This is a genomic window from Salinibacterium sp. G-O1 (genome assembly GCF_030063305.1).
Lineage (GTDB): Bacteria > Actinomycetota > Actinomycetes > Actinomycetales > Microbacteriaceae > Rhodoglobus.
Map to the genome: position 1 here is coordinate 57,672 of NZ_JASISV010000002.1, position 57,671 is coordinate 115,342.

Annotated in this window: 42 protein-coding genes (2 of these 42 cut by a window edge); 29 read left to right on the forward strand and 13 right to left on the reverse strand. The window is 63.1% G+C overall.

The window, feature by feature from the left end; genetic code table 11:
• The 5 genes from mobF to QMG83_RS06680 form a co-directional block, all read left to right on the forward strand.
• Positions 1–413, forward strand: the 3' portion of a protein-coding gene (gene mobF, locus QMG83_RS06665) for a MobF family relaxase (protein WP_502949009.1). The gene continues 3,136 nt to the left of window position 1, outside the view; only the last 413 of its 3,549 coding nucleotides appear in the window; the start codon falls outside the window, past its left edge; its stop codon occupies positions 411–413.
• A gap of 161 nt (positions 414–574) precedes the next feature.
• On the forward strand, positions 575–1,321 hold the full coding sequence (locus QMG83_RS06670; protein WP_283504600.1) for a hypothetical protein: 747 nt from the start codon (positions 575–577) through the stop codon (positions 1,319–1,321).
• Between the two features lie 2 nt (positions 1,322–1,323).
• Complete coding sequence (locus tag QMG83_RS06675) at positions 1,324–2,481, forward strand: XRE family transcriptional regulator (protein WP_283504601.1); 1,158 nt, start codon at positions 1,324–1,326, stop codon at positions 2,479–2,481.
• Positions 2,482–2,517: 36 nt separating this feature from the next.
• On the forward strand, positions 2,518–2,757 hold the full coding sequence (locus QMG83_RS15450) for a DUF2188 domain-containing protein (RefSeq protein WP_502949010.1): 240 nt from the start codon (positions 2,518–2,520) through the stop codon (positions 2,755–2,757).
• 108 nt (positions 2,758–2,865) lie between these two features.
• On the forward strand, positions 2,866–6,054 hold the full coding sequence (locus tag QMG83_RS06680) for a DEAD/DEAH box helicase (protein WP_283504602.1): 3,189 nt from the start codon (positions 2,866–2,868) through the stop codon (positions 6,052–6,054).
• A gap of 112 nt (positions 6,055–6,166) precedes the next feature.
• Here QMG83_RS06680 and QMG83_RS06685 read toward each other — a convergent pair whose 3' ends face one another.
• Positions 6,167–7,174, reverse strand: a complete 1,008-nt coding sequence (locus QMG83_RS06685) for a DNA-processing protein DprA (protein WP_283504603.1) — start codon at positions 7,172–7,174, stop codon at positions 6,167–6,169.
• Between the two features lie 187 nt (positions 7,175–7,361).
• Here QMG83_RS06685 and QMG83_RS06690 point away from each other — a divergent pair, with 187 nt between their 5' ends.
• Positions 7,362–7,748, forward strand: coding sequence for a sulfate permease (locus QMG83_RS06690; protein WP_283504604.1), 387 nt, complete (start codon positions 7,362–7,364; stop codon positions 7,746–7,748).
• 337 nt (positions 7,749–8,085) lie between these two features.
• Here QMG83_RS06690 and QMG83_RS06695 read toward each other — a convergent pair whose 3' ends face one another.
• Complete coding sequence (locus QMG83_RS06695; protein WP_283504605.1) at positions 8,086–9,327, reverse strand: AlbA family DNA-binding domain-containing protein; 1,242 nt, start codon at positions 9,325–9,327, stop codon at positions 8,086–8,088.
• Positions 9,328–9,557: 230 nt separating this feature from the next.
• On the opposite strand from QMG83_RS06695, the gene QMG83_RS06700 reads away from it, so the two are divergent.
• The 6 genes from QMG83_RS06700 to QMG83_RS06725 all read left to right on the forward strand — a co-directional run bounded on the left by QMG83_RS06700 (position 9,558) and on the right by QMG83_RS06725 (position 18,663).
• Positions 9,558–9,905: a sulfate permease gene (locus QMG83_RS06700; RefSeq protein ID WP_283504606.1), complete on the forward strand. Its 348-nt coding sequence runs from the start codon at positions 9,558–9,560 to the stop codon at positions 9,903–9,905.
• A gap of 225 nt (positions 9,906–10,130) precedes the next feature.
• The gene (locus tag QMG83_RS06705) at positions 10,131–10,841 is read left to right on the forward strand and encodes a hypothetical protein (RefSeq protein WP_283504607.1); all 711 of its coding nucleotides are present in this window, start codon (positions 10,131–10,133) and stop codon (positions 10,839–10,841) included.
• A gap of 110 nt (positions 10,842–10,951) precedes the next feature.
• Positions 10,952–11,920 (forward strand): AAA family ATPase, encoded by a 969-nt coding sequence (locus QMG83_RS06710; RefSeq protein WP_283504608.1) that lies wholly within the window; start codon positions 10,952–10,954, stop codon positions 11,918–11,920.
• Complete coding sequence (locus QMG83_RS06715) at positions 11,913–14,450, forward strand: S8 family peptidase (RefSeq protein WP_283504609.1); 2,538 nt, start codon at positions 11,913–11,915, stop codon at positions 14,448–14,450. The genes QMG83_RS06710 and QMG83_RS06715 overlap by 8 nt, the downstream gene beginning before the upstream one ends.
• A gap of 221 nt (positions 14,451–14,671) precedes the next feature.
• Positions 14,672–16,855, forward strand: a complete 2,184-nt coding sequence (locus tag QMG83_RS06720; protein WP_283504610.1) for an ATP-dependent nuclease — start codon at positions 14,672–14,674, stop codon at positions 16,853–16,855.
• Positions 16,852–18,663 carry a UvrD-helicase domain-containing protein gene (locus QMG83_RS06725; RefSeq protein ID WP_283504611.1) on the forward strand — a complete coding sequence of 604 codons (1,812 nt, stop codon included), beginning with the start codon at positions 16,852–16,854 and terminating at the stop codon, positions 18,661–18,663. The genes QMG83_RS06720 and QMG83_RS06725 overlap by 4 nt, the downstream gene beginning before the upstream one ends.
• Before the next feature lie 756 nt (positions 18,664–19,419).
• Here QMG83_RS06725 and QMG83_RS06730 read toward each other — a convergent pair.
• From QMG83_RS06730 to rhuM, 3 genes are all read right to left on the reverse strand, one after another.
• A complete protein-coding gene (locus tag QMG83_RS06730) occupies positions 19,420–19,896 on the reverse strand; it encodes a hypothetical protein (protein ID WP_283504612.1) in 477 nt (158 codons plus the stop codon).
• 15 nt (positions 19,897–19,911) lie between these two features.
• Positions 19,912–20,949, reverse strand: coding sequence for an endonuclease/exonuclease/phosphatase family protein (locus QMG83_RS06735; RefSeq protein WP_283504613.1), 1,038 nt, complete (start codon positions 20,947–20,949; stop codon positions 19,912–19,914).
• Between the two features lie 253 nt (positions 20,950–21,202).
• Positions 21,203–21,394 carry a RhuM family protein gene (gene rhuM, locus QMG83_RS06740; RefSeq protein WP_283504614.1) on the reverse strand — a complete coding sequence of 64 codons (192 nt, stop codon included), beginning with the start codon at positions 21,392–21,394 and terminating at the stop codon, positions 21,203–21,205.
• Between the two features lie 117 nt (positions 21,395–21,511).
• Between rhuM and QMG83_RS06745 the strand changes: the two genes are divergently transcribed.
• From QMG83_RS06745 to QMG83_RS06755, 3 genes are all read left to right on the forward strand, one after another.
• A complete protein-coding gene (locus QMG83_RS06745; protein WP_283504615.1) occupies positions 21,512–28,357 on the forward strand; it encodes a hypothetical protein in 6,846 nt (2,281 codons plus the stop codon).
• Positions 28,357–32,070, forward strand: coding sequence for a hypothetical protein (locus tag QMG83_RS06750; RefSeq protein ID WP_283504616.1), 3,714 nt, complete (start codon positions 28,357–28,359; stop codon positions 32,068–32,070). The genes QMG83_RS06745 and QMG83_RS06750 overlap by 1 nt, the downstream gene beginning before the upstream one ends.
• A 717-nt stretch (positions 32,071–32,787) precedes the next feature.
• Complete coding sequence (locus tag QMG83_RS06755) at positions 32,788–33,429, forward strand: CHRD domain-containing protein (protein ID WP_283504617.1); 642 nt, start codon at positions 32,788–32,790, stop codon at positions 33,427–33,429.
• 168 nt (positions 33,430–33,597) lie between these two features.
• Here QMG83_RS06755 and QMG83_RS06760 read toward each other — a convergent pair whose 3' ends face one another.
• The gene (locus QMG83_RS06760) at positions 33,598–34,608 is read right to left on the reverse strand and encodes a LacI family DNA-binding transcriptional regulator (protein ID WP_283504618.1); all 1,011 of its coding nucleotides are present in this window, start codon (positions 34,606–34,608) and stop codon (positions 33,598–33,600) included.
• Positions 34,609–34,786: 178 nt separating this feature from the next.
• Between QMG83_RS06760 and QMG83_RS06765 the strand changes: the two genes are divergently transcribed.
• From QMG83_RS06765 to QMG83_RS06820, 12 genes are read left to right on the forward strand one after another with little or no spacing between them, the layout of a single operon-like run.
• Positions 34,787–36,073, forward strand: a complete 1,287-nt coding sequence (locus QMG83_RS06765) for an ABC transporter substrate-binding protein (protein WP_283504619.1) — start codon at positions 34,787–34,789, stop codon at positions 36,071–36,073.
• Between the two features lie 4 nt (positions 36,074–36,077).
• On the forward strand, positions 36,078–37,025 hold the full coding sequence (locus tag QMG83_RS06770) for a carbohydrate ABC transporter permease (RefSeq protein ID WP_283504620.1): 948 nt from the start codon (positions 36,078–36,080) through the stop codon (positions 37,023–37,025).
• Entirely contained in the window at positions 37,022–37,891 is an 870-nt protein-coding gene (locus QMG83_RS06775) for a carbohydrate ABC transporter permease (RefSeq protein ID WP_283504621.1), read from the forward strand. The genes QMG83_RS06770 and QMG83_RS06775 overlap by 4 nt, the downstream gene beginning before the upstream one ends.
• Before the next feature lie 26 nt (positions 37,892–37,917).
• On the forward strand, positions 37,918–38,832 hold the full coding sequence (locus tag QMG83_RS06780) for a sugar kinase (RefSeq protein ID WP_283505522.1): 915 nt from the start codon (positions 37,918–37,920) through the stop codon (positions 38,830–38,832).
• Positions 38,829–39,455, forward strand: a complete 627-nt coding sequence (locus tag QMG83_RS06785; RefSeq protein WP_283504622.1) for a bifunctional 4-hydroxy-2-oxoglutarate aldolase/2-dehydro-3-deoxy-phosphogluconate aldolase — start codon at positions 38,829–38,831, stop codon at positions 39,453–39,455. Before QMG83_RS06780 ends, QMG83_RS06785 begins: the two co-directional genes overlap by 4 nt.
• Positions 39,452–41,245, forward strand: coding sequence for a dihydroxy-acid dehydratase (locus QMG83_RS06790; protein ID WP_283504623.1), 1,794 nt, complete (start codon positions 39,452–39,454; stop codon positions 41,243–41,245). The genes QMG83_RS06785 and QMG83_RS06790 overlap by 4 nt, the downstream gene beginning before the upstream one ends.
• Entirely contained in the window at positions 41,242–42,147 is a 906-nt protein-coding gene (locus QMG83_RS06795; protein ID WP_283504624.1) for a dihydrodipicolinate synthase family protein, read from the forward strand. Before QMG83_RS06790 ends, QMG83_RS06795 begins: the two co-directional genes overlap by 4 nt.
• Positions 42,144–43,028: an NAD-dependent epimerase/dehydratase family protein gene (locus QMG83_RS06800; protein ID WP_283504625.1), complete on the forward strand. Its 885-nt coding sequence runs from the start codon at positions 42,144–42,146 to the stop codon at positions 43,026–43,028. Before QMG83_RS06795 ends, QMG83_RS06800 begins: the two co-directional genes overlap by 4 nt.
• Positions 43,028–43,990 (forward strand): mannonate dehydratase, encoded by a 963-nt coding sequence (locus tag QMG83_RS06805; RefSeq protein ID WP_283504626.1) that lies wholly within the window; start codon positions 43,028–43,030, stop codon positions 43,988–43,990. The genes QMG83_RS06800 and QMG83_RS06805 overlap by 1 nt, the downstream gene beginning before the upstream one ends.
• Positions 43,987–44,949 carry a lactonase family protein gene (locus tag QMG83_RS06810; RefSeq protein ID WP_283504627.1) on the forward strand — a complete coding sequence of 321 codons (963 nt, stop codon included), beginning with the start codon at positions 43,987–43,989 and terminating at the stop codon, positions 44,947–44,949. Before QMG83_RS06805 ends, QMG83_RS06810 begins: the two co-directional genes overlap by 4 nt.
• Complete coding sequence (locus QMG83_RS06815; RefSeq protein WP_283504628.1) at positions 44,942–46,975, forward strand: beta-galactosidase; 2,034 nt, start codon at positions 44,942–44,944, stop codon at positions 46,973–46,975. Before QMG83_RS06810 ends, QMG83_RS06815 begins: the two co-directional genes overlap by 8 nt.
• Positions 46,960–47,772: a sialate O-acetylesterase gene (locus QMG83_RS06820; protein WP_283504629.1), complete on the forward strand. Its 813-nt coding sequence runs from the start codon at positions 46,960–46,962 to the stop codon at positions 47,770–47,772. The genes QMG83_RS06815 and QMG83_RS06820 overlap by 16 nt, the downstream gene beginning before the upstream one ends.
• Positions 47,773–47,907: 135 nt before the next feature.
• Here QMG83_RS06820 and QMG83_RS06825 read toward each other — a convergent pair whose 3' ends face one another.
• The 7 genes from QMG83_RS06825 to QMG83_RS06855 all read right to left on the reverse strand — a co-directional run bounded on the left by QMG83_RS06825 (position 47,908) and on the right by QMG83_RS06855 (position 56,724).
• Positions 47,908–48,936 carry a zinc-dependent alcohol dehydrogenase gene (locus QMG83_RS06825; RefSeq protein WP_283504630.1) on the reverse strand — a complete coding sequence of 343 codons (1,029 nt, stop codon included), beginning with the start codon at positions 48,934–48,936 and terminating at the stop codon, positions 47,908–47,910.
• A 49-nt stretch (positions 48,937–48,985) separates the two neighbouring features.
• The gene (locus QMG83_RS06830; RefSeq protein WP_283504631.1) at positions 48,986–49,906 is read right to left on the reverse strand and encodes an SMP-30/gluconolactonase/LRE family protein; all 921 of its coding nucleotides are present in this window, start codon (positions 49,904–49,906) and stop codon (positions 48,986–48,988) included.
• A gap of 13 nt (positions 49,907–49,919) precedes the next feature.
• Positions 49,920–50,099 carry a hypothetical protein gene (locus QMG83_RS06835; protein ID WP_283504632.1) on the reverse strand — a complete coding sequence of 60 codons (180 nt, stop codon included), beginning with the start codon at positions 50,097–50,099 and terminating at the stop codon, positions 49,920–49,922.
• Positions 50,096–52,951: an FAD-binding and (Fe-S)-binding domain-containing protein gene (locus QMG83_RS06840; RefSeq protein ID WP_283504633.1), complete on the reverse strand. Its 2,856-nt coding sequence runs from the start codon at positions 52,949–52,951 to the stop codon at positions 50,096–50,098. The genes QMG83_RS06835 and QMG83_RS06840 overlap by 4 nt, the downstream gene beginning before the upstream one ends.
• Positions 52,938–54,656, reverse strand: coding sequence for an IlvD/Edd family dehydratase (locus tag QMG83_RS06845; protein WP_283504634.1), 1,719 nt, complete (start codon positions 54,654–54,656; stop codon positions 52,938–52,940). Before QMG83_RS06845 ends, QMG83_RS06840 begins: the two co-directional genes overlap by 14 nt.
• A 160-nt stretch (positions 54,657–54,816) precedes the next feature.
• Positions 54,817–56,031 carry a cysteine desulfurase-like protein gene (locus QMG83_RS06850; protein WP_283504635.1) on the reverse strand — a complete coding sequence of 405 codons (1,215 nt, stop codon included), beginning with the start codon at positions 56,029–56,031 and terminating at the stop codon, positions 54,817–54,819.
• A 96-nt stretch (positions 56,032–56,127) separates the two neighbouring features.
• Positions 56,128–56,724: a TetR/AcrR family transcriptional regulator gene (locus QMG83_RS06855; RefSeq protein WP_283504636.1), complete on the reverse strand. Its 597-nt coding sequence runs from the start codon at positions 56,722–56,724 to the stop codon at positions 56,128–56,130.
• Positions 56,725–56,811: 87 nt separating this feature from the next.
• Here QMG83_RS06855 and QMG83_RS06860 point away from each other — a divergent pair, with 87 nt between their 5' ends.
• A complete protein-coding gene (locus QMG83_RS06860; protein WP_283504637.1) occupies positions 56,812–57,612 on the forward strand; it encodes a sugar phosphate isomerase/epimerase family protein in 801 nt (266 codons plus the stop codon).
• Positions 57,609–57,671 carry the 5' portion of a Gfo/Idh/MocA family protein gene (locus QMG83_RS06865; RefSeq protein WP_283504638.1) on the forward strand. It continues 1,074 nt past the right edge of the window, so 63 of the gene's 1,137 nt are visible here — the first part of the coding sequence; its start codon is at positions 57,609–57,611; the stop codon falls past the right edge of the window. The genes QMG83_RS06860 and QMG83_RS06865 overlap by 4 nt, the downstream gene beginning before the upstream one ends.

The window sequence follows — 57,671 nt, forward strand, 5'->3', positions numbered from 1 at the left end:
CACGGAAAGCGGCCAGGCTCGTTGCAGGGCTCGTGCCCGAAGCGATGGGGTCGGTCGCTGATGACATGCGTCAGGCGCTCGATGAACGTCGTGACCTCATCACGCAGCGAGCCGACGCAGTGCTCGGCAAAGCCATCGCTGATGGTGAACCCTGGGTGGTCTCTCTTGGCACACTTCCGGGGGAGCCAGCTCGGCTGGCAGGGTGGCGACGATCTGCACGAGTCGTTGCTGCGTATCGAGATCGCTACCGGATTGCCGGGCCAGACCCTGTCGGAGCGCAGCCCAACTTGACGGCCCAGAAGATCGACCGTGCGAGAGCCGAGGCTGCAATGCGCGCATGCGTTTCCGTGGATCGGGCCGACGAGCGGCGCCAGCAGTCGGTGCCGCGGGCGGGTCAACTGCGTCCGTTCTAGCCTGAGCAACGGGATCTAAGCAACTGAACATGACAGACTTAGAGCGATGAGCGTGGTGAATATTGACCGGAGGGACCAGGATCGAGAGCTTTCTGTGACGAAATGATGACTAGAAGTAAAGTTATGTGTTACAGTCTTCGTGATGACGAAGGAGGGGCCCGATGGCTCAGGAGGACAACAGCGACGATTGGCGTAACGAGTTCCAGTTCACGGAGCTCGCGGCGCTCCGTGAGCGAATTCCGGCAGCGATCCAGCTGAGTCAAGACCGTTCGGCACGTGCCCACGCGGCGTACGAGGATCCCGATGGGGACCAAGACGTTTATGGTGCGGGCATGGCACGCGGAGTGCAGAAGGAGCTTCGTGCCCTTCTGTCGGATTTGCCCTCCTATCGCGAGGCGAAGGTGTCAAGCACCCGCCGGATGCTGACGTTTATGGGCGACACGCTCATCTTCACGCAGCGCGTCGGCAAGCAGATGCCGCGTAACTTTCGTCGCTTTCGACTCAGCTACCTCACCGAATCGCGACGTGAGCTACTCGCGACTACGAGCAACGTCAAGTACTCAGACCCTGGACTCTTCGACATCAACGACGTACTTGACGGGGATCAGCCTGCGTCGCTTGAGGAGGCTCTCAATCACGTAGAACTGGCAGTGCCCCGCACGACACTCTTTGTCCCGTACTACAGCAGCACTCCTGACGGTGTGGGCACGATCTACTTCGCACCCGCGAGATTGAACGGTCGGTACCTGGAGTTCACTGACCCCGAACGGCTCACCTATGAACGCACGCCTTCTACGGTCGATTCGTCGCGAAGTGCGGAAAGGCCAGTTGCTGGCTTCAACAACGGTGAGCGCCCGCGCACCTCGGTAAAACTGCGTAAGCAGCAGTCCGAGCAGGAAGGTACCTGATCGTGCAAGCCGTACCACGCGGAAATGTTGATCTCGCAGGGGTCGCTAGGCTATTTGATCCGGCCCGGCTGTCACAAGCTCGTCGGATCAGCAAGATGTCGAAGACCGACCTTCATCGTAAAGTCGGCGTCTCAGCTGCCGCCATCGGGCAGTATGAGCGCGGAGAGGTGCGTCCTCGTGCGGAGACGGTTGCTGCGCTTGCGGCAGCTCTGGGAGTCCCACCGGGTTTCTTTGCGCTCGGACGTCCGCGGGTCCAGGTTGACATCGCTGAGGCGTCGTTTCGTCGGCTCCGTTCGACGTCGGTCACGCAACAGCAGCAAGCCACCGCGTACGTTGAGCAAGCCTGGGAACTCAGTTGTTACCTCGAAGAGAGGGTCGAGTTTCCTGAGCTTGATCTCCCTACGTGGGCTCACGCTGACTCGCTGGACGTGCCTGACCCTGTGACCGCGGCACGGGCCATGCGCCAACACTGGAGGCTCGGCACGGAGCCCGTGCAGCACCTCGTGTACCAGCTCGAACAGCATGGCATCCTGACCGTCTTCTTCTCCATGAAGGAGGACAGCGGACTGGACGAGAAGAGCCGCATTGATGCCTTCTCAACCATCGCTCTGCCACGTCCAATGATCGTGCTGACGCCAGACAAGGCCAATGATGTGATGCGGCACCGCTTTTCCGCAGCGCACGAGCTTGGGCACATCGCTCTCCACCGTGGACGGCAGGGGACGGACAGCCAGTTGGAACGGCAGGCGGATATGTTCGCGGCCGAGTTTCTCACCCCGCGCGATGTGATCCGCGATCAGCTGCCGCCGCGCATCAACTTCAACCGGTACGAAGAACTGAGCCAATGGTGGGGAGTTTCCATCAACTCGCTGATCTTCCGGTCGCGTGAGCTAGACCTCATCTCCGAGTCCACCGCTCGTCGTGCATACATCACATTGAACGGGATCACTCGGCGCCCGATGCCGGTTCACGACTATCCCGGGGAACGGCCGGAGATCTTGAAGTCTGCGCTCGACCTGCTCGACAAAGCAGGCGTTCCTTTGACTCAAGTCGCAGATGATCTCCAGATGACTCCACGCCATATACGACGTCTAGCGGACATCGATGACCCTCAGCCCAAGCTGACGCTGGTCCAAGACCATCCAGACAACAGGAAATAGCGGGACATTGTCCCAAGCGAGCGAAAGGCTCAAATCATGGCACAACCGAACAAGCGGGTGGTCCAGCGCCGAAACGACGGCGACTGGGAGGTGCGGAAGCCTGGAGCGGATCGTGCCAGTGCGATCACTTCTACACAGTCCGACGGGATTCAGCGCGCTCGTGCGATTCTCGGGAACGACGGCGGAGGCGAGCTTCAGGTCCGCTCGCTGAAGGGGACAATTCGCGCTCAGGACACAATCGCGCCTGGGAACGACCCGAGGTCGTCCAAAGGGTGATCATCGTGGCTGTCGGCGAGCTACATGCGAATGAGCGACTCGTCCGAGTGATGCGGTCTGTGTGGTTCAGGCAGCCATTGTCTGAACCATGTCCGGAAGGAGCCTGACGTGGGATATCGGACAGAGGATGTATGGGCTACGTCACACGTAGCTGGCAAAAATGTAATCCGGCAGCTACTTGTTCCTGCACACGACGACATCGAGGTGCTGGAGACAATCGAGAGCACCGAAGTCGTGCGCACTCCTTTCGGACAGTGGCCCCTTACTCGCGACACGGATCTCCCTGCTGAGGGGCCGCTTACGGCGAGGCTGCCCGTCCGTCGCACCAAGGGCGCCAGAGTCAGCTGGACAGGTGGCCAAGAATTGATTCGGGCGAGCGAGGTGATCCAGTCCTTCGAGGGTGCCATTGGATTCACAGCGCACGATCGACCACACAGTCTGCGCCGCCCGCAAATCGCTGCCCTGCACTCGATCGTCGGCTATCAGTCGTCCGGCCTGTCTGAGCCGGGCATAGTCGTGATGCCGACGGGGACTGGCAAGACAGAGACGATGTTGGCGTGGTTTGTAGCGCAACGGCCCGAGCGCGTGCTCGTGGTTGTTCCATCGTCTGCTCTCCGTGATCAGATTGCCACCAAGTTCGAGACTCTTGGCATCCTGCAAAGCGAAGGCATCGTCGACTTCCGCGCGTTGCGTCCCAGAGTTGGACGGTTAGAAGGGCGCTTCGCCGATGAAGGGGAAGCGAGGGCCTTTGTCGAAGCGTCAAACGTGGTCATCGCGACCCCAAACGCAATCCACGCCAATGAACCTGGGGTACGGGCGGCATTCTTCGAGGGGTTCACTCATCTGCTTGTTGACGAGGCACATCATGCTCCTGCGCGTACGTGGACTGAGATTATTCGCGTGTTCGCGGACCGGCCGACGCTCCTATTTACGGCGACGCCATTCCGTCGTGATGGGATCACCTTGCCAGGCCGTGTCATTTTCCGGTTCCCTCTACGTGAAGCACAGAAGGAGGGATATTTCAGCACCATCGACTTTACTGCGGTGCTCGATCTTGACAATGACGATGAGGCTCTGGCGGTGGCAGCGGTCGGTCGACTTAGGGAGGACCTGGATGCCGGTCACGAACACCTGCTACTCGCACGCGTAAGAACCAAAGCGAGGGCTGATGAAATCCACGCGCTCTACTCACGCCTCGCTCCAGACTTCGCGCCGAAGGCTATTTACGACTCTATGTCGTCACGGCGCAGAGCAGAGGCTCTCAAAGCTATGCGAGACCGAACCAGCCGTGTGATCGTTTGCGTCGACATGCTTGGCGAAGGATTCGACCTACCAACCCTGAAGGTAGGGGCCTTCCATGATGCCCACCGATCATTGAGCCCTATGGTGCAGCTCATCGGTCGCCTCGCCAGAACATCCTCTCCGCTGCCGATCGGTCGAGCGAGTGTCTTCGTGCGCCAGGACCCTCGCCACGCGCTCTCACCGATGCGGTTTCTTCTCCGCGAGGACCCAGATTGGGACAAGGTACTCAGCGACATCACCGAGCGCGCGACGGAGCGCGCCAACGAAGTGAGCGAGTTCGAAGCCTCATTTGTGGACAACCCTCCGGACGTTCCCGTTGGCCTCCTGGAACCGAAGATGAGCGCCAAGGCGTTCGCGACATCAAAGGTTGACTGGAACCCGCTCGCGGTGCGGGACATCTACGGGGACTCCGTACTGGACGACCTCATCAGCGTCAACGCTGACGACACCATTGCGTGGTTTGTAATCGAGACCATTGCCGACCTGCGCTGGGGCGACATACCGTCGCTTCGCGCGACTGACTACACCCTCGTAGCTTTGTACCTTGATCGTGCCCAAGGCCTCCTCTACGTCCACTGTTCTGACACGAAGCACGGCCTCGATGACGTCGTGGAGGCTGTGCTTGGGCACGAACCGAGACCGCTCAGCGGGTACGAGACTTTCAAGGTCTTCTCGAATCTCAACCGACTTATTCCCACTAACATTGGGCTTCTCGACGCCCGTGATCGTGACAAGCGGTTCTCTATGCATGTCGGAAGTGACGTGGAGACGGCGCTGACGGAGGCTGAGCGCACGCACAAGACCAACACGCACGTCGCAGCCAAAGCCTTCGAAGACGGTGAACGCGTGTCCATCGCTGCGTCACTCTCGGGTAGATTCTGGTCGATGCGCACCGCGCCTAACCTCGCCGAGTGGCGAACCTGGTGCCAGCAGCAAGGAACCAAGCTGCGTGACGGCAGCGTCGACGTTCACTCGCTTTTCCGATCCATGATCATCCCTGTTGACGTGAAGGAGCGACCAGCCCTCCCGATCCTCGGGATGGAGTGGCCTTGGGACCTCTACCTGGGAAATGGCACATCCTCCAGACTCAGCTACAAGGATTCAAGCGTTCTAATCACCGATGCTGAGTTCAGGATTGATGACTATCGCACCAGTGGCCCGCTCCACTTCTCCATCCAGACCCCAGCCTGGGAACTGAGCTATGAGGGACAGTTCGGCCCTAATGGTCTGCACTATCGGGCGCTAGGCGATGAGGCAGAGGTCGTCGGATGGCGGGACGCGAAGACGCCCTTCTCCTCCTGGCTCAACAACCACAAGCCAACGCTTTTCTTGTCTGGAGATCGCATGATAACCGGTGATGATCGGCTTCTGGCACCGCGGACCGAACTGCCTCCATACCCTCGCGAACAGTTTCGAGCGCTTGACTGGGTGGGCAATGGCGTCGATATCACGGTGGAATCGCAAGGAGTCGAGCGCAAGACGAACTCAATCCAGGCCTACATGGCCCGATACCTTTCGGAGAACCAGACCTTCGACGCCCTCATCGATGACGACCGTTCAGGTGAAGCAGCTGATCTCGTGGGCATCCGTGTCTACAAGGGCGATCTTCACGTCACACTGGTGCATTGCAAGTACTCTTCCGCGACTACTGCGGGCGCACGCCTCGCTGACTTGTATGAGGTCTGCGGCCAGGCGATGCGAGGAGCGCGGTGGCGTGATAACGGCGCTCTGCCGTTGCTTGAGCATCTCGATCGCCGGGCACAGGCCTATTCGCGAAGGACTGGAGGCAGCCCGTTCGAGATCGGCGACCGAGAAGCCCTGTTCCGAATCCGGCAGCAAGCGCCGCAGCTATTCCCGCGCGTCTCAACCGTCATCGTGCAGCCAGGCCTCAGCATCAGTGCATCTTCGGACGAGCAGCTTCGGCTGATCGCTGGTGCCGCCTCATACGTGCAGAGTGTTACCAAAGGTAGCTTCGATGTTTACGCCTCCGACTGATGGGTAATTCGTGAAGGTTGTGCATGGACAACGAGACCGACACGCGGTTGTGCTCCGTCCGTTCTCGGGTGCGCAATCGTTTTCAGTTAGCCGCGTTGAAACGGATGAGTGATTACCGACCTCGTGAATTGATTGTCTGACCCGTCCGCACCGTTTCTGTTTGAACTGCTTGCGTCAGTTCTACTTGGCGGTGGTTGTTTTTGTCGCTGCCGGTGAGCCTTATGACGTCTCCGGAACTTGCGACCAGACGGGCACGTCCGTCCTGAAGAAGGGTATTGGAGCCATAGCTGGCGGCACTCGTCACGGGGCCAGGAACCGCACCGACTGAGCGACCAAGCTCCGCTGCTTCGTCGGCGACACGCAGCGATCCTGATCGCGCGCCCGCCTCAACGATCACCGTTGTCGAGGAGAGCGCGGCCATAATCCGGCCACGATCGAGAAAACGCTGCCGTGTTGGTGCAACACCCGGTGCAACCTCAGAGACGAGGAGACCTTGTTGCTCAATACGCGCAAACAGATCCGCGTGTCCGGCAGGGTATGCGCGATCGACCCCACCCGCGAGGACTGCAATCGTTCTTCCACCGGTCGCCAGCGCCGACTGGTGTGCGACTGCTTCGATACCGTAGGCACCGCCAGCGACAACGACACGGCCACTGAGCGCGAGGTCACTGGCGAGTTCAATCGCCATGTGGTCCCCATACGCGGTGGAGGCGCGCGCACCGGTCAGCGTGATGCGGTCGGCGAGAGGCTTGGCCAGCAGCGCAGTCTCGCCACGCGTCCAAAGTGCATATGGTGTGCGTGCTCCGAGATCGTTGAGGGCGACTGGCCAATCCTTCTCACCCGGAATAAGGACCCGGAGGCCTTGTCGCTCGAAGGCCGCCATCTGTGTGGCCAAGGTGTCGGCGCTGCTCACAGCGTGCAAGCGTTCGCGCCATACTGCCGCTGCGATTTGGTCGAGGCCGGGCACCGTGCCGTCAGCATCAGCGAGGCGGAGCAGTTCTACAGCGCCGACTCGGCCAAGGAGACCACCGGTCGTTTGATCATTCGGTGCAGCCACGATTGAGAGAACGGTTCGCGCGCTCCGCTCGTCGTGCGCGAGCGAGGAGAGGGAAGTCATCATCGGGCTCCTTCACAGCCAGTCATCACTGTGGAGGTGAACAGAGCCGCCCTTTCCTATGTCGTTGGTTCGGCGTACCCTTGGATCCAGGCGACACACTCAATGTTCGCCATCGCCCGCGCGATGGCATGACGGCCCCAGGGCAGTCCTCCAAGGTTCAACGTTGCCGAGCCATGAGAGGACCGTTGTCATGTTTCGAATCATCTGGGTTATCAGCATTCACCTCCGCAACTTCATGCGCAGGTACATGCCGACCAACATCCTGCTCGACGCGATTCGCACCCGCCGCGGGCTCAAGTGGGGCGTGCCCGCGATGCTCCTCGCCATCCCGTATCTCGTCGCCGCGAGTACCTGTACGGCGCTGATCGACGGGGGAGCGTCCCGCTGGCTCTACGTCGTTGCCCTTGTCTGCATCTGGAACGCGCTGAAGTTCATCGTGATCGGGCCTGTATCGGTTGTGGTTCTGCTTAAAGGGCGGAATGCGGAGGGGAGAGCCTGGCCGCGACAGCAGCCGCGTTCACCCCGATCGAGTAAAAAACTCTACGAACAGAACAAGCAGCTACTCCCGGAAACCTAAGGAGCCGACTCCACCGGATCCAGGACACATCAATATCTCGCAAGAGCTGTCCGGTCGAGGGGGCGTTCGGCGCCGCAACAACCTAGAGGGCCATGCGGGCGATGCGTTCATCGCGGCCAAGTTCGGAGAGTGCAGACATCGGGAGGCTCCTTCGTGGTCAGAGATCACCGTGAAGGTGCGCGGTATCGACCTTCCGCTTGTCGTGATCCTGAACGACCTCGATCCATGCCCGCCCGGCCCCACCTGGCGGCCATCGTCGTCACAGAACGTCCGATGGGCAGCACTCCCTCGCGAACAAATCCTCGATACGAGCCATCTTGATGTCTATGTTTGTGGGCTAGTCATCTGCCTCGGGCGGCGCGGAAATCATATGCAAGTAAGTGATCCCGCCTTGATTCACGCAGTCTTCAGCCAGGTCATGAACTTGCCGATGGAAGTAGTCGTTGGATCCTGTCGCAGTGATCGTCGAGGTGACGGGGGTGAATCTCCGCAACGGCGTGGAGGCTCCGTCGTAGGTGAGGTTCGAGCCATCGACCGTGAGTATGGATAGCGGTTCGTTTCCAACCCATTCGACACCGACTCTCACTTCGTACTCGTCAGTGTGGAACACATCCGCTGTCGCGCGGATCAAAGCCATGAAGTCGGCTACTGCTCCTTCGATGCCGCGGCCCTCGACCTGCCATCCGTCAAAGTAGCCGTCAGCGCTCTTTCGGTGTCCGCCGAGCGCGAATGCCAAACTCACGGACCCATCATGGTGCACACTCGCGCAGGCTTCCTGCCATCGTTGACTGCCAGTCGCGGCGTTGACAGCAGTCCAGCGGCGTAGCCCCGGGCGTGGGTTGAGATAGTCGATGTTCTCGACCGGGTGGATGCCGCTGCGGTTCGAGTAGGTAAGCGTGATTTCCCGTGCGCGTTCGAAGACCTTCCGCACCACGCCGCGGTCCGGGCGGGCGAGCACTGGGATGCGCGGATGCGCGGCGGCGATTAACCATGCCCTTCCAGAGGTGTCGTGTTCCTCAACGGACTCTCTGTAGAGGCCGTCGAGAGCGTCCGTGGCACGTAGCCGCTCGTTGAACCGCGCACGATACATGGCCTCGATCTGCCGCTCTTTCATCCATGCGGTGTCCGCGTCGTTGCGGATGGGTGCGCCGAAGTAGTCATTCTTGTAGATCAGATGCGGGCCATCCACGCTTGCCGGAACGCTCACGGCAACGGCTCGGGTATTGATTCCGAGCCGATGGATTTCTATGCCGAACACTGGCGGGACGATCGCTGTGACGGCCACACTTCGATAGGCACGTTCATGCCCTTCGCTGAACTCGCCAGTGTCTGCGCGGCCAGTTGCTACCTTCTGATTCTCCTTGACTCCATAGACGATCATTCCGCCGCCGCTGTTTGCCATTGCGGCGATGTCCTTGGGGACATCAGTTTGCGAGAGGTTCTTGATCGGGGGAAGCTCCGACTTCCAGTCCAGATCGTCAGTTTCGACCGCACCGGCCGCAACCGCGGCGTTAAGGATCTCGTCGGTAAGTATGCTCGGCGGCAGCCCGAGCGCGCGGTGCAGCGGAGTGAAGCTCATGCCCCAAGGATAGGGATGACCACCGACGTGGGGTCACGCAGACCTGAAAGTGAGCGGTGGGCAAGGCGGTGAAGGCGCGCGGTATCGATCTTCCGCTTGTCGTGGGTCAGGCGCACCCTTGTGGGAAAGGCGACTACATTCAAAGTTCGCCATCGCCCGCGCGATGGCACGACAGCGCCCGGGCAGTCCATCAAGTTTCTTCGTCGCCGGACCACGAGAGGACTGTTGCGGTGCTTCGAATCATATGGATCGCCAGCTTCCACATCCGGCAATTCATGCGCCGGTACATGCCGACGAACATCCTGCTCAACGCCATACGCACCCGCCGCGGCCTCAAGTGGGGCGTCCCTGCGATGCTGCTCGCTCTGCCGTACCTCTACGTTGCGAGCGTCTGTGCCGCACTCATCGACAACGGGGGTCCCGGGTGGCTCTACCTCATCGCCCTCGTCTGCGTCTGGAACGCGCTCAAGTTTGTGTGGATCGGGCCGGTGAGCGTTGGCTTGCTCGTACGAACGCGGGCCGCGGAAAGCCGGGATGCGCATGCTTCTCGTCCCCAGCGCTCGTCTGCTTCGGCATAGCGCAAGGGCCACATTTGCACGCGACGGCTTCGATCGCTTGGGCGACGATCGACGCGTACGGTCGGGCTGAAATCTCGTGCGTGTCGGTCTGGTCATTTAGCGCTCCCAACAGCCGACGAATCTATATCGTTCTGAGAACACCTTGGCCGCTCAGACGCAAATCCCGGGTCGGGTTGTCGGAGGTCACCGGTAGTGTCCGAGCACACGAGCGAACAGGAAGAACCTATGTCATCCGATCAGTACCGCTTCCCCGTTGCGGTCTCGCAGCTGAGCGAACAAGACTCACGCGAATCACAGAACGCGCGCGCTATCGCCTGGCTTCTGGCGCAGAACGGCGGGCAGATTGTTGTTGTAACGCCGCAGAAGCAGTTCGAGGGGGCGAGCCTCAAACGCCTCGTCGCGCGCGCAGACACCATCCACCTCACATGGCGAGCATTTTCCCCGGGGTCGCTCGCTCACCGTCGCGTCATCTACGCCTGGCCAGATCGCCAGCACCTAAACGACCTCTGGGGTGTCGATGCCGACGCACTTGTCGTCATCGAATGGGGAGAGGCCGAAACCGCGACGTGGATCGAAGACGTGCGACCAGTAGGGCTCCTCAACGGCCGCACGGAGCAGCCATCAACCCAATCCGATTCTGAGGCGGCGGTCGCGACACTGCCGAACGGCGTCGAGGAGATCCTCGAACACATTGCCGATTGGGCCGCCGGGTACGACTCCGGTCTGAAGTGGAACGAGGAAGACAAACTCAAGGCCGACATGATGAACTGCCCAGAGCGCTGGGTGTCGGTCACAGTTGACCAGGTCCGCGCCAAATGCCGGGCGTTGAAGATGCGACCCAACGACGTCGACACGGTCGCTGGCTTCCTGCAACGACGCAAGGACGGCCACAGGTTCAACGTGAGGAGCTCCTACCGGGACTTCCGTTTCGCGTAGCGCGCCCGCATGGGCTCGGAGCGTTGCTCGTGCGCCTCCAGTCACAGGAATCGGGAACCGATACCATGAGAGCAATCGACGATACGCAATAGTGGGGGAGGAGGTGCACCATGGCAGGACTCGGACAGCACATCACCGCGATGGTGCGCAGCCATGCGTCTGGTGACGAAGCAAGTTTCTACTCTGTGGCTCTTCAGATCGCTGCGCGAGAAGCCAAGGCGGGCCACCACGTGCTGGCCAACGACATCAAAAAGGCCGTTGATGCTTCTCGCGAGCGTGCGCCGCTTGGTAATGTCACGACTCTTGCGCAGCCGCGCGGCGAAATTGCCGAGCTAGTCGAAGCGACGCATCCCGACGTCCACTTGCGTGAACTGGTTGCTACCCCTGATCTCGTTGCTCAGATCAAGCAGGTCCTGGCTGAGCAACGGCAGAGGAAGAACCTTCTTGATCATGGGTTCACTCCTGCGCACCGGTTGCTACTCGAAGGTCCGCCCGGAACGGGAAAGACCATGACGGCGGCCGTGCTCGCGACTGAACTGTCATTGCCGATGTTCACGATCCGGCTCGATAGCCTGTTGAGCAAATTCATGGGTGAGACCGCCAGTAAACTCCGGCTGGTCTTCGATGCCGTAGCACAGCGCCGCGCGGTTTACCTCTTTGACGAGTTCGACGCACTCGGCGGCGATCGGTCCGGAAACGACGTCGGCGAAGCTCGCCGTATCCTGAACTCGTTTCTCGTCTTCCTCGAAGAAGCAAGCCCCGAATCTCTCGTCCTCGCCGCGACCAACCACCGTGCGATCCTTGACAAAGCACTCTTCCGCCGGTTCGACGCAGTTCTTACCTATGCGCTGCCCGACGCACGTCAAGCCGCAGCGGTCATCAAGGCTCGACTCGGCACGCTTGCTAGCGGAACCAGCCTGGCGAAGCTGGGAGATTACACGTCCGGTCTCAGCCATGCTGAACTGGTCAAAGCAGCTGAGACAGCAGCGAAGACTGTGCTGATGCGTGGCGAGCGCGCTGTGGGGCGTGAAGATCTGATCGTGGCCTTGACCGCGCGTCGAACGGCGAGCCTTGGCTGAGGTCGGACGAGATCTCGACCACCTCTACGTTCACGGATACGCCGAGGCAGCAGACTTCCACCGCAAGATATCTCCGCGTGCTAAGCGACGCGTCGTCTCTCGTGGCGAACACGGGGCGGGGCTAAAGAACTCCGCCGAGGATGCATTCACCAGTTTCGACGCGGATTTAGATGAGCGGATACCTACTGACGATGAGCTTCGCGCAACTGGGACGGTGATCGTGCTTGAAGGGGAAGGCGCGACCTTCCCCCTCAAGATCGATTCTCTCAACGCATACACGAGCGGTCGTGCTCGGAAACTGAAATGGCTCCTGCTCTCGGTGCGGGGAGGTAGAGATAGCGAGCCGGAGTTGGCAACGGTGTGGGTCTCCGATGCCTATCGGCAGGAGTTTCTCAAGCTGTTCCAGGACTTCCTTGATGTAGAGACGATCAAAGGAAACCCGAAGAACCAGGATCTCATCGCCAACATTTCTCGGATTCGTCGCGCGGTGTTGTCGGACCTTTGGACCTCTGAAGGAGAACCGGCTCGTAGCGGCACTCATTGGTGGGAGCTGTGGCTTGATAGTGACAGTGAGCACCTCGCCACGCTCGATGGATTCGTTCAGACCTACCGGATGCGTTCCCTCTCTCGTTCATTGAGGTTGCGGGATCGCGTCATTGTGTGGGTTGAGGCCAGCTGGAAACAGCTGGAGATCTTGCCGTTCACGTCGGTTCCGATCATGGAAATTCGTAAACCCGAGTTCATCGACACGGTCGAGGATCTTTCTGCCGATGAACAGCTCGATTACGTCACGGACCTCGCTGGGCGCATCGTGCCTGCGAGTGAAGACGCGCCCGCCGTGTGCCACCTCGACACCGGTGTGATGCGTACGCATGCCCTTCTCCGAGACTCGCTCTCGATTGCTGACCATCACACGATTTTTGGCTCGGAAGCGACAGCCAGCGATGTGCACGAGCGTGGTCACGGCACTTCGATGGCTGGATTGGCATTGTTCGGCGATCTCGAACCGCTGCTCGTCGCGAGTAACGAGGTTCGTCTTCGTCACCGACTTGAGTCGGTCCGCATGTGGCCGACCAAGAGCGAGCATCAGCAACAGCCGCTTGATCTCGCTAGCGCAACCGTGCAAGCTGCAGCGTTACCGGAGGTTGTTAGTCAGCGACGACGAGTGTACTGCTTGACGCTGAGCACCGCTCCAGATCGCCCTGGTGAGCCCACTCTCTGGTCCGCTAGCGTCGATGCCCTCGCCGTTGGCACTGATAGCACTCGCGATGGTGATCAGATCCAACTGCTCTCAGAGCCCGACTTCGACCAGGCGCGTCTAATCCTCGTCGCGGCAGGCAACGTTGCTCCGCCATATATCGATGACCACCGGACCTACTCTGCGACATCTCCGATTGAGGATCCCGCGCAGGCGTGGAACGCTCTCACCGTCGGCGCATACACCGACCTTGTCGAATTGCCGACACACCCGCAATATGCAGGTTGGGCTGCGATTGCGGGAGTAGGAGATCTCTCGCCGCACAGCCGCACTTCTACGTTCTTTGACAGGAAGCGGTGGCCAATAAAGCCGGACATTTGCATGGAGGGCGGAAACGTTCTCCCAGACGGTGCAGGTGGTTACCACGAGCGACACTCTTCGCTTTCGCTCCGTTCGACGGGGCACACGAGTGACGTGGCACTAACCTCGGCAAACGCCACCAGTGCCGCAACCGCCCAGGCCGCTCGGCTAGCGGCACTTGCGATGGATCGGTATCCCGCATATTGGCCCGAGACGATCCGAGGCATGCTTACGCACTCAGCAGAGTGGACTGAGTCGATGAAGCGAGATCTTGATGTTGATCACCGGAAGGGTTCACGTCATCATCTCCTACGCCAGTTCGGCTGGGGCGTACCTACCGAAGAGACAGTGCTCAACTCGTCTCGGCGTGCTGTCACGCTGGTTACTCAGGATGAGTTCGTTCCGTTTGAAGGCTCAAGCTATGCGATGCGTCAGTTCCGGCTGCATTCGCTCCCTTGGCCTACGGACATCCTGCAGGACCTTGGCGAAGCAGAAGTTCGTCTCCGCGTCACGCTGTCGTATTTTGTCGAGCCTTCGGCCTCTCGCCGCGGGTGGCGAAACAAATACACGTATCCGTCGCACAGGCTGCAATTTGACCTACAAGGTCGGACTGAGAACCAAACTGAGTTTGTGGCACGGGTTAACCGGGAAGCTCAGAACTCCGAAGAAGGATCTGCTCCCGGACAGAACGAATCCGAACGCTGGTTTTTGGGCGCTCAAGCTCGCCACCTTGGTTCTCTGCACCAGGACGAGTGGCACGGTACCGGTGCCGAACTTGCTCACTGCAACAACGTTGCTGTTTACCCGGTCGGTGGCTGGTGGAAGAACAACCACCGAGTTGATCGACGGGACACTCCTGTCCGATATTCCCTCCTGCTCTCGCTACAAACGAAGGAGCAGGGTGTCGACCTCTACGCTCCGATCGCCACACAGCTCCACGTCCCGATCGCAACTGCGATCGCGGCAACCTGAGCCTGACCGCTCAAGCTCTTTCGCAGCGCCGCGGCTTGACGCGATAGCTGGCATCCTTGAATGTATCAGTTCGAGCTGAAGCGATCTGTCTCCTTGGGGCACCGCTCGGCGCACAAAGTCGCGCTACCAGGCATCCGGATCGATGAAGGAAAATGAAATCAACGAGGATCACAAGCGCGCATGCTGTGAAAGCCAAATGACAAGAGGACACCGATAACTCAATGCATATCTCAAAAGTGTCTCTCGTCAACTACCGCAATTTCGAACGCACTAACGTTTACCTCCAACCCGGCGTCAACACCATCATCGGAGAGAACGGATCAGGAAAGTCGAACCTTTTCCGTGCCATGCGCCTCCTACTTGACGACACGTTCGCCACACGAAGGCACGACCTCGAAGAGAGCGACTTTCACCGTGGTCTTACCGACTGGCGCGGGCACTGGATCGTCATCATGATGGAGTTCGATAACGTCAGCGATGACGAGGCTGTCCAGTCGCTGCTACTACAGCACGCTGCCGAAGAGTCCTCGGGGGACACCGAACGGGCGACCTACTCACTGGTATTCAGGCCCAAGGCTGAAGTCCGCGACGGCCTCGCCGCACTGCAAGATGGGGATCGTGCTGGACTGGCAGAGCTTCGCGCCACGATTACCCTCGACGACTACGAACGTGTTTTCCTCGGCAAGATGAGTGTCGACCTCACAGACCGTGAAGAGTACACGCGCATCGTTGGTGACTTTGATGCGGTGATCTTCCCATCCGACAACAACGGCACTGCGCCTACATTTGCGGATGAGGTCGGGATCAAGATCCAGCGAGATATGTCGTTGTGGCGGGAGTTCTCGCTCTCCTTTGTTCCGGCACTTCGGAACGTTGTCGCCGACTTCAACGACCCCAGGAAGAACCCGCTTCGGACGCTCCTCGCATCCAAGAGTGAAGAGATCCCCGAAGGTGATTTCGATGACATCCTCAGAAAGGTTCGCGAGCTAAACAAAGATATCGAGAGCCGGGATGATGTTCAGGAGATCACTCGTGGCATCCAGAAAACTTTCAAGGAGACTGTCGGAGAGACTTACTCACCAACATCAATGCGGATCCAATCGGAGCTTCCGCTCGAGGCCTCTGACCTTTTCCAGTCACTCAAGCTCTATGTCGGCGAGCACGGCGACTCGGAACCGAGACGCCTGCACGAGATGAGCCTCGGCGGTGCCAATCTTGTCTTCTTAACGCTGAAACTTCTCGAGTTCGAGTATCGAACCGCGAGACAGGCAATCGCCAACTTTCTGCTTATCGAAGAGCCCGAAGCACACATCCACACTCACGTTCAGAAGACTCTGTTCCACAACGTCGCGTACGAGAACACGCAAATCATCTACTCGACTCACTCGACGCACATCTCAGAAGTGAGCGAGATTGAACGCGTGAACGTGCTCTCGCGCGAGGGCGAATCATGGGTCGCCCTCCAACCAGCGACCGGCCTCGACCCCGCAGACGTCCATTCCGCCGAACGCTTCTTGGATGCCGTGCGTTCCAACCTGCTCTTCGCAAGAAGCGTGTTGCTGGTCGAGGGTGATGCCGAGGAGATCCTGATCCCAAATCTCGTCAAGAAGATCTACGGCATCAGCTTGGACGAAATCGGTGTCAGCCTCATCAACGTGCGCAGCACTGGCTTTGAGAACCTCGGGAACCTCTTCCATGAGGATCGTCTGCGCAAGCGGTGCGCAATCTTGACCGACCATGATCAAGTCTTCTTCGACGCCGATCCGGATGATGGTGATACAGAAGTAGTCGCAAAACGGAAGCGCAGAGCTTTGGCTTCAGCCAAGGCTGGGGCCGCACGAAAGATCCGTCTCGATGATTTTGCGGCTGACAACGATTACCTCGATGTCGCGTATGCGCCGCACACTTTCGAAGTGGACTTCGCCGAAACGTCGGGGATCAACCGGGAAATTCTCAGCGCTACTGTGGACGAGGTTTATAAGAAGAGCGGGGAACGTAAGGTACTCAAAACAGCACTGGCAGACTCGGATATCGCGTCGTACGGCAAAGCGGCGCTTCAACTCGCTACTAAGGCGAAGAAGGGCTGGTTCGCACTCCTCCTCGGCAGATGGCTTGACACTGCCGACCTGGATGGCGGCCCTGTGCTACCCGGCTACGTACTTGACGCGCTCGGTTTCGCGGCTGCAGAGCTCCCGCCAGAGACCTGGGTGCGCATCATCGAGCACCGAATCGATCAATGGAAGGGCTCAAGGAGCACCACCTCGAATGAGGTCGCCGCAGCGCAGATGATTCTCGATGAGCTCAAGTCTGGGGATATTGATATCGAATCTGCTCTAGTGAATATCGAACGAGATACTTATGCTGACTTCCGTCTTATCGGCTTGGCACGAGCCTTCGGAAAATGACGTCAGGTTTGCAAGACCTCAACCCTGAGCAGCGCGCAGCGCTAGAAGCAGACGGCGATGTTCTGATCATCGCGTGCCCAGGCAGCGGAAAGACCCGGACCCTGACTCACAAGATCGCATCAGAGCTATCGCAGGTTTCATCGCATCGCGAATTCGTCGTGGCACTCACATACACGCACGTCGCTGCCGAAGAGATCCGAGACCGCATTGAGGCTATGGGGATCGACACCACCCAACTCTGGGTTGGCACAATCCATAGCTTCTGCCTCACCTGGATACTCCGACCATATTCGCTCTACCACGAAGCTCTTAAAGACGGGTTCAGTGTGATTGACACCTTTGAGAGCGAAGAACTGCTCGGTGAGATTGCCAAGCGAAATCCGCCGCTCAAGGGCCAGTTTGACTGCAAATACTATGCAACCGAACTTGGCTTTTCTCTCGACAAGAGCACTCCAGAGGAAAACATCGATCCTCTGCGGTCGACGATCGCGGAGTACCACGAGCGGTTACTCGAACAGAAGCAGATCGACTTCGAGATGATGCTCAAGTTCGCCCACGACCTCATCACTAATCACCTGCCGATTGCGAAGCGGTTGGGCCAGCTCTTCCGGATTGTGGCGATCGATGAGTATCAAGATACGAGAGACATCCAGTACTCGATTGTCTCGAAGATCATCCGAGAACCAAGCTCGAAATCGCGGCTCTTCGTCGTGGGGGACCCCAACCAAGCGATTTTCGGTTCGCTCGGCGGTGTTGCCAAGACCGCCGGAGAACTCGCCGCACTGACGGGTCGCCCGGTGAATGAACTCGCGCTTCGGAGCAACTATCGTTCGTCGCAACAAATCGTCGAATACTTCAGCAACTTCGCAGTCGCTCCGATGGAGATAGAAGCTGCGGGGGAATGGCGAGACTGGAGCGGGCATCTCGTCCACGACATAAGCCTTGATAAGACGGAACTCGTTCAAGGTGTCGCCGAGCTAATTAGACACAATGTTGAAGTTCTTGGTGTCCCGTCTGAGCAAATCTGTATTGTTGCTCCCTGGTGGCTTCATTTGGCCTCGATCACCAGATCACTCGTACAAGCGCTTCCCGAGTATGAGTTCAATGGGCCTGGACTGTCACCATTCGGCCAGAACCTTGATAACTTCTGGTACAAGGTCGCTCGGATCGCACTCACTCATTCGGCCCCCGACATGTTTCGCCGCCGCATCCGATGGGCGCGAGAGGTCATCGAGGAACTCGCTACGGCTGGTTATGTTAGGGACGACCTGAGCGCGAGGGACTTCCTAAAAGCGACCAATGGAATCGAAGTGCCAGGGACGAGTGGAACACGGTTCCTTACCGAGTACTTTGATGCCTTCTGTGCCGCATTCGGCTTCGTGCCAAGAGTCGATTCCGAGCTCGCATTCCAGCGCGAGAGTTTCTTCGACCGAATGCAGAGTCGACTGGCGCGCATTCAGAAAGACGAAGGCGTCGACGTTGACGATCTCGAAACCTTCAGAAAGGTGTTCCGCCCACGAAATGGCATCGTGGTCTCGACCATCCACGGAATCAAGGGTGCCGAGTTTGACTCCGTCATCGCGTTCGGGCTACTCGAAGGTATCGTGCCGCACTTCGGCGAACCCGCGTATGAGAAGACTGATGTCGCGAACAAACTGATGTTCGTTATCGGCTCCAGAGCGCGCAAGCACCTCTACCTCATCTCGGAAACTGGACGAGGTAATCAGTGGTATCCGAAATACCAGACCAGCGTACTCAAAGGGCTCGCCACGTATCCCTACACTTCTCGTCTTATTACGCGGCTCTGAGTTATCACCTGACGTGCAGGCTATTTCGACTGAAACGGAATATGTGGGTGCGCTGCACCGCCTCGCCGTTGAAGGAGCATTAGAACCGTTTTGCGAGAGATGCCGGACTGATGGCGAGTAGCGCCTAGCCTCGCCGTCCTCATTCGATTTGGTTGGCACCTGGTATGAGGTGGTTGCGCCTTCCGAACGTACAAGACGGAATGCCACGATCCTCCTCGCTTAGCAGAGGGGACCAAAAGGGGACCAAAATCATGCAAACCAAGCATCTCTTGACGTTCCTCGCATGATCTGACCCGCAGAATCATGCGGAATCCAGCTCGAACCAAGCCGTTTGGACGCCTGGGGGTCAAGGGGTCGCAGGTTCAAATCCTGTCAGCCCGACAATGTGCCCCGGATTTCTCACGAAGTCCGGGGCTTTTTCGTTGCGCTTTTCACGATCTGACAGAAGGCCCAACACTTACCCAGCACTTTGAATTCCCGATGCACCGGCGATGGTGAAAATTGGTTTCGCTGCTGGAGCTTCCGGCGCACTAAGCAGTAGCGCTAAGAGGTGGGAGGCCAGACGTGCTCGACCGGCACGGTACGGCAGATCGTTCACGCAGAGTGAGCTAATCGCGCTCGACAATGAATTCGCGCCGTCCTGCTGAGAGCGTGGGCTGCTCCCGAAGGAAGAGAAGAAATTTGAGTTGCGACACCGATCACCGAATCCGTCAAACGCAGGTGTCGGTAGCGAAGGCCGCTGACACCTGCAGAGCTCTACGCAGGGGCTAAGTCTCGGTCTAGAAAGTCGCGGATGAGGTCAGCACGCTGTTCTCGTGTAAAACCATCCCTGATGCCGAGCTCGAGTGTCCGGCCCCGACTGTCGGTGAGTTTGACGCCAGCTACCGTCTCAGGAGAGTCGCCCTTTCGGCGTTTGTCGAAACCGAGGCGCGCGATCCACGAAGCAATAATCGTCGCCGCCGCCGCCACGACTGCCGGGGCCAATCCCAAGACAATCTCAGCGACCTCACGCGGAATCTCGCCGTCCACCTCTCCCCACGCGCGGACCTCAACACCGTCCTCCTCCGCGAGGCGGTGAAGCAATCGGGAGCGTTCCGCCGCGAAGTCCAGAACCTCCTGAGACGGCCAAGTTGCCGCTTCTTGACGTGCAACCGCCAGCGAATATTCGCCCTTGGCGACCTTGCTCGAGTCGAAGCTGTGTAGCCTCTCAAGCGTTATATGTGTCACATTCATCACCAGAATCGACCATCAGGGCTCCTTCGGAGCCGCACCAATTTCCTGCAGGTAGGCATCGGAGAAGTCCGTTTGGATCTCCACCCAGAGTGGCTTGTGGTCTGACATCTGCCAGGTCCGCCACTCTTCGTACCGCGCGATAGGGGTCTTTGGTCTCCTCGCGTTCGGCTTGTTCTCGGGTACCAAATGCAAATACAGCGGCATGTCTGCCACGGTGAACACATTCTCGTAGATGTCGACTATGCCGCCGTCGAGGGTCTTGAAGCGATTGTCTTTTACGCGCACTGCAATCTGGTCGTAGAAGTGGTCACGGTTGGGGAGATTATCGCCGTCGATTTGCTTGGGCACCGTGAACCCGCGACTAGTGAGTGCCGACATCGTTTCGTGTTCCGGGCTGACCACGTTGAAGTCGCCCAGCAGGATGTAGTTTTCCGCTTTCTGGAGGTTGGTTACCTCCTTGCTCTCCTTGTCCTGGCGCTTCGCAAAGAAGTTCACTAGGGCTTCGATCTCATCGATGCGGCGCTGGAGCTCTATACCGGAGTCCGAGCCGTAGTAGATGTGGACGGTGCAGAGATTGAAGCGGAACCATCCCGACTGAAAGGAGACTAGGAATGGGGTCCGGGCGAATTGCTGGCCCTCCATATCGGTGGCCTTACCAGCCGGGAGCGCGGGCACGATAGCTTGCTTCGCCGCTGTCTGATTCTTTGGAACCTCTACGGCTGAGGCCGGCACGATGAGCTGGCCCTTGGGGAGGACTATCTCGCCGGCAGTCCTCCGGAACCATACCTTGTCACGGTTGTAGACGAACGCCATCCGCTCGCCGTTGCCGCCGGTGCCTTCAGTAGCGTCGGTAAGGATGTAGTCCCATCCGGAACCTAGGATATCCATCAGGCGTTCGAAGTCCCTGAGCTTCGAACTCACTTCCTGAAGCGCCACCAAATCGAAGTTTGCAATGGTCTCCGCTAGATAGTAGAACGACTCACTTAGACGCCCTTGCGAACCGAACTTGCCGTCCGCCCCGAAGTCCCGGATGTTCCACGTCGCCAGCAGCATGGAACTGTCCTTGCGTTTAGCTCGCAGCGGTTGCAGTGAAGCGCGCATATTGATCAGGCGGTCCGCGCACCGCACCCTCATGGCTTCGTCCGCGATTCGACGAACTCCTGCGTAGTTGTTCGACATTGCACCACGCTCCTCGGCCCGAGCCGGAAGTTGACACGGACGTTGCTCCACCAATACAACCCCTGACTAGAGCGGTCTGTCTAGCCTCCCTGACGACTCCCTAAATAACCTGTTTGGCGGATCGGCGTCAAACGCCACCCCGGGTGGGATTCGGGTGCCTACGCTGAATGAAGTCTGCACACTGATGTGTTCCGTGACGTTTCAGCACGTCATTCGCCCACCGCCTGAATCGCATACCTTTCGGCGACCTCACCCGGTATCCGATCGACAGCACCATGTCGAGGTAGTGGTGCTCGACGGCGCGATCGCCCTCAGGCAACCGGGGCGCTTCGGGTACTTGGGTCTACGAGCCGCTGGCTCTTGTCCAGCCCCGCGCCAGGGTCTACAGTGTGAGACGCCAGAAGTACCTCGTTCACCGCTGCCCCGGAGGCGCGTCGTGACCCAGTGGGATGATCTGCCGGATTCCGCCAAGAACGGCGGGGCCCTTTCGGTGCTGGAGGACGCTCTCAAGGCGGGCGGCGCGAACGGTCCAATAACCGACGGCGACTGGAAGGTCTGGATCAAGACCTACCGCGCCGACAGCCTGCTGACGCTCGGCGGATTCGGCGGTATCCCCGGCGGCGGAACGCCCCTCGAGTTTCGCGACCCAAACCTCACGATCGAGATCGGGCTGCACCAATCCTCGGGCACCGATGACGGCGGCTGGCGCGTCGTCCTCACGAGCCCCGTCGTGGCGGTGCACCTGCCTTTCCTCAGCCCCGCTAAATACGACGAGCCCAACGCCCGGCTGCTGCCCGACCCCAGCATCGACCATGTGTCGATGGTCGTCGGTGGGCTGAAACTGAGGCTCATGCAGCTGTCGGGACAGTCCGTGCAGTTCGACTTCCTCTCCGCGTCCACCACCGGCAACCCCGTCGACAAGATCTACGACCTCGTCCGGATGGAGCCGCCTTACGCGACCGTCGGCCCCGAAGCGACCGTGGGCATCGGGTTCCGTGCGGCCGTCCTCGACCTGAGTTCGGAAGCCGGCCCATCGGGGCTCCCCGCCGGCGCACGGGCGATGCCCAACGCGTGGCAGGGTTTCCACCTGCCCGAGGTGCGGGTGTTCGTGCAGCCGCCCGGGCTTGAGGATCTCTACATCACCACGGCCGCGCGTGACCTTTACATCGGCGTCGGCGCTAGTGCCGGGCTCACCGCGATCTTCGAGGCCGAAGTGGTGAACATCGCCGAGCTCACCGTCTCGGCACACGTTCTGACGAACGCGGGGAAGTACATCCCGGTCACTATCGCTGACCCGACTGCCGACCCCGCCCACGGCACCGCCACCGTGCCCGCCGACGCGACGCTCTTCGTCGACACCCACGGCGGGTCAGGCTCAAACACGGTCACGATCGCCCCCGACAACGCGTCGATCGTGATGGGGACCCGCGGGAACATCACCACCGACGCCGACGGCACCACCATCCAGGTCACGGTCGCGGATGCCGTGGCTGGCATCACCAAGCACCTCACCATCTCGACCACCTTCGACACTTCCGCGGCCGGCGGCGGAGGCGGCGGGGTCACCGCGCTCTCGATCACACCGACGAGCGCTCTCGTGCCGTATCGGATTGTCGCCGACTCGCTCGATCCGGCCGTCGTGCGACTCGAACCGGCACCACCCGTGACCGCGACGATGGCGTGGACGAGCTCGACGGTGCCGATCACCGGCGACAGCGACAAGTTGTCGGTGACGCTCGATGTCTCGGCGCTCACCCCGACGCATCCGCTCTCCAGCCAGCTCGTGGTCACAGTCAGCGGAGGCACCGCTGTGGTGAGCGACTGCTACTTCGTCTTCGACCACCCCAAGCCCGCCGAGCTCGCCACGCCCACCTGGGCGCGCAACCCCGACAACACCCGCGATCAGAAATCGCCCGCGCGCGACCTGCACGCGCCATCCCGGAGCTACATCGATGCGGCGACCGACCTCGCCAGCTACCTCGACCCCGACACCGAACTGACCGTCGACGGGTACGCGTCGTACGAGAACGAGCAGGCCCAGTACAACCACGACCTCAGCGAGCGCCGCTTGCAGGTGGCGCTCGCCATCCTGCATGACGCCGGGTTCAGCAAGGCGAAGGTAGGCACGGCGTTCGGGGCGGCCAACGCGCACGCGGGCACGAACCCCCGCACCGACACCACGCCCCCGCCTACGACACCCGCACCACCGGCCGAGACCGACGGCTTCTGGTGGCTCGCCCGGGCGTGGGCCCCGGGCGCACCGGCTGCCAACGTCTCCGCGAACCTCGATGTCATGCGGCAGGAGTGGGGCGGTGACAACACCCAGAAGGACGTGACCCCGCTCAAGCGGCCGCAGCCCAGTTGCTTCCGCCGCATCGGCGTACGCGTCGAGATCCTGCGTGACACCTTCATCCGCGCCGAGGTGTGGGGCGAGTTCGACTTCTCCAAGGCCGCCGATCAGAGCAAGTCCGGACTCGGGCTCACCGATGCCCAGCACGACGACAACCCCGCAAACGGCATCGTCGACTTCCTCGTGCGGCTGCGGATCAGCGAAGACCGCCAGTCGTGGGAGGTGGATGCCGAGTTCCGTGCGCACGACAAGGACAAGGACGGCCTCTATCAGCGCAAACGCGGCGACGGCATCCCCGATCTCGTCCTCGACGCCGTCGGTGCGCTCGCGGTGCTCGCCCCGCTCACCGCCACCGCGAGCAGCCTCTCGCCCGCCGGCGGGGGCGTCGTGGCGCTCGGGGCCGTCGCGATCGGGGCGGCGGGCGTGCTCGAGACGCAGAAGCTGACGCTCTACGGCGGCGAACTGGTCGTCGCCGACGGGATCGTCAGCGCGGACGGATCGACGGGGGATGCCTCGGCGGGCAGCAAGGTTGCCGTCTTCTTCGACGTCGAGACCACCTTCTCGTTCGACCTCAAAATCATCCGCACCGCCGACGGCAAGCCGATGAGCGCGCGGTACAAGGCGATCGGGGTGGCCGGGGAATGGGGGAGCGCGGCGAGCCCTGACTTCCGCCCGCTGGCCGTCTTCGACCCGGCCAGGGGCTACACGATCGACGCACCCGACGGCTCGCTCGTCGCGACGCCGCCGCTCGACGAGATCCTGCGCATCTTCGGCTTCAAGGTCAGCCGTGACAACCCGATGTTCGTCGAAGTGCAGTTCGGTATCGGGCTCGAGCTCGGCATCGTCACCATCGACACCGCCACCGTGCGCGCCGACTTCCACGGCAGTGGCGCCCCCGACATCAGCATCTCGCGCCTGTCGGCCACCCTCGACGTGCCGGGCGTCCTGCACGGCACCGGGTACGTCGCCATCTCGGATTCGCAGATCAGCGGCGGCTTCGACGTCTCGGTGACGTCGGTCAACATCCGCATCTCGGCCACCCTCACCATCCACCCCGACCCCGACGGCGGACCGGCGATCGGCATCCTGTTCGGCGCCGCGGTGGAATTCCCCGCGCCGATCCTGCTCGGCGCGTCCGGCCTCGGCATCTACGGCTTCCTCGGCGGGATGGGCATTAACTTCGCCCGCAGCTACGACCAGACTGCCGAGCTGCCAGCGCTCGACTGGGCCGTCACGCACCTGAAGAACGATGACCTGTTCACCGACCAGGCATGGCACTACGAGAAGGACGCGTACTCGTTCGGCGCGGGCCTCGTGCTCGGCACCGCCGACGGCGGATTCACGCTCAACCTCAAGGGCGTGCTGCTGATCTCGACGCCCGGCCCCGACATCACCCTGCTCGCCCTCGCCAACGTCTTCGCCCCGACCCTGCCCGAGCTCGGCGGCGACACCAGCGCCACGATCATCGCCGTCATCGACCTTGACTTCGGCCGCGGGAGCGTGCTCGTCGCGCTCCGCATCGAGTACGCGATCGGGTTGCTCCTGTCGATCAAGATCCCCGTCACCGCCTTCTTCGACACGAACAATACATCGCACTGGTACGTCGAGCTCGGCAACTACGACCACCCGGCGACCGTCAGGGTGTTCGATTCGTTCACCGGTTCGGGATACCTCGAGGTGCACGGCGACGGGCTGAGCCTGCCGACCGACCCGCCGCTCAGCTCGGACGGTCTGGTGTTCGCCGCCGGCTTCCACATCGAGGCCGTCCTGATGGGCAGCGAGGCGATCGGCCTCTACTTCAAGGCAGCCGCCGGCTTCGACGCCCTGTTCTCGCCAGACCCGCTGTACGTCGGCGGAATTATCGAGGTTAGCGGCGAGCTGCGCCTGTGGATCATCAGCATCTCGGCCAGCGCCAAGCTCGTCATCATCTACAAGGATGCGACCGGCGAGCTGTACGTGCACGGCGAGGTGCACGGCAAGGTCGACTTCTTCTTCTTCAGCGTCGAGGGCTCCGTCGAACTGACCATCGGGACCGAGCCGGGGACGGAGCCGCCGCCTGTCCAGGACCTCGTCACCGGCGTCGGACTCGTAACGCGCACAATCCACGTGCTGCTCGAGGGCGCGGCCGTCGGCGAGCCCGTCGACGGCGTGCTCGCGAAGGCCGCCGAGAGCGGGGACGCGCCGGTCGACGTGCCGATCGATGCGATCCCGGTGCTGTCGTTCCTCACCCTCGCCAAGACCGACCAGGCGAATATCCTCGGCGGGGTGCTCGGCTCGTACGCGGGCGCCCCCGCCAACCCATGGATGCAGCTCGGCGCCCACTGGTGGCGGTACGAGGTCACCGCCGTGCGGCTCACCGGGGGAGTGCTCATCCCGCCCACGCCGGCCGGCGGGTCGGCGGCAAGCGTGTGGTGGGTGCAGAAGAGCGACGCGCAGGCGACGTCGCTGCAGCTGGCACTGCTGAACTGGACGCCCGATCCCCATCCGGCCGCCGTGCCGTACGGCGAGGCGCTGACCACGACCGTTGACCACCGGTGGGGCACGATCTGCAGCACGGCGGCCGAGCCGGCGAGCGTCCTGTGGACGTTCGACGGGCAGCCGCTCGGGCCGAGCCTCACGGGGTGGGTACTCACAGGCATCGCCTGGCCAGACGCCTCGGGAACCATCCGGACAACTCCGGTGCGCACCCGGATGACCGTGACCGAGCCGTGGCGGATCTCACCCGCCGTCGACGCACTGCAGGGCACCGACCCCGCGATCGTCCTCGGCGATGCCGTGGCCTGCTACAACCCGTCGATCCGCGACCCGAAGACCTCGCTCTCGCAGTGGTCGAAGGGACAGGCGACGGGGTTCAGCGCGCGCGGCTGGCTCACCGGCGCCGCGGCGTTCACCGCCCTCGACGCGCACATGGCCGCCGGCGGGTCGCTCTACGACTTCCCCGCCGTGCGGCAGGCAACGGCGTGGGACCCCACTACGGTGTCGGCGTTCGCACGCGCTGCGGCGGCGACGGGTTCGCGCCAGATCGTGCAGGATGCGGGATGCTTCGGCGAGCTGCTGCGCTCGCCGGTCCGCGATCTTGGCGAACCCTCCCCGGGCGGGGACGAGTTGGCGCGCAAGCTCGTCGAGGAGACCTGGGCGGCATCCGGGTTCACCCCCGATCCGCTCGCCGACGCCGTCGCTTTCACGGCGGGCGCTGCGGCGGATGCCGACGGGTTCGAGGACTTCGGTGTGCTGATGCTGATGCCGCGGATCGGACTCGAGTACGGCCTGACGGTGTCGGCGCGCACGGCCGATGGATCCGAGATCGAGGCGCACCGCGTGAGCGGCTCGGATCTGGTGCCCTCGCCTGTCCCGATCCCGGGCCGCTGGCTCGACGCCGGAGGATCGTGGGCCGATTCGGTGAGCCGGGCCGGGCACCTCGCCGGGCGACTGATCTCGACCGAGAAGCTCGTGGCGGTGTACGTGCGACTCGACGGGCTCGGCGGCAAGGCGGCGCACGTCGTGACCGGCTGGGACCGCCACCGCAGCAAGGCACCGTTCCCGGCCTACTACGTCGTCGCGGTCGAGGCGTTGCTCGCCTCCGAGACTCGCCGGTATGACTGGGACACGACGACGCTGAACAACGATCAGCAGACGCTGAACACCGCCCTCACGCAGGCGGCCGGCAGCGAGCCGCTGCTGACGCCCGACACGACGTACGCTGTCGAGATCGACTGGCAGGCGACGTGGGTGCCGGTCTCGGGCGACGACCACAGCCCGCCGCAGGGTCAGCCTCCCGCTCCGACGCTGATGCCCGCCGACCTTCCGAACGACCACACGTCGACGAAGACGCAGAGCTTCCGCTTCCACACGAAGGTGAAAGCGAACGTGCCCTCCGACATTGTGTCCGACCTCTCGCCGTGGGTGCTCGGCACCATTCCCGCGAAGGACGAGACCGGGGTGTTTACACATGCTGGGGTGAGCCTCACCTTCTCGTCGCAGCGTGTGGCTGCGCTGTTCGACGCGTACGACCTCGAGCTCTACGCCGTGGTGCACTCCTCCTCGGGCATCCACCCCCGACTCGCCGATCAGCCCGATGAACCTGTGCCGCAGGTGCCGCTGGTCGGTGGGTCGGCCTACGCCACCACGATCGATCGGTACGGGGTCACGTCGCCCTGGCGCGAGGCCGCCGAGGACCTCGCGGCGAACCTCGGGTGCCTCGACGAGTCGCGATTCGACCACAGCACGTTCACGGTGACGCTGCCGTACGAGTTCGAGCCGCTCACCGAGTACCTGCTCGACGTGCACGCGCGCAAAAAGGGCGCCGGCGGCACGGGCGACATCGTGTACCGGGTCCCGTTCCGCACCGGCCGGTTCGCCGATGCCGCCGAACTCGCGTCGTTCGTCGGCAGCTCGCGCGCCGAAGGCCGCGGCATCCTCACCCCCTCGGCGCTCGCCCCGCTCGTCGGTAGCGTGCCGGGCACGGTGCTCGACGACGCGTTCGAGCAAGCCGGGCTCGGGGCCCCACAGGTTCCGGGCTTCCCGGCGCTGCAGGTGCTGTGGAGCACCGACGCGGTGCCCCAACCGATCGCGGTGGTCGGCGATTCGAGTGAAGAGATCGTGCGCTCGCGGGCGACGCCGCAGAAGGTGGATGCCGCGCCCACCGACGCCGACCCGACGCACCACTACTGGGCGAGCGTGCCCTGGCCGTGGCTGGCGGTCGGAGCCGCGGTCTCGCCCGCCGCACCAGGACTGCCGGACGCCCCGGTGACCCGCATCGCAACGGGCCCGGGCGGCACGCGCGCAATCATCTTCCTCGGTCCGAACGCCCGCGGCACGAGACTCCGAGTCGACCTCGTCACCGACCTCGACGGACCCGCGGGATCCACCGAGGCGCGCACGCCGCTGCTGTCGGTCGCGCTCGTTACCGCACCGTGGGAGGAGGAGGACTGATGGCGCGCATCGCGAACCCCGGGTATTTCCGCGCCGAAGCTGTCGGCATCGACTGGGCCTCGGTAGCCAAGTCGCACGGGCAGCAGCTGCCGGACGCCGGCGACTCCCGCGGGCTCACCCTGCGACTGGCGTGGGCGTGCCACAGCGACCTCGGCGTGCCGCACGGGGTGTTCACCGTGTGGCGGCGGCAGCCGAAGCAGGCGGATGCGCGTGCGGTCAACGTCACCGCACAGCCCAACGGCGACGGATCGCTACGGGTGGACTGGGGCACGCCTGCGGGGCGCGTCATCATCGACTGCGGTGTAGTCGACCCGTCGCAACCGGTCGTCGTGCACCTGTGCTGGCGCACCGGCTCGAAGGAGTCCGTCACGGCCGTCGGCCTGTCGGGCACCGGCAGCGCGACCGCGCACATTGAACTGCGGACGCCCGGCGCGACGTGCGCCCTCGTCACGAACGCGTTCGATCCGGTCGCCCGCATCGTCTCCCTCGACGACATCGTCAACGCACCCGACTGGGAGCCGCTCGAGTACGTCGGGCTGCCGGTTCCCAGTACCGGCATCGCCGGCACCGACTACGACGGCTACAAGCAAGGCCTTGTGACCGCGACGCTGCCAGCACAGGACGCCGCCCTCGACCGCTGGACCCGCGGCGCCCCGCCGGTCGGATGGTCGACGACGCTGCCGTCCGGCGTCGTCGCGCCGATCTGGCAGGCACCGGATGCGAAGGCGTTCGTGGCTCGGATCGCCACCGAGCTGCTCGACAGGATCGCAGGTCTGTACGCGCCCGGGCTCGCCGAGAACGCACAGGCGCGAGTGACGAGCCCTACCCCGGTGGCGGGTCCGCCGGGTGCGGGGCAGCCGGCATCCATTGACGCCGCCCCATGGCCGCTGCTATCTATTCCGGCCGTGAGCGATCCGTTCGCCAACCTGGCTCTCGGCTTCGGTACGGCCTACCCGTTCCGCACCGACAGTCGCGCCATCGCGCAGCTGCCGGCGCCGGAGTTCCTCGTTACCGCGAAGTATGCCGCGGGCCCGGTGTTCCGGGCGAGCGGGCCCGGGTGGAACGTCGAGATCCCGCTGCCGGCGGGGGAGTACGCCGCGTATGCCCCACCCGTCATGCACGCGCAGACCCCTGAACCGCTGCCCTTCGTATCGGCGCGCTACTCACTGCAGCCGCCCACGATCATCGACGCCCCGTGGCGCGAGAACGTCCGGTCGACGTGGCCCCCGCTGCCCGCCGACGCGGGCACCGTCCACGTCACACAGTTCGCCACGGTGCGCACCCCCCTCGCGACGGGAATCGCCGAGCCGCTGTTCGCCTTCGACGCGGACGTCGACGGTTGGCGCGTGCCGAACATCCCGCCCCTCACGCCCGGCGCGACTCTCCTGAGCAGCGTCGACCCGGTCGCCGAGATCCCGCTCGGCAGCGGCGGGCGCCACGAGCTGTACGGCGCCGCGCTGTCGGACGTCCACGGCATCTGGTCGCCGTGGAGCGAGACCGTCTATTCCGGTGTCGAACCGGCCGCGACGCCGCCGATGCTTGCGAACCTCAAGCTGCGGACCACCTTCACGGGCTCGGTGCTGTGCCCGGCGACGCTCGACGTGGACGTGATCCTCGAGTTCACCGAGCGGTCGACGACCTCCGTCGAGTTCTCCGCGGTGTTCTACCCGATGACCTCGCCGTCGATGCCCCCACCGACGGGGCTCGGCGCCGAGTCGGTGCCGGTCGGCGCGGTGCGTCGCAGCTTCTCGATCTCGTTCGCCGGTGATGTGCCGGCGGGCATCGGATGCGCTGTCGTGCCGCTCGACGAGAACGGCCTGTCGGCCCCGGTCGCGGGGCCCGGGCAGGGCGAGCCGCGCCGCTTCGGTGCGCATGTCGGTCTGCCGCCTCTCGACTTCTCGACGACCGACCGCTGGGGGGTGGACGTCTGGGCGCGCCGCGCTCTTGCGGTCGGCCCGACTCCCACGGTGTGGTCGCCCGGCGATCCCACGCGGGCGATGCTCGCGTCGGTCGGCAGCCCCGTGCCGGTCGTCCCGGCAACGATGCCGCTCCCGGGTGTGCCACTCGCGAGCCTCCCCGACTCAGACGGCCGTTCGCACGTACGGGTGGTGTGGGGAGCGCCCGGGTCGAGCAGCGTCAAGGCGTTCGTGGTGTGGCAGGCGAGCGAGGACTACCTCCGCGAGCGTTGCGGGATCGCCGACCCGGCACCGGATGTGGTGCCCGGCGCGCGACTCGTCGCTGTGCGCCAGTTGCTGATCGACCATCCCGAGGAGTGCCGTCTCGCCTTCCGGCGCGTGCTGGATGTGCCCGGCGACCGGCGGGAGGCGGATGTCGCGCTCGTCCGCGGCTCCACCGCTATCCAGTTCTTCGTCGTCACCTCCACGACCCCGAGCGGCGTCGACTCGGCGTGGCCATACAACTCAGCCAGCCACGACTCCACGCAGGTGTTCATCGCACCGCGCGTGCTGCGGCCCGCCCAGCCGCTCGCGCGCCCCGAGATTACGCTCGCGGGAGCGGACGTCGGTCTCGAGGTGCCGAGCGAAGTGCCGGTATCCCGCTTTCGCGTTTACAGCACGCACAACTTCGACGCGGCCCGCCGGGCCGACTCGATGGGCGCGCCCGAGTTTGTCACGGCGACCGCGCCCGCTGATCCGCAGGCCCCGGCCGACGTCGACCTCGTCACCGGGCAGCCCGTCTTCCGTGGGTACTGGGCCGGTGCGCTCACCCCGAGCTGGAAGACCTGGTACGTGCGGACCGTGGCCGAGCCCGACACTAGCGGCGTCCCCGAGCGGGGCTGGCGGGGCATCCTGTCGCCAGAGTCCGACATCGTGACGGTGCGCGTTCCGCCCTCAACCCTGCCCGACCTTGATCCGCTCGTCGTCGAGTCGGTGACGCCCGATCACAGCGTGCTTGTCGCGCGCACCTCGACCTCGGCACCGATCGCCGACACCGACTTCGGGCCGCACCTGGCCGGGGCGCTGGCGTCTGCCGCGCTCACGGCGGACGGGATGGCCGCGGCATCCCTCACGCCGCTCTCGGCGCTGGCCGCCGCCGATCCGCCGGCACCGGCGGTCGGCAACGCGCTGGTTGTGCGCGAGGAACGCAGCGGGGGTCGCACGCCGCTGGCGGTGTGGTTCACGCGGGCCGACCCGGCGCAGCCGGTCGACGTCGGGCTGCGGCTCGTCGATCCGCTCGGACGCGCGGTCGTGCAGCTCGCGACGGTCGCTGGATGGACCACACCCACGCCGCCGAACCTCGAGCTCGTCGCGGTGACGCGGGCGTCGGCGACCGCTGCCGTCGTCACGGTCTCGAGCACCGAGGAACGGACCATGCGGCCGCCGTTCGTGCTCTCCGTCTCGGCGGCGCGCCGGATCATCGTGCGTCCGCCGCTCGGCGGAGTCGGCGAACTCGGAGGGATCCGCTCGGTCGCGGAGTCCGGCGAAGTGCGCGAGCTGCTCCTCATCCCCGGCTTACCGCTCAGACCGACGCTCACCGCGTCGATCGAGCTGCCTGCCATTCGGCGCGACGGCAGGTTGCCATTCCCGATCCCCTTCCCGCCGCGACCGCCGACGAGCGGCATCCGCTTCACTTTCCGTGAAGAGGTCGGACCCACTCTCTACGACATCTACATCCCGCTCGCGGCGACGATGTCGGCGACGGTGACACTCACATCGCCGGAGGGTTCGCACACGTCGGTGCGCGCGAGGGGATAGTCGGTGACGGCGGTCGACGGGTGACGTCGCAACCTTGACTCGAATTCTCGTGGAGATATCGGCTTAGGGAATCGCCCCCGGATTTTTGTCGTTCATCGGGTGGGCCAGGTCCGATTGGGATCGCGAGATGAGGTCAGCGTCATGGGTGGCTTTAAGCTCGCGCGAGATCCCTCCGACGTGGTCTGCAAACAGCTCGATTTCCACCAATCGACCAGACGATCATGATGCATTTGGCTTCGCCCAAAGCTCGGGATCATGCGCGCATTATCGAGTTGCCGCGTAGCTAGGGGGTGAAGGGCGGACTAGCCAGCCGTCGCTGATCGTGCATTTTGAAGGCATGACTCAGCGCGAGCGTCGCGGACGCCGCGGCAGGACCGATGTCATTCGGGAGATCGCCCCACGGGAGCCGTGAGCGGCCGCACTGCCGCTACGCCACACCATGTTGACGCCTCCGATCGCCAACTCTTCGTCGTGCGTGGATTGTGCCACCTGCTCAATAATCTGGGTGGCAAACCAGGCTTCAGGTGCGCAGAACCGTCGAGTACGCGGTCGGGTAGAGCATCGACGTCTGCGCATCATCTCTCATGCACTTTCGGTGAAGCGCGTCTACCCGTTGTGATTCGCCAGGAGTCAGACTTACGATGCGTGCAGGCTCGCTCCTCTGACACCCGTTCGGGGGTGACATCGACGCCGTTGCAAATTTTCAAAGGTGAAATAATGCGCAAATCTCTACTCATTGCTGGCGCTTCCGCCGCCGGACTATTGCTGGCTATAACTGGGGCCGCCGCGGTGCCGGTTTCGTCACACAACAAATCAGGGCACGACTACGTGGCAGATCTACAACCACTGAACGCTGGTGAACACACGGTCGGCTCGGATACCTATACGATCCCGACAGCGAGCGGTAGCGCGGTCGTCAACCTTAAGGGCAACGACCTTACCGTCACGATTAGCGTGGCGGGCGTCACTCCGCTCACGCTTCACCCCCAGCACATTCACGCAGGGACGATGTGTCCAGTCGCGAGCGATGACGTCAACAATGACGGCTTCGTCGACGTCATTGAGGGCCTCCCCAAGTACGGCGCAGTTCTAATTTCGTTGGACAGCGACGTCGGCAGCTTCGCGCCGTCACTCGACTTTCCAGTCTCAGACGCCTCCGGAAGCTATGCGTACAGCCAGGCAGCATCCAAATCGCATCTGCAAAAGGAACTGAAAGGGGCACTGAAGCTGGGCGACCGGCACGTTGTGATTCACGGTATCGATCCTGCAAATCCGCTGCCGGCCTCCGTGCAATCGCTGCCGGGACTCCCGGCGTGGGCCACACTTCCGGTCGCCTGCGGCGAACTCGTTCGGCAGTAACGCTCCTCGCACAGTAAAACGAACCCTGCACCCCGGCGTGCAGGGTTCGTTTTCGTGGCCTGATGCCGCCCCGGGGATCGACGTCATCTTGATGTCGGGCGCAGCGCCCAACTTGCAGCGGAATGTGACACCCGGCGGGGGTGATCGCCTCCTCGGTGGGGGGCCCGACTAACCCGTCGTGCGCCGGGTCGAATCGCGCTGCATCAACGTGACCGCCAATTCGATCCGTCGTGGCCCGCCAGTAACGGAGCCGTCGATGCGACCCAAAAGTGTTTCTGCCATGGCGGCTCCGATCTTGGGGGCTGGGTTTGAGACAGTGGTGAGGCTCGGCGTAACCACGGCCGCCGCCTCAATGTCGTCGAATCCAACAACCGAGATGTCTTGCGGCACCCTGATGCCAGCACGGGTGAGCTCGCTCATCGCGCTTATGGCCATCTGATCGTTCGCGCACACAATGGCGTCCGGGAGGTTCCCGCTTCCCAGAATTTGTCGAACACCCTCCCGGCCGCCCTCCTGGCTGATGGAGGTGCGGATGATGCGGGTTGAGAGTTCTTCAATGCTTCCGTGCACTGCTGTTTCGTAGCCGCGGAGACGGTCTGCGGTCGCGTCGGTGTCTGACGTTCCGGTGAGAAAGACGATAGAGCGATGCCCCAGGGCGAGGAGATGTTCCGTCGCAGCCTGACTGCCACCGACGCTGTCGAGAACGACGGAGTCGCCGTCTGCTGCCCCAGCGTTGCCGAGAAACACCGTGGGGATTCCCGCCCGGCGGGCTGCCTCAAGAGTGGAAGGGTCGTGCCGATAAGAACACACCGCGATGCCATCAACGCGACGAAGGACCATCTTTTCGATTATCCGTGCCTCTTTCTCGGGATCACCGTCCGAGCAGCAGATGATTCCGTCGAATCCTGCCTCGTCGAGATCGTCGAGAATGCTGCGCGCGATTGCCGGGTAGAAAGGGTTGGTGATGTCGGGGACGACGATCGCGATCATCGCGGTGTGCTGCGTGCGCAGGCTCTTGGCGATTTGGTTGGGACTGTAGCCGAGCGCGCTCACACTTGCTCGCACTCGATCTTTTTTCTCGTCCGAGACGGGCCGGAGTCCGCTCAACACGTACGACACGGTCGCGACGCTGACGCTGGCATGGTCAGCGACCATCTTGATGGTTACCTGTTCACCCACTGGCTGACCTCCCTTGTCCGCACCAAGCTACCGTGGCATGCAAGCCTGGGCGAGTTTGCTCGTGCACGTTTGAATTTTCGTCGATACCGGCACGTCGGTTGACACCACCGAATTCGATGTGCTTTACTCCTCGTAATCGATTACGACCCTTGAACCCTACCTCTCCAAAGGAGCAGAGATGAAAAAGAAACTTGCTAGGAAACTCCTCACAATGACGGGAGTGCTCACCGCGGCCACTATCGCGATTACGGGCTGCGCTTCGGCCACGCCCGCCGTCGCAGAAGACACCACCGTGACGATTTGGTCGTGGCGGACCAACGACGTAGCTGCTTTCGAAGAGCTCGCAGCCCTGTACAACGAAGAGAACCCAAACGTCACCCTCGACTTCCGCACTTTCAAGGCGGAGGAATATCAGCAGATTCTGGCCACAGGGCTCTCGGCGTCAAAGGGGCCTGACCTTCTGCATGTGAAGTCGTACGGCGTCATCGAGCAGTTCGCAGAAGCTGGATCGTTAGAGCCACTCGACGAGATCGTCCCTGGCATTGCCGACTACAGCGACAACGTGCTCGCCGGCACGAAGAACCGCCAAGACGGTCTCGTCTACGGAATTCCGTTCAGCATTCAGACCATGCAGGTGTTCTACAACAAGACGATCTTTGACGAGCTCGGACTTTCGGTGCCGACTACCTACGACGAATTCATCGAGGTGTGTGACGCGCTGAAGGCAGCCGGCATCACTCCACTGGTTACCGGCGGAGACAACGTTCCACAGCTGTCACTGGTGGCCGACACTCTCGGGTCCGCTCGCCGCGGTGGCGCCGACTTCGAGAAGGCATTCCTCGCCGGCAAGACCGACCTCAGTGACCCCGACTACGTCGCGTCGCTCGAGATCATGAAGGAGCTGCAGCCGTACTTCCCCGAATCCATCGTCGGGACATCCAACGAAGAGGCTCGCACGTTGATCTTCACCGGTGCGGCTGCGATGTTGCCCTCCGGTGCCTGGGAGGTCCAGGGACTTCGTGACAATGCGCCTGATTATGAATTCGGCATCTTCGACATGCCGGTTGACTCAAGCTGGCCGTCCGCGAAACCCGTGACGCCCGGATACGTCGACGGTGGCTGGGCGATGTCGACAAGGGCCGAGAACAAAGAGGTGGCGACCGAGGTGTTGAACTGGTTCGCGGGATTGGAATTCTCACAGCGCTACTCCGATCTCACCGCCCTCATGCCAGCACTTGACACGGTCGTCGTATCCGACCCTCTGGTGCAGGAAGCGTTTGACGCCTACACCGACCACGGCGTCAACTACTTCGGTTCTGCGAACCTGCGTTACGGCACACCCTCGGGAACCGACCTGATGGGCGAAGCCGTGCAGAAGATGTGGCTCGGTCAGGAGGACGCGAAGGCGGCGGCGGCGAACATTCAGCGCGGCATCGACCAGTGGTACGTCCCGGTGAAGAACTAACACGATGACCGTTGCGCCAATGCGGCTCGCCTCGAAGGGGGGCTCGGCTCGCCGGGTCCCCCTTCGGGTGGTCGTCCTCTTCATCCTTCCCGCCTTTGCTCTGTTCGCGGTGTTCCTCCTCTTTCCCCTGCTGCAGGCGGTGAGCTACAGCTTCTTCGACTGGAAGGGAACACGTCAGCAGGGATTCATCGGAATTGACAACTACATAAGGCTTTTCACCGATCTGCCCTTCTCTGAGCAGATTCCGAGAGCGCTCGGGCACAACCTCCTGTTTTTCGCCGGAACCGTTGTGCTTCAGAACAGCATCGGTCTCTTCCTGGCCGTCCAGCTCCAGCGTTTCAAGCGGATGCGGCGCCTGTTCCAGACGCTCTACACCACCCCGTACCTGGTCAGCCCGCTTGTCGTCGGCTACCTCTGGAGCCTGCTGCTCTCGCCGCAATTCGGGCTTGTCAACGAAGCTCTCCGGGTAGTGGGCCTGGACGCGCTCGCCCTGCCTTGGCTCGGCGACCCAACGCTCGCCCTGCCGGTGCTCATCCTTATTAGCGTCTGGCAATGGATGGGCTTCCCCGTTCTTCTCTATGGTGCGGCCCTGGGAGGGCTTCCCGTGGAATTGAATGACGCTGCGGCTATCGACGGAGCAAACGGATGGAAGCGGTTCAGGTACGTGACCGGTCCGATGTTGACGCCCGTCATCGGCACCGTGTCGATCCTGACTTTCATCTCCAGCATGGAGGTGTTCACCCTCGCTTACGCGGTGGGAGGCTCCACGGGCTCGCCCGCTGGCGCAACAGACGTCCTGAGCCTGCTGTTCTATCGTGTCTCGTTCCAATCTGGCCTCATCGATGCGCTCGGACTCTCATCTGCGCTGGCGACCCTGATGCTCATCTTCATCTTCGGCGGCGCCGTGCTCGCCACCCGACTGCTTGCTCGGCAAGAGCGGAAATTGTCATGACGAACCTCACCCTTGGCCGAACCGACAGGTATCGGCCGCGTAAGAAGCGCCACTTCAAGGTGCATCCACTCATCTGGATTGCCATGTGGGGCTACGCCGCGATCTCAGCGGTGCCGCTGCTGATCATGTTCCTGAACTCGTTCCGGTCGAGCGCCGAACTGATTGCCAATCCCTGGCCATTCACCACCTCACCAACTATCGAGAACTACGTGAATGCCTGGACTCAGGCATCATTTGCTACCTACGTGGGCAACTCCGTCATCGTCACCGTGGGCGCGGTCGTGCTGTCGACGGCGGTCTCATTGCCCGCGGCATACGCCCTGTCTCGCTGGCAGTTCGTGGGCAATAGGCTTCTGCAGGCGCTGTTCATCTCCGGGCTGATGGTGCCGATGATGCTCGCGATCCTGCCCATCTTCTACCTGATGGACTCGCTCAATCTCATCGATTCGCCCCTCAGCCTCATCCTGATCTACGGGGCGAATGGCGTCCCCTTCTCGATCTTCGTGCTCTCCGCGTTTTTCCGTCAGCTTCCCGTGGAGCTCGAAGAAGCGGCATCCATCGACGGTTCTGGGTACTTCCGTACGTTCCTTCAGGTCATGCTGCCGCTCGTGTGGCCGGCGGTCGCGACAGTGGCGGTCTTCCGCTTCGTGCCCATCTGGAATGAGTTTCTGATGCCGCTGGTGCTGTTGCGGTCGAGGGAGAACTACACGATCTCGGTCGGACTCACGACCTTCTTTAGCGAGTACGAAACCGACCGAGCCAGCCTGTTTGCCGGCCTGGTCATCGCAACCATCCCGCTGCTGATCCTCTTCATCCTCGCGACCAAGCAGATTGTGCAGGGACTCACGGCTGGGCTTGGAAAGTGAGTGCAGCCCGACCGGACCGCCACGTGGTGTGCATCGGGGAGACCATGGCACAGATAGTGCCCGCCACTTCGGAATCCCTGTTGACGGCGCCGTTCTTTCTGCTTCGGCACGGTGGCGCCGAGACCAATGTCGCCGTCACGCTCGCGGCCCTTGGCACACCAGCGGCCTGGTTCGGGCGTCTGGGTGACGATGCTCTCGGGCATCGCATCCTCGATGAGGTGAAAGCGCAGGGCGTCGACGTCGCGCTCGTCGTGCTCGATCCGAGCGCGCGCACCGGGGTCTTCTTCAAAGACCCGGATCCAGAGGCTCGACGAGTGCTCTATTACCGGGATGACTCCGCAGCATCCCGAATGAACGCAAGCGACATCGAGGGCATCGAATGGGCCGATCCGTTGTGGATCCATGTGAGCGGGATAACCGCCGCGCTGTCGCCCAGTTGCCTTGCCGCCGTGGAGGATGTGCTCGACCGTGCTCGTCGAGCATCCATCCCTGTCAGCTTCGACGTCAACTACCGCCCCGTGCTGTGGCCGGATCGCGATACCGCCGCGCAGACGCTTCGAGCACTGTCTCGTCGCGCAACCGTCGTCTTCGTCGGCCTGGATGAAGCGGATGACCTCTGGGGGGCGACGACTTCAGCGGACGTTCGTGAACTGCTCCCGGAGGTGCCCATCCTTGTCGTCAAAGACGGCCCCATCGCAGCGACAGAATTCGGGCCGGATCACACTGTGGCAGTGCCTGCTCTCCAGGTTGATGTTGTTGAGTCTGTCGGCGCCGGAGACGCTTTCGCCGCAGGCTGGATCCACGCCTTTCTCAACGGCAGCGACGCTGCGGACCGGCTGCGCTTTGGCCACCTCACGGCCCGCGAAGCGCTGCTCAGCTCGACGGACCAGGGCGACCTCACGGCACTCGCGAGCCTGCGACTCGTCGGGATAACGCCGTGACCGGTGTGGGGGCGCTCAGCGCCTCCTACTTCTCTCACGCTCTGCCGCCCGGTTCGATCCTCGCGATCCTGCGAGGACACGGAGTCGATCGCACCCTTGCGCTCGCGGAATCAGTCTGGGCCGCCGGGGTGAACCTCGTCGAAATCCCGCTTCAGGATTCTCGCTCGCTCGTCGCACTGCGCGAGACAGTCGAACTCGGCAAGACGCTCGGTAAAGAGGTCGGAGCGGGAACCATCGTCTCGACCGAGCTCGTCGCGAGGGCGAGGGAGGCGGGAGCAGCGTTCACGGTCGCGCCCGGGCTTGACCCGCTCGTCGTCGCCGCCAGCGGGGAACACGGCCTTCCTCACCTCCCCGGTGTGTTTACTCCGAGTGACATTCAGGCGGCAATGAGTTCCGGATTTTCGTGGATGAAGCTGTTTCCTGCGTCAGTGCTCACCCCCGCCGGGCTGCGGCAGCTTCGTGGCCCGTTTCCCGACGTCTCTTTTGTGGCGACCGGTGGGGTCGAGGTGGCCAGTGCGGAGGAGTACTTCCGGGCAGGCGCTCGCGCCGTCGGCATCGGCGGTGCGGTCGAGTCCATCACGGCGGCAGACGTTGTCGAGCTAGGCATGGGGGTGCCGCGATGATGCAGATCAAGGCGAAGCGGTTGCGGAGCAACCAGTTTTACAGTTCCAACACGATGATCTCCGTCATCCGTAACGGGCATATGCACTCTCTTGGGCTGCCCGAGGGCGCGCTGAGGTCCGGGAAGCCCGTGATCGGCATCGCGAACAGCGCGTCAGATTTAGCTCCGTGCAACGCGCATCTGAGCGATATCGCGGAGTCCGTGAAGCGCGGAGTCCTGGACGCCGGCGGCATTCCGCTGGTATTCCCGACGATCAGTCTCGGCGAGACGAATATGGCGCCAACGACCATGCTCTTCCGGAACCTCATGAGCATGGACGTCGAGGAAATGATCCGGGCCAGTCCGATCGACGGAGTCGTGTTGTTGGGCGGTTGCGACAAGACCGCGCCAGCGCAGCTCATGGGGGCAGCGAGTGTGGACATCCCCACCCTCGTCGTTACCGGCGGACCGATGCTCACGAGCCGATTCAGAGGTAAACCGCTGGGCACCGGCACCACAGCGTCGAAAATGGCTGACCAGGTGCGAACCGGCGAAATCACGCCCAATGAGTTCTTTGCTACTGAAGTTTGCTACGCCCGGAGCGCTGGCCACTGCGCCGTGATGGGAACGGCGTCGACCATGGGCAGCACGATCGAGGCTCTCGGCATGCAGCTTCCGGGGACTTCTTCGATACCCGCCCCGGAAACAGGCAGGCGGCTCGCGGGGCATGAGGCGGGCCGACGCATCGTTGAGATGGTCGCTGAGGATCTGCGACCGTCCGCGATCATGACCCGGGCGGCCTTTGAGAACGCGATCAAAGTGAGTGCGGCACTCAACGGATCGACCAACGCGGTGTTGCATCTTCTGGCGATCGCAGGGAGGGTCGGCGTCGAGCTGTCTCTCGACGACTTCGACCGGTGGAGCAGGGACATTCCTCTCCTGGCAAATCTGCAACCCACCGGAACGTACTTCATGGAGGACTTTCATCACGCCGGCGGCTTGCCAGCGCTGATGGCCCGTCTCACCGATCACCTTCATCTCGACGCGATCACCGTCAGCGGCGGCACGGTCGGTGAGAACCTTGCCTCTGCCGAGTGCTACGACGACGATGTGATCAGAACTGTCGAGACCGCGCTGGGAACCGGCTTCGGTACAGCCGTTCTGCGGGGAAACCTTGCTCCGCAGGGCGCTGTTATCAAGCAGGCGACCGCGAGCGAGTCGCTCATGGTTCACCGCGGTAGGGCGGTCGTCTTCGATTCCATCCGCGAGTGCCAGCTCCACATCGATGACATCGACCTCGACATTGATGCGACGTCAGTTCTCGTCGTAAGAAACGCGGGCCCGGCTGGATACCCCGGGATGCCGGAGGTGGGAAAGCTCCCCATCCCGCGCAAGCTGCTGGCGGCGGGAGTGACCGACATGGTGCGCATATCGGATGCCCGGATCAGCGGCACATCATTCGGCACCGTCATCGTTCATGTCGCACCGGAGGCGGCCAAGGGTGGGCCGATCGCGTTGGTTCGCACGGGTGACATCATTAGGCTCGACGTCCCGAACCGCAGCCTTTCGCTGGAGGTGGATGAATCCGAGCTCGAGGTCCGCCGAGCGCTGCTTGCGCGCGATGAGGTGCGGTTCCAGCGCGGCTATGCCCGCCTGTACGTGGATCACGTGCTTCAGGCCGACCGCGGTGCCGATTTCGACTTTTTGGTCGGCAGCAGCGGATCCGATTTCACCGGGGGAGACCCTCACCTGCCACCGGACGAGAACGAATTGCTGCGACCAGCATTCTCAGCGGCGGAGACGACAGCATGACCAGGTTTCGCGGCATCTTCAGCATCCCGGTCACCCCATTCAACGAATCCGGGGACGTCGATCTGGGTGCGCTGGCATCGGTTGTCGATTGGTGCATCTCGGAAGGCGCCCATGGTCTCGTAACGCCCGTGTTTGTGAGCGAGTTCTTCACCCTCACCGAGGAAGAAGCGCACCTCGTGCTGGCCACGACTATCAACGCGGCCGACGGACGAGTCCCGGTGATCGCCGGCGTTTCGGCCGCATCAACCCGAGCCGTGCGGGAGGCGGGGGCCCGGGCGCGTGATGCTGGCGCGAGCGCGGCAATCGCGCTTCCTCCTTATGTCAGGAAAGCGACTTTGGCGGGGGTGATCGAATATTTCGAGGTGCTCTCGGCTGCATTCGACGGGCCCGTATTCGTTCAGAATGCGGAGGGCCCGATCGGCACACCTATGAGCGCCTCGCAGATGCTCGAGCTCACCAAGCGGATCCGGCACGTTTCCTGGGTGAAGGAGGAGACTCTTCGGTCCAGCCACGTTATTACGGCTCTGCTCGCAAGCTCAGGCGACGGTCTCACAGGCGTCATGGGCGGAAAAGGCAGCCGGTTTCTTATGGATGAGTACCGTCGCGGCCTCGCCGGAACGATGCCCGGCTGTGAGTTCACTCGACTCAACGTGGAGCTGTGGGGGGCTCTCGAACGCTCAGATCTGGAGCGCGCTCACGACCTGCACTCGGTGCTGCTGCCGCTTGCATCGATGGAAGACCAGTACGGAGGGCCCGCGTTCTGCAAAGAAGTTCTTCGTAAACGGGGGGTTATCTCCTCCACAGTCGTCCGCGAGCCTGGTTCACCTCGCATCGACGCTCCGGCGGCACAACTGTTAGACGAACTTCTCGATAGGGCTGACGCAATGATGGGACAGAAGTGAAGAAAGTGCTGGTAACCGGGGCCGCGGGCCGGGTCGGCCGCGATGTCGTCCTCGGGCTTCTCCAGGCGGGCCACGGCGTTGTCGCGGTGGATATCGCCTGGCCCGAGCGCCCTGAGGGCAACCATTCAGAGCTAGTGACGGCGACATTGGATGTCACGGATCGCTCGGGATTGGCCGAGGTGGCGCAGGGGTGCGATGCAATCGTCCATCTCGCTGGAGTTCCCCGGCCGTTGCCCGACACGCCGGAGGTGAGCTTTGGCACCAACGTGATGGCTGCCTTTGCCGCCTACCAGGTGGCAGCCGACCTCGGCATCGCGCGTGTTGTGGCCGCCTCCAGCGCCTCGGCGCTCGGACGCGCATGGGCGGAACGTCCCGAGGAGCCGCTGTACTTTCCGATCGATGAAGCGCATCCCCTCCGGGCCGCCGATCACTATGCTCTCGCCAAAGGCACTGTCGAGAGGATAGGGCAGTCATTCTCGCGCGAGACGGGACTCACCGCGATCGCGCTTCGCTTCCCGTGGGTGTCCATCGACGAGATGCTCCTGGATCGAGTTGCCCTCGCCAATGCCGATCCCACTGGGGGAGTCTGGTTTCGGGACATCTGGAGTTACGTCCGACCCGACGACCTCGCGAGCGCGTTCGTCGCAGCAATCGCGGCCGACGCCGCGACCACTACCGTGAACATCGTTGCCCCAGACACCCTGATGGAAGCTCCCACCGAAACCCTGCTGAGACAGTACTTTCCCTCGGTCGAGATTCGCGAGCCGATCATCGGAAATGAACCAGCGTGGAGTTCCGCGCACGCGAGAAACGTGCTCGGTTTCTCACCGCTGACGTCGTGGCGCGACCTGCAGACCCTCAGCGTGGAACGAGTCAACTGATGAAGCTCTCCTATCAACTGACCCAGGATTTCGGGACTCGCGAACTGGACTTCGTCAAACAACTTGGGCTCGATGTGGTCTCAGTCAACCTGAGCGAGCCCGGCCCCGGGGACCTGCAACAGGCGGTCGCACGGATCACCGCGAGCGGACTGCAGGTGGGAAACATCGCCGACAAGCGCCTGCGCAACATGCCCGAGGTGACGCTGAACCTGCCGGGCCGGGACGAAAGAATCACCGCATTCACCGAACATCTCCACGAGATCGCCGATCTTGGGATGCAGTACATGACCTACGCCCATATGGGCAACGGGATCTGGACGTCTCCGCCGAGCGCAACGCGCGGCGGTGCGGTCACTCGCAGCTATAGCGAACGTGACGCGTACGGTTTCTGGATTGACGACCGTTTTCACACGCCGCTGAGTCACGGCCGCACATTCTCGGAACAGGAAATTTGGGACAACCTCTTCTACTTCCTCGATCGAGTGCTCCCGGTGGCCGAGAATCTGGGCGTCCGAATTGGGGTTCATCCGGACGACCCCCCTCAGGCGGTGGTGGCCGGAGTTCCGAGGCCAGCCTTCTCCAGCCTCGACGGGTATGTTCGAGTTTTCGACACCGTAGATTCCCCTGCGCTGGGGGCCTGCCTCTGTGTCGGTACGTGGCTCGAGGGCGGCAGCCACAGCGGCGGTGTGCTCACTGCCATTGACGAGTTCGCTCGCCGGGGGAAGCTGTGGAAGGTCCATCTCCGGAATGTCAGCGCACCCCTGCCCGAGTTCACAGAGACCTTCATCGATGATGGCTACGGAGACATCAAAGCCGTTGTCTCGGCGCTCGACCGCGTCGGGTTCGATGGCCTGATCATCGCGGACCACGTCCCGACGATGGTGGGCGGCGACCTCACCTCGTGGGCATATGCGATTGGCTACATCAAGGGCCTCATCGCCTCAGCTGGGTCTGGGCTGTGAACTACACGATCGCTACCGGCTCCTATCAACCTGACGGGGCTGTGACGCTGTACCGACGCACGACTGAAGGGTTTGAGGCCGTCGGTCGCGGCGGACCTGGACGCGTTTCTTTCATCGCTACCACTCGTGACGGGCTCACGGGCGTTGTCGAGGCCGATAGCGGCCAGCTCGTGGAGCTGACTCTGAGCCAGTTGGACGTCTTTACGACGAGTCAGATCGCGCTTCACGAGTCCGCGCCGTGCTTCCTGGTAGTGCTCCCTGACTCTCAGATCCTGATCGCGAATTATGGATCTGGCTCTGTGACCCTCATGCCGGGGCTCCATACCGTGAGGTTCCCGGAGCTGCCGTCAGGCCGGGCACCCCGGCAGGAGTCATCCCACGCCCATCATGCGGTCGAGACCTCGTGGGGAACCGTGCTGGTCTCAGATCTCGGATCGGATTGCCTCGTCGAACTCGACGTTGAAGCGGATCAGCCTCGCGTCATACGCACCATTCCCATCGCGGCGGGTGCCGGTCCGCGACACATGACCTGGCTGGGGTCTCGGTTGGTTGTGATCGGGGAACTGGACTCTGCTCTTCACATCTTGTCCATCACGGCATCTGACGCGCGCGAGGTGCAGGTCATCCGCAGCTATGGGGGTGAAGCAGACGATCAGTCACAGCCATCTCATGTTGCAACCGACCCCACTGGCCGGTGGGTTCTTGTTCTGAACAGGGGCCGCGACACTGTGGCGGTCTTCGACGGGTCGGAAGAATCCCTGCGACTGCACACCGAGGTGCCCTGCGGTGGCACATGGCCCAGACACTTCGCCTTCGTGGGAGATCGCGTTCTCGTCGCGAACCAGCGGTCTGACAGCATCGCGGAATTTGAGTTCAATCACCATGAGGGATCACTCCGCCTCATCTCATCCTTCGCGTCGCCCGCGCCATCCTGCATAGTGGAGATTAATCATGAATGACAGTCAGCGTCACGTCGGGCGACGCGTTCTCGGCGCACAGGTTTGGTTCGCGCCAGACGAGTACGACACCGATGCGGAGATCGACGCCGTCTTCGACACGATGGCCCAGCATCAGATGCTGCTGGCCAGAGTGAGTCTGAACTGGAACTACGTCAATCCATCACCGGGCGTGTGGGACTTCGATCTTTTCGACAGGGTGTTCGTCTCGGCTCACCGCCACGGGGTTCAGATCACCGCAACGATCTGGCCGCAGGGCAAATCGGCGACGCTCGGCAACGTGCCCGATACCAGCGAACGCTGGACGATGGGCGAGGAATATCTGACTCGCGTCATCGAACACTTCCGTCACGCACCTGCCCTCGAAAGCTGGGTCGTCATGAACGAGCCAGGACAGCCACCCGCCGAAACGCCGTTTGCGCGCCAGCGGTTCCGCGCATGGCTGAGCGATCGATACGGAACAATCGACGAACTCAACACGGCATGGATACAACGAAGCGCACTGACTCCTCACGCCCCATACGCGAGTTTCGACGAGATCGAATTTCGCGAATCCGACTTCGACCCCGTGGTCTGGCTTGTGCCGCTGATGGACTGGCAGGAGTTCTGGCGAGACCACCTGGCCTGGTACATGGGGTGGGTCTCCGCACAGGTTCGACGTATCGATCCAGACCACCCGCTGCACGCCAATCCCCACGGGGTTATCGCCAACCTCGCTGGGCATTCCTTCGATTTCCCCCAGTGGCGGGAGTTTCTGGATTCCCTGGGGGTATCGATCTATCCGTTACATATGCGGGCATTCGGCGCAGAGCGGCACACGCTTGCGTTCTCCTATGTGATCGAACTTCTCCAGGGCGCCATGGGCTCGAAACCTGTCTGGGTGACGGAGCTCGTGGGCGGACACGTGCACTTCTCCCATGACAGCGCCTATTCGCCCGATCCGATCCAGCTCGCTCAATGGCTCTGGGTCTCCTACGCAAGCGGCGCCGAGCGGGTCGTCATGTGGATGCTCAACGGCAGATGGAAGGCGCGGGAGGCAGGCGAATTCAGCCTTCTCGACTATCTGCGCCGTCCGACCGACCGACTCAGAGCGATCTCGGATGTGATCACCTGCATCAATAAGGATCTGGACGGCCTGGAGGGCTCCGAGCCCATGGTCGCCAATGTGACTCTTCTGGTGAGTCCCGAGACGATGTCCCAGCAATGGATCAGAGAGAAGGGCGATGGAGCACCGGGCAGGGGCAAAGACGCGCACCTGCTGAGCCTGCTCGGAGTGTTTGAGGCGCTCGCGGCGCTCGGCGTGACCCCGGCGATCGCCCATGCCGATGACTTCGGGTGGGAGGACTCACGCGCAGAACCGCATCTGCTGATCGTGCCCCACGTCACGGTGATGAGCTCTGAATTGCTGTCGCGACTGCAGCGCTTCGTGCAGCTGGGTAATCATGTCGTGATCGAGGGGCATTCCGGGTTCTACGATCGCACCGGCATGTTCTGGCCAATGGAGAAGGTGTTCCCGCTCGAAGCGCTGGTGGGCGCGCGACCGATCGAGATCGAGCTGCCCGCGCACGACGTCGAATTGTTGCTGGGGGATGGAGCGCCGCTCTCGATGCACATGTGGGAAACGAAGCTCGAAATCACAACCGGAGAAGCGATCGCCTCCGTCGAGGGCAGACCAGCCGGAACACAACAGGGAACCGTAGTGTGGCTTCCGCAACTGTTGGGGCTGGCCTCGTTCCAGAGCAGTCCGCAGCGACTCGCCGAGGCTCTCGCACCACTGGTCGAACCTTTCCGCACCGATCCGTTCAGGCTCACGTCGACACCCGGTGCCATCGTGCTCCGGACTCTGCGGTTGCGCGATGGCTACCTCACGGTCGTTGCCAACCAGACATCAGAGGCGCAGGTGGTGAGGCTTGAGGCTCCAGCGGGCTTTATCGGCGAGTCGGTTGGCGCATCGGCGAAGTTTGACGCACAGGGCGACTGCGAGTTGAGCGCTCACTCGACGGTCGTCACGCGATGGCGTCTGCCGTGAGTGCCGCCGGCTTCGACATCATCGTCGGTGCTGGACAGTCCAACGCATTGCAGTCAGACGAACCGATTCTCGGAGAGCGCGCAGAGGATGCGCGGGTGCACATCTGGGAGGGTGAGACCAGTCGTGTGGTCGAGTCGAGCGAGACCTACCTGCTGCCCGAGTTCGCGAGGGAATACGTTCGAACGCTCGCGCCCGAGCGACGAGTGCTGCTCGTCTCTGCCGCCGAGGGCGCAACGGGCTTCACGACGTCGTCACTGCAACCCTGTCCGCCAGGCTACAAACCGGGGGTGGGCACGTGGAATCGCGAACTCGTCGACGACCCAGAGAATCTATATCTTCGGCTCGTTACTCGCGTCACCGACGCTCTGCATGCAAATGCTGGGTCGCGCCTTGTCTGCCTTCTCTGGTCGCAGGGCGAATCGGATTGTATTCGTGAGCCTTTTCTCGATGAACGGGAGTATGCGGCTCGCCTTGACGACCTGATTGTGACGTTTCGCGCGGATGTGGGCGTTCGGGATCTCCCGGCGATCATCGGGTCGATGGTTCCAGAGTGGTACCAGGAGACAGCCGAACGACGCAGTATCGCGAGAGCGCTCGAGGAAACCCCCTCCAGGTTGCCCTTCGTCTCGTACGTGTGGGGGCCTTCAGGCCTACCGAAGACGGATGAGCCGATCCATTGGGCCACCGAGGCCCAACAAATCCGCGGCACGGAGATGGCCACATCGGGCCTCGCAAGAGCGCTCAGAAACACCGACCCGGTCGGCAACCCATTGGCGGATTCTGCCCACGAGGGTTGAGGGCGTTACTCGCTCAAGGGGCGATAGTCCGAAGCGTCGCTCGACGTCGGCGAGGACGCGATCGGCCCCGACGAGCCGATCCTAGCCGTAGGTGGCCTCAGTGGGGGCGCGGTCGGTCGTGGTCACCATCGTCGCCTACCCGAGAAGGCGCGGATTGACATGCACCTTCGGGCCGGGCCCAGCACCCTCGCCGCGGCGCCCTTCGAGTCGCGCGGGCACGTCCTCGAGAGCGACGACCTCGCTCACGATCGGATCGGGCACCACAGCGCCACTGGCGAAACTGGCGATGGCCCCGGCCAGCCCCGGCGAGGCTGAGAGGATCCCGACAGCCGTGATGTCCTTCAGCGCGACATCGCGGGTGTCAACGAGGCTCGGCGTGGATGAGAGGCCGATGTAAACCACGCGGCCCGCAGGCTTGGTAAGCCGCACCGCGAGGGCCGGCATCCCCTCGTTGCTCGTTGCTTCGATCACCGCGTCAAACTCGTCTTCATGACCATTCGCGAGGTCGTCGAGCTGCCAGGTGTGCTGAACTCCCAGCGACCGCGCGAGTGCAAGGGATCCCTCGCGAACTCCGCCGACGTGAACGTCGGCTCCCTCAGCGAGCGCGAACTGGGCGGCGAGCAATCCGATGGTGCCCGAGCCCAGCACGAGAACCCGGTGGCCGGGTTCGATGTTGGCTGCTCGGACCGCGCGCAAGGAATTGCCACCGGGTTCGACCAGAGCCGCGGCCGTGACGCTCACGCTGTCAGGGATGTGGAAGGCGAAGCGGGTGGGAATGAGCATCCGCTCCGCCAGGGCTCCCGACCAACCGTCGCGAATACCGACCTCGAAACGCTTGGGGCACACGTGATGGTGGCCCGCCTGGCAGTATTCGCAGCGGCCGCAGCCGAGCATGGTGTCGCCAGTCACCCGCCTGCCGACCCACGCGAAGTCTTCGGGTGAACCGGCCGCCACCACGCGACCGGTCCATTCGTGGCCGAGTCGAAGAGGAAACGTTGTGAATCCCTGTTCGATGTAGGCCATCTCGCCCGTGTAGAGCTCGACATCGGTACCGCAGATGCCGACACGCTCTACCTCAACGAGAAGCTCTCCCGGGCTCGCCACCGGTTCCGGGACCTCCTGCACCTCGGCCCTTCGAGGTGCGGTGACAACCAAGGCGCGCATCAGCTGGCCGCTGCGGTCTCGGATCCGGCGGAGCCGATACGGACGAGTCTCATGAAGGGGACCTTTCGTTGTCTGGCAGGAGCCAATAGGGGTTAGTTGTGCTTCCGGCCCAGCGGTGGGCTGGAAGACCTGTCGCGCCCACGTCGGCCACGAAGATGGCACCGGTGTTGTCGGTTGTCTGGGCGCCCTCGATGCCTGTGGTGATCGCGAGCCGGTCAAGGTTCGGCCCGACGAATCCCGGGCAGGTGACCTGAAGCGCGTCGACCTCGACGACATCGAGCAGTTCGCCGGCAGGGGAGTGGCGTCTCACGCTGCTCCCTCCGAATTGCGCGATCCAGAGCATCCCGTCGCTGTCGACGACGAGGCCGTCCGGATACTCCGGGAGGTGGGTCTCGTCGAGAACGGTGACCCAGGGCTCGCGCACGTCGAAGGTGCCGGGCCCGTACGAGTGACTCGAGACTGTCTTCGCCAGCGTGTCGACATGATAAATCGTGTTGCCATCGGGGGAGAAGGCGATTCCGTTGGACAGTCGGATCCCTTCGCGGAGCACCTCGACCGTGCCGTCGGGGGAGATCCGCATGAGCGATTCTTTGCCGGTATCACCGCCGACGGTCAGGGTGCCGACGATGAACGCGCCGAACATGTCCGCCGTCCCATCGTTGAGACGCACACCCGGCCTCGCGTCGATCAGATCGGGACCGATCGAGACCTCACCGGATGGCGAGATGGTGGCGAGTCCTCGGGCGGCGGCAACGAGCTGGCCGCCGTCGTCCGCCAGGGCAACAGCCCCGGCCGTCTCGCCGATACTGATGCTCTCGAGCACACTGAGCCTGCCGCCACGCAGCTCGCCGGAGAGCACTCGACCCTCGCGGATGTCGACCCAGCGGATTACCCCGTGCAGGTCATCCCAGAGGATCCCCTCGGCGAGGTCATACGTTGCCTGGGTGGCGGGGGTGCCGTAATAAATCATTCGTGCCTCAGCATCAGTAGGTGGCCCGTCCGCCGGAGATGTCGTACACGGCGCCCGCGTCGGTGATGTCGACGGTGAAGTCGACATCGGGGTAGACGTCTAGGGTGAAGACCTGAACGCCGTCGGCTCGCAGGCGGGTGGTGCAGGCGGCGCCCAGGCCGCTGACTCCACCGGTAACTAACGCTCGTCTCATGACGTGCTCCTTGCCGCGTGGTCGACGACCTCGAGTATGTGTTGGTATGGATGCCCGGTGGCCCGGGTCATCCCGATCTCGCACGTGCGGTTGCACGATACATAGGCGTCAAAATCGCCAGCGTTGACCTCGGCGGACTCGCGCTCGGTCGCGCTGGCGGTGAGCTCAGGATGAAGCATCCCCCGGTCGCCGGCGAAGGCGCAGCAGCCCCAGTTGTCTGGCACCGTGACGTCGTCCGCGACTGCCGCGGCGAGGGTGGCGAGGTTCGCGTTCGAACCGGCCCGCGTGCTCGAGCAGGTGGGATGCACGACGACGCTGTCCAGCGCGACGGTGACCTCGAGGTTCGGCAGGATGTGCTCGACTGCGAAGTCCACCGCGTCCACAATGCGCATGCCGTGGTACTCGGGGTGCTCCTGGACCACGTTCTCCAGTGCAAGCGCGAGCCCCTCTGAACAGGAGGAGTTGTCGCACACCACAGGAAGCCGGCCGTGGTCGGATGCCTCCCACAGCGCGGTCGCGGTGCGGGCGACCATGTCGTGGTACCCATCGAGCATGCCCTTGGATTTCCAGGGCGTGCCGCAGCACAGGCTGCCAATGCTTTTGGGACGCAGAAGGCCGATGCCGGCCTTCTCGGCGAGCGACTGGAACGCGACGGCAACACCATCGCCGCCCTCGGCGGGGCCGAACATGGTTCCGACGCAGGCCTGGAAGTACACAGCCTGCGCGACTCCCGTGGTGCCGGAGCGGCGTTTACTGCCGCCCTTGGGAAGGTCTTTCGACCACAGCGGCAGTACGTCGGCGCCGACCGCGGCGCGAGCAGCCGTGCTGGGTGCGGTGATGAGCGGGGCCGGGACGACCGAGGCGACGCTGAGCGCGAGGGAGGCGATCCCGGTGACCGGGCTCCACGCCTTCCCGGCCGCGTTCCACACCGCGCTATTGACCGCGCCGACGGTTTCGGAGCGCAGGCGGCGCACGAGGTCGCCGGTGTTGATGAGCACGGGGCAGGCGGTCTGGCACATGCCATCGACGGCGCAGGTGTCGACCACCTCGTACCCCTGGCCCGCCCTCAGCTCCTTCGCGAGTGCCGTATCGCCGCGCAGGTCAGCCTCGGCGATCGCGCGCTGCACCACGATCCGCTGCCGGGGAGTGGTGGTGAGGTCTTTGCTCGGACACACAGGTTCGCAGTACCCGCACTCCACGCAGCGGTCGACCTCGGCCTCGATGGTCGGGGTCGACTTGAGGTTGCGCAGGTGGAGGTCGACATCGGTGGTGAGGATCGCGTCGGGATTGAGGATGCCGGCAGGGTCGAACGCGCGCTTGATGTCGAGCATGATCCGGTACAGCGCGGGCCCGTACTGCCGCTCGACAAACGGGGCCATGATGCGACCGGTGCCGTGCTCAGCCTTGAGGGTGCCGCCCGCACCGAGCACCAGCTGCACCATGTCCTCGGTGAAGGCGCGGTAGCGGGCGAGGTTGGCCTCTGATTCGAAGTCCTCGGTAATGAGGAAGTGCACGTTGCCGTCCTTGGCATGCCCGAAGATGACAGCGTTCCCGTAGCCGTGGATCTCGAACAGGCGGGTCAGTCCCGCGCAGGTCTCCGAGAGCCGGGCGACCGGTACCGCGATGTCCTCGAGAAGTGCGGTCGTGCCCGATGGGCGCGCTCCGGCGACTGTCGCATAGAGCCCTTTCCGGATGTGCCAGAGGGATGCCCGCACCCTCGCGTCGCGCGTGAGTACCGGTGCGGCGGTCAGGGGGAGCCGGGCGAAGAGCTGCTCCGCCTCTCCGCTCAGCTTCTGCAGGGTGGATTCGTCTTCGGCCTGGTACTCGACGAGAAGCGCGCAATGGTCGACGATCGCGAAGTCGGGCAGGGCGTCGCGCGACTCCGGGTCGATCAGTGCCGCGCGCAGCGATGCGGCATCCATGAGTTCGACCGTCGCAGGGCCGGTGGCGATGATGTCGACGAGGGCGTCGGTCGCGGCGCGGAGGGTGTCGAAGACCAGCAGCGTCGTCGCCGCGTGCTTCAGCAGTGGCACGGTGTTGAAGGTGGCCTCGGCGACGAAGCCGAGGGTGCCCTCGCTGCCGACGATGAGGTGCGCCAGGATTTGTGTCGGCGTCTCGTGGTCCACGAGCGCGTTCAGGCCGTAGCCCATCGTGTTCTTGATGCCGAACTGGCGCACGATCTCGGCGGTCAGCGCGGCATCGGCGAGAACCTGCGCACGAAGACCAGCGAGAGTCGCCCAGAGTTCGGGCTCAGCCCGCTGGAGCACGGAGTCGGGCTGCGAAGTGTCGACAACTGTGCCGGAGGGCAGCACGACGATCGCCGAGCGCAGGGTGCGGTACGTGTTTTGCTCGGTGCCGCACGCCATGCCGCTGGAGTTATTCGCGACGACGCCGCCGATCGTGCACGCGATCTCGCTGGCGGGGTCCGGGCCGAGCTTGCGACCATGGCGAAGCAGGCGCGCGTTGACCTGGCGCACGGTCGCTCCGGGTTCCACGCGTGCGACGAGGCCATCGTCCTCGATCGAGATCGATCGGAAGTGCTTGCGCGTGTCGACGAGGATACTGCCGGTCGAGGCCTGTCCTGAGAGCGAGGTGCCGCCTGAGCGGAACGTCAGCGGCTCTGCGTTCTCCGTCGCGTAGGCGAACAGAGCGGCTACCTCGGTGGCGCTCGTCGGCGTCACAACGGCCCGCGGCGTGAGCAGGTAGTGCGAGGCATCCACCGCAGCGATCACGCGGTCGAAGGCGCTCGTTGACACGGCGCCGCGCCGCGGGAGGGCGACACCGATGGCGGCGCCCAGCGCACTCTCGTCGCGCGTCAGGTCGACGCGCGATGCCGACTCAATGAGACTCACGCGAGACCCGGCCTCCGGATGATCCGACCAAGAAGTCGAGGTCGGCACCCTGATCCGCCTGCAGCACGTGGTCGACGTAGAGTTTCGCCCAACCGCGGACCGGGGCCGCGTAGGCCGCCTCGCTGGCGGGGGACTGGCCGCGGGCCTGCAACTCCTCGTCGGAGACGGCCATGCTGAGTGAGCGGTTCTTGACGTCGACGGTGATGATGTCGCCCGTTCGCACGAAGGCGAGGGGGCCACCCGCGGCGGCCTCGGGGGCAACGTGCAGGATGACCGTGCCGTACGCGGTGCCTGACATCCGCGCGTCACTGATGCGCACCATGTCGCGCACACCCGCCTCGAGCAGCTTGCGAGGCAGCGGCATGTTTCCGACCTCGGGCATGCCCGGATAACCCTTCGGGCCGCAGCCGCGCAGCACCAGCACCGAGTCGGCGGTCACATCGAGGTCGGGGTCGTCGATGCGCACCCGCATGTCTTCGATGCTGTCGAAGACGACAGCCGGGCCGGTGTGCTGAAGCAGCTCGGCGGTGGCCGCCGATGGCTTGATGATCGCACCGCGGGGGGCCAGATTGCCCCGCAATACGGCGATGCCGGCATCCTCCATGAGCGGCGCATCGCGGGGCATGATGACGGTGTCGTCGTAGACCGGGCTGATGCCCAAGGACGACACGAACGGGTCGCCCGTTACGGTGATCGGATCGCGGTAGAAAAGGCCCTCGACCTGAGACAGCAGGGCGAGCACGCCTCCGGCCCGAAATAAGTCGTCCATGAGAAACTGCCCGCTCGGCTGCAGGTTCGCCATCACCGGAACGCCCGAACCGGCGGCGTCAAAGTCCTCGAGGGTCAGGTCTATTCCCAACCGTCCGGCGATCGCCAGCAAGTGCACAACCGAGTTCGTGGAGCCACCCGCTGCCGCGATCGCGATGATTGCGTTGAGCAAGGATTGCTTGGTCATGATGTCGGTGGGCTTACGGTCGGCCGCGACCATCTCGACAATTCGACGTCCCGTTTCGTGCGACATAGACAACAGACGTGCGTCGGGCGCGGGGATTCCGGCGAACCCTGGCAGCGTCATGCCGAGGGCCTCGGCCATGACCGCCATCGTCGAGGCGGTGCCCATGGTGTTGCAGTGGCCCTTGCTGCGGATCATCGACTGCTCGGACGCGATGAACTGCCCGTTCGTGATGGTGCCAGCGCGCGCCTCTTCGCTGAGCCGCCACACGTCGGTGCCGCAACCAAGCGCCTCACCGCGGAAGTGACCGGTGAGCATCGGCCCACCGGGGATGACGATGGCCGGGAGGTTGATGGATGCCGCGGCCATCAGCAGCGCCGGGATCGTCTTGTCGCATCCCCCGAGCAGCACGATTCCGTCGATGGGGTTGGCTCGGAACATCTCCTCCATCGCCATTGCGGCCATGTTGCGCCACAGCATCGCGGTGGGCTTTACCTGCGTCTCGCCAAGTGACACCACGGGCAGGTTCAGCGGCACGCCGCCGGCAGCCCACACTCCGGCCTTGACCGACTCGGCCACCTCGTCGAGGTGCGCGTTGCACGGAGTCAGGTCGGAGGCCGTGTTTGCGATGGCGATCTGGGGCTTTGTCGCGTCGAGCGCGTCGCTGGGCGAACCGCGTCGCATCCACGCCCGGTGGATGTAGGCGTTGCGATCGTTGCCCTCGTACCAGGCTGCGCTCCTGAGCTCAGACACTGCAAGCCGCTTCTTCCGACAGATTGAACTCGGGTCTCATATGTTGAATTATGCCGTCGAGTGTGGTCCTTGGGGCCCTCGGGTCGATTTTTCACTCGGCAATGTTGCGCAATAACGGCCCGGACACAGCCTTCAGGGACATGTGCTCGCCGGCGCCGAACTAGCGCGCCAGGAAGTCAGCCAGACCGTTGAGCAGGCGACTCACCTCGGCTTCCGTGACGTACGGGGCCAGGCCGAACCGCATCGCGTTCTCGTCGTCGAGATCCAGCCGACGGAACGCCTCATAGGCGTAGAACGACGAATGTGCTGGCGCAGAAATATCGCGGCTGCCCAGGAACTCGTAGGCGTCCCAGGTTTTTCGGCCCGGTAGCGTGATGAGCGTCGTAGGGGTGCGCGCTTCGGCCCGCGAGTGCACGACGACAGCATCTCCGAAACCGGCCAGACCCTCTTCGAGCTGCTTTCGCAGTGCCGCTTCGTGTTCCTCGATCGCGTGAAATGAATTGCGAAGCTTCTCGCGCCGGGAGGTGGCTGCGCCCGGGGCGATCTCGGCAAGGAAGTCCACCGCGGCCGTTGCGCCAGCCATGATCTCGTACGGCAGGGTTCCGAGCTCGAAGCGGTGGGGCACCTCGTCGCTGGATGGCCGCAGTTTGTCGGGCCGCAATGCTTCGAGCACGTCCAGGGATGCCCCCAGGACGGCCATGTGAGGGCCGAGAAATTTGTAGGGGGAGCACACCAGACTGTCGGCGCCCAGACCCGGGACATCCACCAGATTGTGGGCAGCGTAGTGGACGGCATCGACGTGCAGGTGCGCCCCAACAGCGTGAGCCGCGTCCGCGATCGCCCTGACCCGCGGCATAGTCCCCAGAACATTGGATGCTGCAGTAACCGCCACGAGTCGCGTCTTCTGATTGATCGCATCATCGACGCTCTGCCAGATGATCTCTGCGGTCGCTGGGTCGAAGTCGATCCAGCGCACAGTCGCGCCGACGGACTCGGCGGCCTGGACCCACGGGCGAACGTTGGAGTCGTGGTCGAGGCGGGATACGACGATCTCGTCCTTCGGGCCCCAGGTCTTGGCCAGCGCACGGGACAGGTCGTAATTGAGCTGCGTGGCGCTTCGTCCGTAAATCACACCCTGATCGGGCAGGCCCAGGAAGTCGCCGAACGCGCTTCGGAACGCCGACTCTGCTTTGGCAGCGTTGACCTCGGACCGCACCGCATCGCCGCCGGGGATAGTCAGGGGATTGGTGAGGGCGGAGGCGATTGCTTCGCCCACAACGCGAGGCGTCTGGGTGCCTCCCGGTGCGTCGAAGAAGGCGATTCCCGACGCAAGAGCGGGAAAGTGGGCGCGCAGCGTTGTCACATCGAGAGTCACGGGAGGTCCTAAGGTGCGAGTGTGGGTCGTGCTTCTATCGCCAAAATAGCACCATGCCCCGTCGAGCGTGCGGGTGCTCACGCAGCTTTGTGATCGCTAGGTTTCGAGGATGCTGCTCAGCAAACGCAGGCTCTGGGCGATGTCGACACGAGGATCAAGCAACCATTGGGTTTGGAGCCCGTCCGATGCCGCAACTATCAGAGCGGCCATGGCGCTGGCATCGACATCTGACCGCAGGCTGCCGTCGTTTTGGCCATCGCGAATGCGTTCCACAAGCTGCCGCCGCACGCGCTCGAAGCGGGCGGTGAAGTACTCGTTCGACGGGGACTGCGGGCTGTCAATCGATCCGGCAAGCATGCTCGTATAGAGCGCGACCAAACCGGGAATGGTCACGTTCCGCGCAGCGGCTTTCACCATCGGGCCGACGATCTGATCCTCCGCTGGCTCACCGTTATCGCGCCGATCGTTCTCTCGCAGCACCTCGATGAGCAGCGTCTCGCGTGAGTGGAAGTAGTGCAGGAGGGCGCCGTGTGACACTCCGATGGCCTCGGCAATGGCACGCAACGACGTGCCGGCATCGCCATGAGTTGCAAAGACCTCGATGGCGCGATCCAAAATCTGCTGCCGTCGGGCTACCCCTTTGGGCGACCGGGGCGAGAGCGCATTGTCCGCGTCCGATTCGCTCGAGGTCATGCAGGAATGCTACCAATGCAAAAACCTCCACGTGGTGGTTTTGTGTTAGGTTCATCGTGACCGACATCCTCCGAGAAAGTAGGACCCATGACCCAGCCATCGATCTCCATCCAGCTTTGGACTGTCCGAAATCAACTCGAACAGGACCAGGACAGCACGCTTGCTCGGTTGAGTGAGATCGGTTTCACACGGGTCGAGGCTTTCGGATTCGTCGAGAAAGCCGACGATCTTGCTGCGGCCTTTGCGCGTCACGGGCTGACGGCTCCCACCGCACACGCGTCGCTGGCATCAGATGTCGAAAACCCGTTCACCGACCTCACCGCGCCATCGCTCGATGAGGTGTTTGATGCCGCAACCAAGCTGGGGGCGACCACCGTCTTTGACCCTTTCGTTGCGCCGGAGCGGTGGGAAACATTCGAGGAGATCGCCAAAACGGCCGAGCTGCTCAATGCGGCGAGCGCTGCGGCCGCGAAGCATGGAATCACCGTCGGTTACCACAACCACAATCAAGAGTTCCTCAACCTCATCGACGGTCGGTTTGCGCTCGAGGTTGCCGCCGACCTGCTCGCCCCCGAGGTCGTGCTCGAATTAGACCTCTACTGGGCGGCTGCCGGCGGCGCGGATGTCGCGGCGCTCGTGGAGCGTCTCGGCGAGCGTGTCGTTGCCCTGCACATGAAAGACGGAACCCTCGACCCTCGACCGACCCTCGACGTCGTTCCCACCGATCAGGTTCCCGCTGGCGCCGGTGCAGTCGAGCTTGCCGCTGGCCTTGAGGCGGCGCATTTCGCGCAATATGCGATCGTGGAGTTCGACGAGTACCAGGGAGACATGTGGCAGGGCATCACGGACAGCTTTGCGTACCTCGAGTCACTGGGAGCCCAGCGTTGAGGTCTTTCACCCCACTGGGTTCGGGCACCGTCGGCGTCGGTCTGATCGGCGCCGGAAAC

Bases quoted from the DNA above. Each gene is read 5' to 3' on its own strand.
- QMG83_RS06670 (WP_283504600.1), top strand. From the start codon at position 575: ATGGCTCAGGAGGACAACAGCGACGATTGGCGTAACGAGTTCCAGTTC.
- QMG83_RS15450 (WP_502949010.1), top strand. From the start codon at position 2,518: ATGGCACAACCGAACAAGCGGGTGGTCCAGCGCCGAAACGACGGCGAC.
- QMG83_RS06685 (WP_283504603.1), bottom strand. From the start codon at position 7,174: ATGATGACTTCCCTCTCCTCGCTCGCGCACGACGAGCGGAGCGCGCGA.
- QMG83_RS06690 (WP_283504604.1), top strand. From the start codon at position 7,362: ATGTTTCGAATCATCTGGGTTATCAGCATTCACCTCCGCAACTTCATG.
- QMG83_RS06695 (WP_283504605.1), bottom strand. From the start codon at position 9,327: ATGAGCTTCACTCCGCTGCACCGCGCGCTCGGGCTGCCGCCGAGCATA.
- QMG83_RS06705 (WP_283504607.1), top strand. From the start codon at position 10,131: ATGTCATCCGATCAGTACCGCTTCCCCGTTGCGGTCTCGCAGCTGAGC.
- QMG83_RS06710 (WP_283504608.1), top strand. From the start codon at position 10,952: ATGGCAGGACTCGGACAGCACATCACCGCGATGGTGCGCAGCCATGCG.
- QMG83_RS06720 (WP_283504610.1), top strand. From the start codon at position 14,672: ATGCATATCTCAAAAGTGTCTCTCGTCAACTACCGCAATTTCGAACGC.
- QMG83_RS06725 (WP_283504611.1), top strand. From the start codon at position 16,852: ATGACGTCAGGTTTGCAAGACCTCAACCCTGAGCAGCGCGCAGCGCTA.
- QMG83_RS06730 (WP_283504612.1), bottom strand. From the start codon at position 19,896: ATGAATGTGACACATATAACGCTTGAGAGGCTACACAGCTTCGACTCG.
- QMG83_RS06735 (WP_283504613.1), bottom strand. From the start codon at position 20,949: ATGCTGCTGGCGACGTGGAACATCCGGGACTTCGGGGCGGACGGCAAG.
- QMG83_RS06750 (WP_283504616.1), top strand. From the start codon at position 28,357: ATGGCGCGCATCGCGAACCCCGGGTATTTCCGCGCCGAAGCTGTCGGC.
- QMG83_RS06755 (WP_283504617.1), top strand. From the start codon at position 32,788: ATGCGCAAATCTCTACTCATTGCTGGCGCTTCCGCCGCCGGACTATTG.
- QMG83_RS06765 (WP_283504619.1), top strand. From the start codon at position 34,787: ATGAAAAAGAAACTTGCTAGGAAACTCCTCACAATGACGGGAGTGCTC.
- QMG83_RS06770 (WP_283504620.1), top strand. From the start codon at position 36,078: ATGACCGTTGCGCCAATGCGGCTCGCCTCGAAGGGGGGCTCGGCTCGC.
- QMG83_RS06775 (WP_283504621.1), top strand. From the start codon at position 37,022: ATGACGAACCTCACCCTTGGCCGAACCGACAGGTATCGGCCGCGTAAG.
- QMG83_RS06790 (WP_283504623.1), top strand. From the start codon at position 39,452: ATGATGCAGATCAAGGCGAAGCGGTTGCGGAGCAACCAGTTTTACAGT.
- QMG83_RS06795 (WP_283504624.1), top strand. From the start codon at position 41,242: ATGACCAGGTTTCGCGGCATCTTCAGCATCCCGGTCACCCCATTCAAC.
- QMG83_RS06805 (WP_283504626.1), top strand. From the start codon at position 43,028: ATGAAGCTCTCCTATCAACTGACCCAGGATTTCGGGACTCGCGAACTG.
- QMG83_RS06815 (WP_283504628.1), top strand. From the start codon at position 44,942: ATGAATGACAGTCAGCGTCACGTCGGGCGACGCGTTCTCGGCGCACAG.
- QMG83_RS06820 (WP_283504629.1), top strand. From the start codon at position 46,960: ATGGCGTCTGCCGTGAGTGCCGCCGGCTTCGACATCATCGTCGGTGCT.
- QMG83_RS06825 (WP_283504630.1), bottom strand. From the start codon at position 48,936: ATGCGCGCCTTGGTTGTCACCGCACCTCGAAGGGCCGAGGTGCAGGAG.
- QMG83_RS06830 (WP_283504631.1), bottom strand. From the start codon at position 49,906: ATGATTTATTACGGCACCCCCGCCACCCAGGCAACGTATGACCTCGCC.
- QMG83_RS06835 (WP_283504632.1), bottom strand. From the start codon at position 50,099: ATGAGACGAGCGTTAGTTACCGGTGGAGTCAGCGGCCTGGGCGCCGCC.
- QMG83_RS06855 (WP_283504636.1), bottom strand. From the start codon at position 56,724: ATGACCTCGAGCGAATCGGACGCGGACAATGCGCTCTCGCCCCGGTCG.
- QMG83_RS06860 (WP_283504637.1), top strand. From the start codon at position 56,812: ATGACCCAGCCATCGATCTCCATCCAGCTTTGGACTGTCCGAAATCAA.